The organism is Nonomuraea salmonea, from assembly GCF_042428605.1.
Taxonomy (GTDB): domain Bacteria; phylum Actinomycetota; class Actinomycetes; order Streptosporangiales; family Streptosporangiaceae; genus Nonomuraea; species Nonomuraea salmonea.
The window spans coordinates 1-57,671 of the sequence record NZ_JBHMCF010000014.1 but is presented as its reverse complement, the minus strand read 5'-3'; the positions used below and the strand labels follow the sequence as shown (position 1 = coordinate 57,671).

Below are 57,671 nucleotides of genomic sequence, written 5' to 3'. Positions count from 1 at the left end.
TTCGCGGTGGCCCTGCTCCGCTCCCGCCCGGCCTCCTCGCTGCTGGCCCCCGCCGCTGCGCTGCTCGGGGTCGGCACTTTGATCTCGCTCGCCGGGGTGGCGGGCAATCTCGCCTGGCTCGCCGCGGCCGGCACTGTCGTCGCCGGCATCGGTTTCGGCGCGTCGGTGCTGGCCACGTTCGGCACTTTCGCCAGGATCGCCAGGCCACACGAGCGCGGCGCGGTCTTCGCCCTGGCAAACATCATCAACTATTTGGGCAATAGCGTGCCCGCCGTGCTCGGCGGCATCGCCGTCACCGCCCTGGGATTGAGGTCGGCCACCGTGATCTACGCGCTGGCGATCGCGCTGATCACCTTCTCCGCCTTCGTTCTGCGACTCAACCAGCTACGGCTCCAGTGCCGTATAGCCACGGCCCCCTGCGACTGAGGCCCCGGCGAAGGCATCCCGACAATTCTCGGAAGTGAGGACGAATCATGACAACTACCCGCAGGATCAGGCGCAACCGGGAGGTCCGGCGACCCGGCGGCACGACGATCCGCTACACGGCCAGCGGCCCGGAGCAAGGACCGGCTCTGGCTCTCATCCACGGCTGGGCGTGCGACCGCCGCGACTTCGACGCGGTGACCGGCCATCTGCCCGACGGCCACCGCGTGCTGGCGATTGACCTCGCCGAGCACGGCGAGTCGCGGTCGGCGAGGGAGGTCTGGACGATCGAGGAGTTCGCCCGTGACGTCGCCGCGGTGCTGGAGGCCGAGTCGGTGGACAAGGTGGTCGTGGCCGGGCATTCCCTCGGCGGGGCGGTCGCCGTCGAGGTGGGTCGGCTGCTGCCCGACAGGGTCTCGCACGTGGTCGCCCTCGACGCCTTGCACTATCTGTCCCTGTTCCCGGCGATAAGCGAGGAACAGGCCGAGGCGATACTGCGCGTGTTCAGGGAGGATTTCGCCGCGGGGGTACGGGGCCTGGTGGAGGGAGGCTCGCCGGCCGGGACCGACCCGGCTCTCAAAGACGCCTACTTCGAGAAGATGGCAGCCGTGCGTCAGCCCGCCGGACTGCGTTCCATCGAAGGCCTGGTGCGCTGGGACATGGACGCGGCGCTGCGTGAGACGAGGCAGCCGATCACCGTGTTCGCGATCCGCGACCTCATCACGCAGGAGGCGATCGACCGCTACGGCGACCGGCTCGACATCGTGCTCGTCGATCTGGGCAGCCACCATTTCCCCGTGGAGTCGCCGGAGGACACGGCGAAGCTCCTGGCCGGCCTCGCTCCTTGAGCAGGCCCGCCGGCAGGCCGGCGGGCCTCGTCCCGGTAGCGCCGTACCGATAGCGGCGTGATCCACGAACAGGCCGTTCCCCATCCGCCCTGGAACCGTATGGCGGGTCCGGCCCTTCGAGCGCAGCGGGCCGTCGGCGGCCGGCAGGCGCCGGCAGACGTCACCTACTCGCTTGCGTAAGAAGGCGACACGGTCCACCCGCCAACTGCCCCACCCGAAGCGACGTGGTCCGTGGAGCGTTGTCCTCGATCACAGGACCGGCGCGTCGTCCTGCACGGAGCGCGCGTCGCTCCGTGCGACGTCGTTGATGGGCTGTTCGCGGCCCCCCCTTGTGGGTTCGGACGTGATATATACACCTATAAGGGATGAACGAAATTCACGTTCGGCGCAGGTCGCCCTCGGACGCGCTCCCGCCGGCGCTCATCGGCCGCGACGACGCCATGGCCGCGATGGTCGCCGCGGTGTCACAGGATGCCCTCGTGCTCGTCGAGGGCGAGGCCGGCATCGGCAAGTCCCGCCTGCTGGACGAGTGCCTGGCCGATCCCGCCTTACGCGGCCGTACCGTGCTGATGGCCGCCTGCCCGCCCCTGCGGGAGCCGTTCCCGCTCGGCGCGGTGGTGGACGGGCTGCGGGTCTTCGACGACCGCTTGGGCGAGCTGGCGCTGAGCCCCCTCGCCGGTGCGCTGCGCACCCTGTTCCCCGAGTGGGCGGCGTGGCTGCCGCCGGCGCTGGAGGCGCTGCCCGATCCGCAGGAGACCCGCCACCGGCTCTTCCGCGCGCTCGGCGAGCTGATCGACGCGCTCGGCGTGGACGTGCTGGTGGTCGAGGACGCGCACTGGGCGGACACGGCCACCCTCGACTGGCTGCTGACCCTCACCACCTCGCGTGGCGCCGCGCGCTCGATCGTGGTCACCTACCGGCCGCTCGAGGTCGGCGAGGGCTCGCCGCTGCTGCGCCTGACCTCACGCCCGCCCAGGAACATGTCCTGGGAACGCATCGCGCTGGAGCCGCTGGACGTGCCCCAGACCGGCGCCCTGGTGAAGTCGATGTTCGCGACCGCCGACGTGTCCGATCGCTTCGCGGCCTTCCTGCACGAGCACACCGGCGGCATCCCGCTCGCGCTGGAGGAGACCGTACGCCTGCTGCGCGCCCGGCGCGACATCTTCCGGTCCGAGACCGGCTGGCGCCGCCGTATCACCGAGGAACTGCGCGTGCCGCCCACGGTGCGCGACTCCGTCCTGGAACGCGTGACCCGGCTCGACCCGGCCACCCGCGCCGTGCTGGAGGCCGCCGCCGTACTGGAGGCGCCCGCCGGCGAGGCGCTCATCGCGGCGGTAGCGGACCTCGACGAGGCCGCCGTCCAGGACGGCCTGGCCGTCGCGCTGGCCTCCGGCCTGCTGCGCGAGTCCGGCCGTGGCGCGTTCTGCTTCAACCACGTTCTGGCCTCGCGCGCGGTCGCCGAGGCGACCCCGATCCCGTCGCGCCGCCGGCTGCACCACCGCGCGGCCCTGGCCCTGCGCGAGGGCGAGCACCCTCCCGTCGTACGGCTGTGCCGCCACTTCCGCGAGTCCGGCGACGTCGAGGAGTGGTGCCGCTACGCCGAGGCGGCCTCCGAGCTGGCCATGGAGGCGGGCGACGGCCACACGACGGTCGCGATGATGCTGGACCTGCTGACCGCCGCGGACCACCCGGTGGAGCGCCTGGTCCGCCTGGCCAGGCGGCTCGGCGCGGCCGTCTCCGTCACCGCCGAGCCGCTGCTGGGGCTGGGGGAGCGGGTGCGCGCCGCGCTGGAGGAGACGCTCGCGCATCCCGGGCTGCCGGCCGAGGCCAGGGGAGAGCTGGGGCTGAGGCTGGGGCGGCTCCGCTTCCACCTCGGCGAGTTCGAGGCCGCGATGGCCGGCCTGGAGGCCGCCATGCCGGATCTGGCGGACCGGCCCGACCTCGCCGTCCAGGCCATGCTCCTGCTGGCCAACCCGATGATCCGCGCCTGGCCGCGAGCCCGCCACCTGGAGTGGGCCGGCCGGGCGGAGCGGCTCTTCCCGCTGGTCAGCCGGCCGGTCGAGCGGGCCGCGTTCCTGTCCCACCAGGCCGCGGCGCTGCTCTGCCTCGGCGAGGAGGACGGCTGGCGCGTGGCGCGCGCCCTTCCCGCCGACGGGGACAGCCGCCTGGAGCGCCAGGAGATCGCCCGGGGGCGGCTGATGGCCGGTCAGTTCTGTACGTTATGGGGCCGGCACGACGACGCACACGCCTACCTGGACTCCTCCGCGGCGCTGGTGGAACGGGCGGGCTACCGCCGGATCGAGGACGTGCTGAGGCTGGCGCGGGCGCACCTGGCCTGGCACGCCGGGCACTGGGACGGCCTGGACGACGTGGCGGCCGAGCTGGCCGGCTCGGAGACGGCCGACGAGGCGACCCGCCTGGAGGCCCGCATGATCCTCGGCTGCCTCGACCTGGCGCGCGGTGTGCCGCAGCGGGCCGAGCAGCGGCTGCGCGAGGTCCTCGCCGCCAGCCTGGCGCGCGGGCACGCGGACCCGTTCATCTTCCCCGACGTGGCGCTGGCCAGGATCCTGCTCGCGCGCGGCGAGCCGGAGGCCGCCGTGGAGATCACCGAACCGATGCTGGAGATGATCGCCCGCAAGGACGTGTGGCTGTGGGCCACGGAGCTGCTGCCGGTCCACCTGGACGCGCTGCTTGCCGTCGGGCGGACGCAGGAGCGGTCCGGTCTGGCGGCGGACTTCGCCGCCGGGATGGCGGGACGTGACGCTCCGGCCGCCGCCGCGGCGGTCGTGACCTGCCAGGCCATGGTCGCCGCCGACCCGGGGGAGGCGGCGGGCCTGTTCGGGCGGGCCGCGGCGATGTGGGCGGCGCTGCCCCGCCCCTACGATGCGCTGCTCGCCGCCGAGCGCCGGGGCCGTCGCCTGCTCGACGCGGGCGAGCGCGAGCGGGCGCTGACGGTGCTGGAGGAGAGCCAGCGGGAGCTGGCCGCGCTGGGCGCGCGCTGGGACGCCGACCGGGTCGCTCACCTGCTGCGCGAGCAAGGGGTCGAGGTGGCCAGGCCGTGGCGCGGCGGGCGCAAGGGGTACGGCGACCGCCTGTCGCCGCGTGAGGTGGAGATCGTCCGTCTGGTGGCGCTGGGATGGACCAACAAGCGCATCGCGGAGAGCCTGAACCTGTCGCCGCGTACGGTGGAGCGCCACCTCAGCGCGGCCATGCGCAAGCTGTCGGTCGCCACGCGCACCGCCCTGGTGACCACGGCCGCCGCCGACGGACTGCTGGACGAGACACCGACATAGATCGCTTTTCCCCATTAATTGGGTGATTTCCCGACTCGCGACGTCGGCAGGTCCGCCTGATCATGATCTTCATGTCTAATGATCAACTGGACGTCGAGCCGGACCCAGTGCCGGCCGCAGTACCGGTCGCAGTGCCGGACCCAGTACCGGTCGCAGTGCCGGACCCAGTGCCCGACGCCCAACCCGACGTCGAGCCGGAGGCCGTTGCTGATGAAGGCCTCCTGAGCGAGCCGGCGCCCGACGGCGCACACGAGCCGCTGTGAACCAGCACGTCGTGCGCCTGCCGTACAGGCGCGGTCAGAAAGCGGGACAGAGATGACAATCCACCACCGGTTAGGCTCCGCACGCCTCCTGGTCACGGCCGGCCTGGCGCTGGCGCTGACGGCGGGAGCCGCACCCGCCGCGGCCGCCCCGCCACTGGACCCCACCCCCCACACCACCGGACCCGCCACCGGACCCGCCACCGCAGCGCCTGAGGCGAGCACCTCGACGGTGACCCTGCTGACCGGTGACCGCTTCCAGGTCGACATCGACGAGCGCGGCCGCCAGCAGGTCAGCAGGCTCCCCGGCGGCGGCCCGGCCGGAGGCACGTTCTCCCAGTTCACCCTCGGCGGCGACACCTACGTCGTGCCGTCAGAAGCGGTGCCCTACCTCGGCAAGACCATCGACCTGCGCCTGTTCAACGTCGGCTACCTCGTGCGGGCCAAGCTGGACGACGAGCGCAGCGCCACCCTCCCGGTCACCGTACGGGCCGGTCGTGCCCAGGCCGAAGCCCTGCCCGGCACCAGCGTCACCGCCGCCGCCGGCAGCGCGGCCACCGCGACGGTGACCAAGAAGGAAGCCCCCGCGCTCGGCAGGCTGCTGGCCGAGACCTGGCGCGCCGCGAAGGGCGACGCCGTCGGCACCCTGCCCGGCATCGAGCGGATCGAGCTGGCCGTCCCCGACGGCGCCCCCGAGCCGCCGCCCTCGCCGCTGGCCACCGACAAACCCGCCGACCAGCCCACCGCCAAGAAGGACGGCGGGGAGCTGAGCTACTACATGCTGACCGTCGACTCCATCGCCAGGGACGGCACACCCGGCACGATGATCGGAGCCGTCCAGAACGTCAGCGACGGAGCCCTGGCCACCTTCGCCTTCGCCTACCCGGGTGAGGGCAAGAAGTCGTTCATGGTGCCGGAAGGCACCTACAGCATCATGGCCAGCGTGCTCACCGCCCCGGCCACCGACCTCACGTCGGAGACGGCCCTGGTGATCGAGCCCGAGGTGCGGGTCGGCGCCGACACCAGCGTGGTGCTGGACGCCAGGAAGGCGGTCCGCTACCGGCCGGAGCTGGCCTCGCCGCCGCGGGCGCCGCTGATCCGCTCCGAATCCCTGTCGTTCGTCCGCACCAGCGCCGCGGGGGACGAGACGGGCATCGGCCCCTCAGGACTGCTCGCGGGCTTCATCTGGAAGACCTACTCCGACCCGGTCACCGGCAACCCCGACCTCTACGTCACCCCGACCAGGCGCGTCAAGAAGGGCGACTTCAAGTTCACGGGCTTCACGCTGCTGGCCGAGAACGCCGACTCGGGGCCCGAGATGGGCGCGACGTACAAGCTGGTGTTCGCCTACGGCGACGCCGTCCCGCGCAGACTGACGCCGGTCGTCAGGAAGTCGGAGCTGGCCACGGTGCGCTCCACGCTCTACAACACCGCCTCCGACGCCGCCTCGCCAGGACCGGTGACCAGGGGGTCCTTCGTGTTCCTGCCGTGGGGGTGGTCCGACGTGAACCACGGCTACCTGCCGGCCGCCGGTGACCGCGTCGACTACGTCTACAGCACCAGGCCAGGCGAGACGTACTGGCAGCACGTCATGGCCGCCGACACCAACGAGGTCATCCTCGGCGAGCGCCGCAAGCTGCGCCCCGGCCAGGAGATCAGGGAAGTGTGGAACCTCGGCCCCCGGACGCCGTCGGCGGCCGCCACCTACGTGCAGGAGACCCTGCTCGGCATCGGCGGCCCGAGCAGCAAGGTGGACGAACCCCTGCTGCAGGTGTGCCTGGCGTGCCGGCAGGGCTCGCTGGGCTCGGTCTACCTGAACGGGTTCGCCGACTCGGCGCCGCTGCACTCGACGTCGGAGGCGTACGCCGCCTCGCGGACCACGTTCTACCGCGACGGCAAGCTCGCCTTCGACCTGGGCGCCGGCGGCTCCCGGCCCTACCGGCCCATGCCGCTGTCGCTGCCGCTGGCGCCGCGCCCGGCCGACTACCGCCTGGTGTGGGACTTCGCCGCCCAGGGCAATGCCCAGTCGCCGAGCCGTACCGAGTGGACCTTCCGCAGCGGCCCGCGGGACGCCGCCGCCAGGCTGCCCCGTACCGTGCAGTGCGCCGACACCACGCGCCCATGCTCCTTCCTGCCGCTGCTGTTCGTGCACTGGGACCTGTCGCTCGACCTCGACTCCCGGGCCAGGGCCGGGCGGCGGTTCGACGTCGCGTTCCGGGTCTCGCACCAGGAGCACCAGGCCAGGCCCACCGGCGTGCGGGCCACGGTCGAGGTGTCGTACGACGACGGCCAGACCTGGTCGGCTCCGAAGACCGCCACCGCCAGGCACGACGGCACGTTCACCGCGCCGATCACGCATCCGGAGTACTCCGAGCCGGTCCGCTGGGTGTCACTGCGGGTCAAGGCGCGGGCCGGTGACGGCAGCACCGTCACCCAGACCAACATCCGTGCCTACCGGCTCGCCGGCTGACCGGGAGACCTGACATGCGCACCCATCGATGGACGACGCTCGGGGGCGTGGCGGCGATGCTGCTCACCACGATCGCCCCGCTGACCCTCCTCACCACGTCCGCGGCGGCCACCTCCGCGGCGGCCACCTCCGCCGGGGCCACCGCCGCGCCGCCCGCCACGAGCGCGGCCTGCCCCCGCGACGCCAAGGACACCGGGCCGGCGACGTGCCTCCTGCGCGCCGGCACGGGAGGCGGCGACCAGCCGCTGCCGCGCGTCACCGCCGGCCGCGGCCCCCTGACCGCCGGCGACCTGCAGGAGGCCTACCGGCTGCCCGCGGACTGGCTGGGCGGCGGCCAGAGCGTGGCCGTCGTCACCCCGTACGACAACCCCGCGGCCGGGGACGAGCTGGCCGAGTACCGCAAGGCGAACGGCATGCCCCCGTGCGACGCCGACTTCCCGTGCTTCAAGAAGATCAACCAGCGCGGCGGCGACACACCGCCCGCCCCGAGCCCCGCCTGGGCGGTGCACAGCAGCGTCGGGCTGCAGCTCGCCGCGGCGGCCTGCCCGAACTGCAAGCTCCTGCTGGTGCAGGCCGACGACCCCTCCCTGGACAGCATGGCGGCGGCCGTCGACCAGGCCGCCGCGCAGGGCGCCACCGCGGTCGTGCCCATGTGGGGCGTGGCCGAGTACGACGGCCAGAACGCCCTGGCCGCCCACTTCGACCACGCGCCCACCACCGTCGTCGCCCCCTCCGGCCAGGGCTTCAACAACGGCGGCCGCCAGATCCTGCCCGCCGCCTACCCATCGGTGATCGCCGTCGGCGGCACCCAGCTCTACCGGGACTCCGCCACCACGCGCGGCTGGAACGAGTCCGTCTGGCGCGACACCGCCTCCGGCTGCTCGATGTACGGGACGCGCCCGGCCTGGCAGCCCGCCGGAGCGTGCGGCAGCCGGCGCACCGTGGCCGACGTCGCGGCGGTGGGCTCCGCCGACACCCCGGTCCAGGTCTACAGCACCAGCCTGGGCGGCTGGGGCACCGCCGCCGGCACCCCCGTCGCGGCGGCGTTCATCGCCGGCGTGTACGGCCTGGCCGGCACCGACTCATCCACCCCGGCGGGCCGGCGGCTCTACGCCTCCGCCCAGTACCTGAACGACATCACCGCCGGAAGCAACGGCGCCTGCGGCGGCGGCAAGATCTGCACCGCGGCGCGCGGCTACGACGGGCCCAGCGGCATGGGCACCCCCAACGGCACCGGCGCCTTCTAGGAGGACCCTGATGCGAACACCACGATCCCCCCGCAGGCGGCTGCGCACTGCCACCGTCAGGGCCACCGTCGCGGCCGGCCTGACCGCCCTGCTGAGCACCGCCGCCACCTCCGCCACCCAGGCTCCCGCCGCAGCCCGGACGGACTGCGTACCGACCTGGACGATGCTCGACGCGCCCGCCGGTGAGGGCGTCGTCGACGTCGACGTGATCTCGCGTGACGACGTGCGCTTCTCCGAACAACTCGAGGAGGGCGCCAGGTCGCTGCGCTGGAACGGCCGCGAGCTGGTCGAGAACGGCCCCCAGATCCCGGTGCCCGCGCGTACCGGGAACCTCTTCCAGGTGGGCGCCGGCTCGTTCACCGCCGGCGGCGGCTGGTCGCTGGTCAGCCTGCACGGTTCCTTCCAGCCGGACGGGACGGGCGTGCTGGCCCGCCTCGACCGCGACCGCTGGACGCTCACCCCGGCGGGCGCGTCGCAGAGCCCGGAGGCCGGACCGGCCTGGCTGTCGGACGTCGCCACGGTGAAATCCTCCCAGGCGTGGGCGGTGGGCCGCGTCGACGGACCGGCCGGCGGCGCGCTCATCCAGCGCTGGGACGGCACGGAATGGACGAGCGTCGACCACCCCGCCGCCCGCCGCGCCGCCGCCGCCCTGACGTCGGTGAAGGCGGTGCCGGGCGGCGGCGTCTGGGCCGCCGGCTTCCAGAAGAACGAGCAGACGGGCGCGTACCAGCCGATGGTCCTGCGCCACGACGGGACGGCCTGGGCCGACGTCGCGCTGCCCGACCCCGGCGCGGAAGGAATGCTGTACGCGCTCGACGCCTCCGGCCCCGACGACGTCTGGGTCGCCGGCATCTCCGGCAGCCAGAGCAGCCCGAGGCCGCTCCTGCTCCACTGGGACGGCCAGAGCTGGACCACCGTCCCCGCACCCCAGCCCGGCCCCTACGGCGGCGACATCTTCAAGCTGTACGCCCCCGCCCCCGGCCAGCTGTGGGCCCTCACCAACGACAGCAGCATGGGCGTCTTCCACGTGCAGCACTGGGACGGCGCCTCCTGGCAGGAGGCCAAGCCCCAGGGCGAGCAGCCGGAGGCGTTCGGCTTCATCTTCCACGACGTGGACGGCAGCGGCCCCGACGACGTGTGGGTGACCGGCACCTCCACCCGCACCGAACCCTCCGACATCGGCTACCCGCAGCTGCTGCCGCGCCGCCTGATCGCCCACCTGAGCTGCGGGAGAAAGTGACATGAGAGTTCCCCGAAAGTCACCCGCCCTGGCGTGCGCCCTGACCCTGCTGGCCACCGCCCTGTCGGGCGCCGTCCCCGCACATGCCGCCGCCGACGACCCGGTGATCGCGCCGGAGGTGCTGGCCAGATTCGACGCGCGCCCCACCACGGACTTCTGGGTGCGCATGTCGGGCAAGGCCGACCTCGCCCCCGCCAAGAAGATCGCCGGCCGCACCGCCCGCGGCCGGGACGTGGTCGAACGGCTGCACGCCAGAGCCGACCGCGACCAGGAGCCGCTGCGCAAACTGCTCAAGGCGGAAGGAGTGAAGTCCACGGCGTACTGGGTCACCAACGCCGTCTACGTCAAGAACGCCTCCAAGGCGCTGGCCAAGAAGATCGCGAAGTTACCCGGGGTCGAGGAGATCCGCGCGCCCGTCACGTACACCATCCCCGAGCCGACCCGCAGCACGCCCACCGGGGCGGCCGCGGCGACGAGCCTCGCCTGGGGTGTGACCAACATCAACGCCGACGACGTGTGGGCGCGGACCGGCCGCCGCGGCGAGGACATCGTCATCGCCAACATCGACTCCGGCGTCCAGTACGACCACCCCGCCCTGGTCAAGAGCTACCGGGGCAGCAACGCCGACGGCACCTTCACCCACGACTACAACTGGTACGACCCGCTGCGCGAGTGCCCGAGCGACGCGCCGTGCGACAACAACTCCCACGGCACCCACACCATGGGCACCATGGCCGGCGACGACGGCCAGGGCAACCAGATCGGCGTCGCCCCCGGCGTGCGCTGGATCGCCGCCAAGGGCTGCACCACCAGCCAATGCTCGGAGGAGGCCCTCGTCGCCTCCTCGCAGTGGATGCTCGCGCCCACCGACTCCACCGGCGCCGACCCCGACGCCTCCAAGCGCCCGCACATCGTCAACAACTCGTGGGGCGCGAGCCTGACCACCCAGCCGTTCATGGAGGACATCCAGCTCGCCTGGGCGGCCTCCGGCATCATGGGCATCTGGTCCAACGGCAACGACGGCCCCGGCTGCCAGACCTCAGGATCGCCCGGCGGGCGCATCATCAACTACTCGGTCGGCGCGTACGACGTCGACAACAAGATCGCGGGCTTCTCCAGCCGCGGTCCCGGCCAGGACGGCGAAGTCAAGCCGAACATCTCCGCACCGGGCGTGAACGTCCGCTCCTCGGTGCCCGGCGGCTCCTACGCCTTCTACAACGGCACCTCGATGGCGGCGCCGCACGTCGCGGGAGCGGTCGCGCTGCTGTGGTCGGCCCGCCCCGAGTACGTACGCGACACCGCGGCCACCCGCCTGCTGCTCGACCTGTCGGCCATCGACACCGACGACACCAGCTGCGGCGGCACCGCGGCCGACAACGCCGTCTACGGCGAAGGCCGCCTCGACGCCCTGGCCCTGGTCGAGGCCGGCACGCGCGGCACCGCCACGCTGGCCGGCACCGTCACGGACGCCACCACCGGCCGGCCGGTCGAGGGCGCCACCGTCACCCTCACCGGCCCGCTCACCCGCACCTCCACCCTCGGCGCCGACGGCGCCTACCGCTACACCCTCGTCGCGGGGGAGTACCAGCTCAAGGCCGAGGCGTTCGGCTACCAGACCACCACCAAAACGGCCACCCTGACCAAGGACGGCGCCCTCACCCTGGACGTCGCCCTGCCGCAGACCGCGCGGATCGACCTGACCGGCACCGTCGCCGACGCCTCCGGCCTCGGCCGCGGGCTCGCCGCGCAGATCACCGCCGACGACGGCAAGGGCCACACATGGAACGCCGAATCCGACCCCGACACCGGCGCCTACACCCTGTCCCTGCTCCCCTCGATGACCTACACCCTCACCACCCGCTCCACCGAGCCCGGCTACGACCCGTCCGTCCAGCAGATCACCATGGGTGAGACGGGCCGGCGGCTCGACCTCGGCCTGACCGTCTCCCTGTCCTGCGTCGCCCGCGGCTACGAGGTGATCCGCGACGGCAGCACCGAGCCGTTCGACGGCACCACGGCGCCCAAGGGCTGGACGGTCACCAACGTCGACCCCCGCATCCCCAACTACGCCCACCAGCCCGGCTGGGTCTTCACCGACGCCGGCGGACGGGGCAACCACACCGGCGGCGCGGGCGGCTTCGCCATCGTCGACTCCCTGCACTCCGGCAAGGGCCACCTCCAGGACACCTACCTGACCAGCCCCTCCTACGACCTGACCGGCCGGACCTCGGCGACCCTGGAGTTCGCCCACGACCTGAAGCCGGCGGTCAACTCCACGACCGGCGTCGACCTCAGCGTGGACGGGGGCCGTACCTGGAAGACCGTGTGGTCGGCCAAGGGCTTCCCCGGCGCTCCTGGACCCGCCGTCCACGTCATCCCGCTGCCGGACGCGGCCGGCCAGGCCGACGTACGGCTCCGCCTCCACTACCGGGGCCAGCTGTCCGGCTGGTGGGCCGTCGACGACGTGTTCGTCGGCGACCGCACCTGCCGCCCCGCGACAACCTGACCCTGCCACGTGGGTCGCCGCTGCCCCCGAGGTCCGGGGGCAGCGTAGCGGTTGGACGCGATAGTCCGCACGTGAAAAGTGCCTCTTGCTCTGGTGCGGACAGGGCCTTTGGCAAGCCTTATCCTCCCAGCTCATAGGCACTTTTCTCATGTAAACGATCAGCCCGGCTCAAATTTCCCGTGAAAGCCCGAGGCCAGTTTTACAGTCCCATCTCTTGGAGGTCAGGGCCATTCACGATGCGAGTGGGTGCCGTCGTCACTCTGGACGGTCCATCGGCCATTGGCGAAGTTGCTGGCGATGGTGATGCCGACGGGGAGCTTCGCTTCGTGTCCGGGGCGGGGTGCGGGCGCGTCCGCTACGCCTGAGGTGCCACGCCGAAGCGTAGGAAGCCGGCGATGCGGGGGGAGAACGTGAGCGGGGTCTGCTCGCCGAGCGACGAGCGCAGGCCCGCCGCCACGTCGGCGTCCGGCTCACCGAACACCTCGAAGTGCTCCACCCGGCAGTGCTTCATCACGTCCTGGATGAACGGGTCCGCGAGTTTCCAGTGCACGCGGACCGCGTCGGAGTCCCGATACATCTGGAAGCTGTGCGCGAGCATCCGCGTCTCGTCCACGAAGGTCTGCACCATCAGCTGCGGGCCATGCTGCTGGACGAACTCCACGGCTCGGGCGATGGCAGCGCGGAAATCCTCCAGGTGGCCGTCGGTGATGCGCATGGTGTTGCGGAAGAGGAGGATTGTTTCGTCCTGGTGGCTCATGACGCGGTTCAGCCTTCCCTTTCCAGCAGCTCGAACAGGCTCGAGAATCCCTGTTCGCCGTTACCGCCGGCGATCCGGCGATCCATCAGTTCTTTGACCTGGCGCATCCGCATGGCTTCCACGCCAACGGACTCCCGGTGATCGATCATGTCGTTCATCAGCGCGGCCTGGACGCGGAGCGGACCGAGGTCCGGCGGGTATTCCCCGCTCGCGACCGCCTTGGCGATCCCGGTCAGCAACGGCGCATAGGCGGCCAGCGAGCCGACGAAGCGCTCAGCGAACTCCGTCACATCGCCCCCTTCCGCCCGAACCAGCTTGAGCACGTGCAGAAAGCCGATGAGCATCTCGTAACCCATGGCGACCTGGGCCATGAACTCCACGGCGGCCAAGCCGGCGTCCTCGCCGTGGTAGCCGACGCCGCCCAACACCCGCAGGGCCGACTCGTGGGCGTCGAAGGCGCTGCGGGAACCGCTGAGCAGGACGGTGAAGTTCGATGTGCCGACATACGGTGGGTCTCCCATGAGCTTGCCGTCGATGTACTCGGCGCCGTGCTCACTCGCCCAGCGCTCGTTGGTGCGCGCCTGGGCGGGTGAGCCGCTGGTGAGGTTCACCAGCACCTTGCCCTCGACCACGTCATCGACCGAGGCCAGCACTTCGTCGACCGCTGCACTGTCGAGGAGGCAGACCACGACGAGCGGGCTGGCCGCCACCGCCTCCGTGGCCGTGGCGGACGCCGTGGCGCCGACGTCGACCAGCGGCGCGCACTTGCTCGCCGTCCGGTTCCAGACTGTTGTGCGATATCCGCGTTCGACGAACGTTCTGGCGATCGCCGATCCCATGGAACCTAAACCGAGCACGGTGACCTGGCTCGCCGCGGTGGTGGGGTTGTCGGTCGTCGCTGGTGTCGTCGTCATGGTGCTCTCTTTCGTGTTGGATTCGGGTCAAAGGAATGGCCGCCGGCTCGACTCGGGAAGACCGCCCAACAGCGCGGTCATGTTGCGCTCGCCGGGTCGATGCTCGACAGCTTGTCGGGATTGACGATGCCGATCGCCGTTCCGCGAGGCGTCCAGGAAATGCTTGAGGAGCTCAGTGTGGTCGCCGGCGGCCGGGTTGATCCGGTCGCGGCCTTCGGTCAGGCGTCCCACTGCCCGGTGGTGCCATTGCCGGCGGACCGGCGAGCTGGGCGAACAGGCTTGGCGTGAGTTTTCGTTCCTCCACACTCCGAGAGCCGGATCGTCGAGGTCAGCCGGCGAGCGCGGCGGCGATGGCGGGGCCGAATGCGGCGCCGAGCAGGTAGCAGAGGTTGAACTGGCCCATCGCCGTCGATCTGGCGCCGTCGGGCACCGCGGCGGCGGCGCGTGCCGCGAACGCCCCTTGCCCGGAGGCGGCGGCGAGGGAGGTAAGCGCCTGGGCGATGAGGAGGGCGGCCGGCGAGACGCTGAGGCACGCCAGCCCCACGCCTGCCGCCGCCAGCCCGGGGAAGAGCCAGGCAACGGCCTTCACCGGCGCTTTCGCGGTGGCGGCGATCGTCCCGTAGGAGGCCAGCCCGCCGAACATCAGCGGCCCCAGGATGGCGGCTCCCACCTGGCCGCTGGTCCAGTCCGCCTGTCCGGCGAGCAGGGCGGGCAGCAGATAGATCATGCCGAAGTTGGTCGCGGCCAGCAGGAACGCCAGGCCGGACACCAGGAGGAACACCGGAGCGCGGACGATCGAGGCAGGCAGGAATCCATCGCGCCTGGACCGTAGGTGCAGCGCCAGCAGCCCACCGGCGGCCACGGCGGCCGTCCCCGCGACCGTCCATGAGTGAGGCACGAACACCAGCGCGGTGACCAACGCCGTCAGCAGCACCGCACCCACCGGGTCGAAGGGCGCGTCCGGCGCCGGCCCGGCGGGTCGGTGACGCAGCACGCAGGGAACGGCGAGCAGGCTCAGCACGGGCAGGGCCAGGCCCGCCTGCCAGGACAGCAGCCCCCCGACCAGGTCGGCGATCAGCGGCGCGGTGGCACCGACCGTCGCCAGCGCGGCCGTGACGAGCCCCATGGAGCGTGCCGAGCGGGTGAGGCTCATGGCGATCGTGGTGAACCCGGCAGTGCCGAGCCCTTGAGCCGCGCTGCCGAGCACGAGCGACGGCAGTGAGGGCAGGCTCACCACGAGCACCGCGCCGAGGGCGACCAGCGCGGCGCAGGTGAGCAGCGCCCGGCGTACGCCCTGGTGGCTCTGCAAGCCCGCCATCAAGGGGGTGCCGATCGCGATGGCCCAGCCGAAGGCGGTGACGATCCAGGTCACGGCGCCCAGGTCCAGTCCGAGGTCGCGGGCGGCGTCCGGCAGGATGAGGCTGGGCCCGGCGATCCCGAAGGAGAGCGGTCCCGCCAGCAGCGCCAGCCAGGCCGCCGGAACCCCGCGGCCCGGAGCTGCGAGCTGATCGGGCGCTCCGCCGTGGGTGAAGGAGGCGGGGGTTGAGCTGCTCATCAGTCCTCCCCGCTCGCGGACAGCACCGGGTAGTCGGTGTAGCCGCGGTGGTCGCCGCCGTAGAAGGTGCTGGGGTCGGCTTCGGTGTACGGCCCGCCCGCCGCGATCCTGGCGGGCAGGTCGGGGTTGGCCAGCCACAGCCGGCCGAAGGCGATCGCGTCGGCCAGGCCGGAGCGCAGCGCCTCGATCCCGTCCTCGGGGTTCGCCGGCTTCTCGCCGCTCCACGGGTGCGGGTTGAGGACGAGCGGGCCCTCCCACTCGGCGCGGATGAGCTCGGTCACGTCGCGGGTGTCGTTCTCCGAGACGTGCACGTACGCCAGGTCGTACGGTGCCAGCGCGCGGGCCAGCTCCGTGTAGAGGATCTCCGTGTCGCCCTCCTTCATGCCGTTGTAGGAGATGCCGGGAGAGATCCGGATGCCGGTGCGGCCAGGCCCGATCACGTCGGTGACGGCCTGCACGACCTCCACGGCGAACCTGAGCCGTCCTGCCACCGAACCGCCGTAGGCGTCGGTGCGCCGGTTGGTGTTGTCCGACAGGAACTGGTGGATCAGGTAGCCGCTGGCGCCGTGCAGTTCGACCGCGTCGAAGCCGGCCTCCATCGCCAGCCGGGCCGCGGTGGCGAAATCCTCAATGGCCTGGTCGATGTCGGCCAGCGTCATCTCCCGGGGCGTCGGATGATCCAGCAGCCCTTCGGGGGTGTAGAGCCGCTCTCCGGAGCAGATCGCCGACGGAGCGAGGGGAAGCTCGCCTCCGGGGTACAGGCAGGGATGGCCGATCCGCCCGGAGTGCATGATCTGGACCGCGATACGGCCGCCTCGCCGGTGCACCGCGTCCGTGACCAGCCGCCAGGCCGTCACCTGCTCCGGCGTGTGCAGTCCGGGGGTGTCGATGTAGCCCTGGCCGATCACGCAGGGCTGGGTGCCCTCGGTGATGATCAGGCCGGCGGCGGCGCGCTGGGCGTAGTACTCGGCGGTCAGTTCACCGACGAGCCCGCCCCGTGCCCTGTTCCGCGTCATGGGCGCCATGACCAGGCGGTTGGAAAGATCCAGCTCACCGATGGTCACGGGCGTGAAAAGCTCGTTCACGATCATCCTCCTCGTCACGAGATCGTCTTCGTTGCTACGAGGGTATGAACGGGCCTTTACCGGCCGAATCGGTAAGGTTTCGGTACCGGACTACTGGGATCGCGTACGTATCCCGGTAGGCACGGCCCTACGTATCCCGCACGAAAGGCTTGGTCGGTTGCTGTACGGCAGGGCGGGCGAGCAGGCCGCGATCGAGGACCTCGTGAACGCCGCACGTACCGGCCGCAGCGGCGGCCTCGTCCTGCGCGGCGAGCCCGGCATCGGCAAATCGGCGTTGCTCGACTGGGCCGCTGAGTACTGCACCGGCATCGGAGTGCGCGTCCTGCGGGTCACCGGCATCGAGGCGGAGGCGGATCTCGCCTTCGCCGGGCTCGTCCAACTGCTCTGGCCGGTCCAGGAACACCTCGATGCCCTGCCCCCGGCACAGGCGGCCGCCTTGCGGGCGGTGCTCGGCTCGGGCGGCTCGGACGGCTTGGGCGGCTTGGGCGGCTCTGGCGCGCGGGACAGGTTCCTGTCCGGGCTGGCCGTGATGACCCTGCTGGCCCAGCTGGCCGACGACGGGCCGCTGCTCTGCCTGGTCGACGACGCGCACTGGCTCGACCCCGCCACCGCCGAAGCACTGCTGTTCGCCGCCCGCCGTCTGACGGAGGAGAAGGTGGCGCTGCTGTTCGCCGCGCGGGAGGAGGGGTTCGCCGCCGCCGGTCTGCCCGAGATCCGCCCGTCGAGGCTGTCGCAGGAGGACGCCGAACGGGTGCTGGCCCACCGGGGCCTGACCCCCGCGGCCCGGGAACAGGTGATCGCCGAGTCCGAGGGGAACCCGCTGGCGCTGATCGAGTTCTCCTCCGAACGCAGGCGCTACCACGCGGCGGCCGGCCCGATCCCGATCGCCGACCGGGTGCTCGCGTCCTTCCGCTCACGCATCGCGCTACTGCCCGACAAGACCCGTCTCATGATGCTGATGATCGCCGCCGAGGGCCGTGGTGACCTGCCGATGCTGCTGAGCGCCGCGGACACGCTCGGAGTCGGGCCGGAGGACCTGGAGGAGGCCGAGAAGGCCGGACTGGTCGAGGTGAGTGCCGCTGCCATCGCCTTCCGCCATCCCCTGGTCCGCACCGCCGCCTACCAGGCCGCACCGCTGGCGCGGCGGATCGCCGTGCACCGGGCACTGGCGGACACGGCCACCGACGACGACTGCAGGCTCCGGCATCGGGCCGCGGCGACGACGTCACCCGACGAGGACCTGGCGGTGGCCTTGACGCGCGCCGGCGAACGGGCTCACGGCCGGGCCGCCTTCGCCGCCGCCGCCGGGCTGTGGGAACAGGCCGCGACCTACACCCCGCGCCCGCGCGACCGGGCCGCCCGGCTGGGCCAGGCGGCGGCGCTGGCGCTGTCGTCCGGCCACGCCGACCACGCCGCCACCCTCGTCGGCCAGGCCGAGGACTTGCTGGACGATCCCACGTCCCTCGTCACGCTGACCGAGGTACGAGCGGCGGTGGAGTTCGAGCGGGGAAAGGGCCGGTCGGCCGCCCGGCTCCTGTTGGAAGGGTGCCCCCCTGCCGACCCGGTGCGCGCCGTGCCCATGCTGCGCACGGCGGCTGGGTACGCCTGGATCTGCGGCGAGGCGGAGGTGATCCGGGGCGCGGCCGCACGGCTGACCGTCATGGGCGCACAGGACCCGATGATCCAGGGACTGGCGCACCTGGTCGACGACGACTACGCGCGCGGCCTGCCGCTGCTGGCACAGTTCGTCGCGGACCCTTTGCCCGACGTCACCGGCCAGGCGCCGGGCAGCCTGCTGGAGGGCGCCACCATCCGGTGGGCCGCCTTCTGCGCGATGGTCATGGCCGACGACGACGCGGCCGCCGCCCTGGCCGGCGCCGAGGTGGCGCGGTTGCGCCGGCAGAGCCTGGTGGGGGCGCTGCCGCAGGTGCTTCAGGATCTGACCGGAGTGCACGTGCAGGCCGGCAGGCACCGTGACGCCGAGGCGTGCATCGCGGAGGCCGTCGAGCTGGCGCGCCACACCGGGATGCACCAGCGTGTGCCGCGGCTGCACTCGGTGCTGGCCAGAGTGGCGGCGATCGAAGGAGACGAGCAACGCTGCGTCCGGCTCGCCGGCGACCAGCCGGACGCCGGAGGCATGACAGGCCTCACCGCACTCTGCCTGCTCGACCTGGGGTACGGACGCTACGACCGGGTGCTGGAGCGGCTCGAGGCCGCGGCTCGAGGACCGCTGCGCCACCTGACGACGCTGGTCACAGCCGGAGCCGAGCAGGTCGAGGCGGCCGTGCGGCTGGGCCGGCCCGAACGGGCCCAGGAGCCCCTGCGCCGCCTGGAAGCCTGGGCACGCGCCGGGAACCAGCCATGGGCCGAGGCGGTCAGCGCCCGCTGCCACGCGCTGCTGAGTGACGACGAGGACGACTATCTGCGCGCCCTGGCCGCGCACCGGCGCACGAACCGGCCTTTCGAACAGGCGCGCACCGAGCTGGTGTACGGGGAGTGGCTGCGCCGGGCCCGACGTCGCACCGACGCCCGCACCCCGCTGCGGGCGGCGCTGCAGACCTTCGAGCGGTTGCGGGCCGCGCCGTGGCGGGCGCGGGCGGAGGCGGAGCTGAAGGCGACAGGAGAGTCCGTGCCGGCAGCCCAGCCGACGGCCGCCGACCCGCTGGACCGGCTCACGCCCCAGGAACTCCAGGTAGTGCGTCTGGCCAGGGACGGGAGCACCAGCAGGGAGATCGCTGCACACCTGTTCCTCAGCCCGCGCACGATCGAGCACCACCTTTACCGGGCCTACCGCAAGCTCGGCATCCGGTCACGCCGGGAGCTGGCCCACCTCGACCTCACCTGAACCACGCCGACATTCGCGCAGCCGCGCTCGCGGATGCGCAGGCGGCGGAAGGCGTGCAGCTGGGTGAAGGTCTGCTCCACGACCCGTCGTTCTCTTGTAGCCGTACTGGCGGTGGTCGCCGTGTGACCTCGGGTGGGCAGGTGGAGGCGGTAGCTGCCGTTATACGCCGTCGGTGACATCGAGGACATGCTGCTCATCGAGGGCGTGGACTGGGAAGCCGTCCGCGCCGTCAAGCCCGGCGAGACCAGCCCGCTGCGCGAGCACACCCGCCTGCCGATCAGCCGGGCCCAGGCCGTGCGCGCCTTCTGCGCCCAGCTCAGCGCCGACTACTCGGTCGAGGTGTGGCCGCACTGGTGGAACGCCGGCGACACCTGGGAGATCGACTGGGAGTACCGCGAAGACGGCCACCCCACCAAGACCGAGGTCGCGGCCGCGCTGGCCGCCCACAGGAACCGGCCCACGAACCGGGCCGTGGTCAACTGCAGGGCGAACCCGAGCCGGTGCTGATCGCCACGGCGGCGCCCGATCAGCTTCCGGTCCGCGTCGTCGAGGAAGAACATCTTCTCCAGCTCGGCCCGCGTCGGTGCCCCTGCGTAGCGGCCGTAGGCGGCCGCCTCGTCATCGCTTACTCAACTAGCATGGGCCCCGAAAGTAGGACTCATCCATCAGTGCGGGCCAGGCTCAAGATCGAACTGTTACGGGGAAACGGCTTCGACGACCCTCTGAGCAGCACGATTCCGCAGGTCAACCGCATCGGAACAGCCATCAACGCCAAGCGGGCCTCTGCGTGCGGCTAAACGAGACTTTTCGTTCGCATGCTGCTCAATCCCCGTGGCTTACGTGTCCTTGGCCTTGGCGTCGGTGAGGGTCTTGTGGACGACGCCGATGGAGACCTCGACGCCGGTGGCGATGGTGCGGATGGATTCGCCGCGTTCGCGGCGGGCGAGGATGGCGGCACGCTTGTCGTCGTCGACCACGGGTCGGCGACCGCCGACGCGGCCGCGTTTGCGGGCGGCTTCGAGGCCGTTCTTGGTCTTGCGGGTGATGTCACGGCGGCGGTCTTCGGCCAGGGCAAGCGCGAGGTCGAGGATGAGGGAGCGTTCGGTGTGCTCGCCGGCCGCGATGCCCTCCAGGACCTTGACGCCGACGCCGCGCTGGAACAGGTCGTTGAGGACGATCAGTCCTTCCAGGAGGTTGCGGCCGAGGCGGTCGACCTCCTGGACGGTGAGCAGGTCGCCGTCGCGGATGTAGGCCAGCGCGTTCAGCAGCGCGGGCCGGTCGTCGGTGACGAGCTTGCCGCTGCTCTTCTCCTCGAAAACCTTCCAGCAGAGGGGTCGAGGGCGTCGTGCTGCCGTTGGATGTTCTGCTTGTCGGTGCTGACCCGGACCAGGCCGATGAGCGCCATCGAGGAGCGCCCTCCGTTCATCAAACGCGTTATGTCAGGTAGCTGAACGCTACTGGAAAATGAACGGCAAGATGAACGCTTCGACGAGGCGCGGGGGCTCGTCCGGACGTGCTCCGGCCGGTGTTCATCAGACGGTCGTTAGATGAACGCCGGGGAATCTCCTTTGATCATGGGAAAACGCTGCCAAGCAGGCCCCGGGCTTGCTCTGCTTGCCCCGGCTTCACCGCCTGGCCCCGCCCAGCGCCTTCGCCTTGGCTGGCTCGAATGGCTCCAGCCGCCACCCCGAGGTGCTCTGGGCGGAACTGTGCGTTCAGTCCAGCAGCTCCAGTGAGTGTCCCTGCAGGCGGCGGGCGGCCGGGGCGGGGTCGGCGGCGGGTAGTTCCATGCGACGCCAAGCGATGAAGCGGTGCTGTCACCGCGCTCTTCGCTCAGGAAGTCGCGAGCAACAAGGCCGTGGTCGTTCCGGTGATCACGGCCAGCACCACGGGCGCCACGGCGTGGGAGCGGTGACGCCGGTGCGTGAAGTCGCGGGCGCGGAGGTGGAATCCCACTGCGCCGATCAGTAGCAGTGTCAGACCGGCCGCGGCCGCGACGGCGAGCGGCTTGAACCAGAGGCCAACTGCGAGCCCGAGTGCGCCGGCGATCTCCAGGGTGCCGATCGATCGGGTCATCGTCGAGCCGACGCCGAGCCTGAGCAGGTTGGCCGTCACGGGATCCCGTAGCAGGACCTTCTGGGCGCCGGCGAGCAGGAAGACGAGAGCGACCAGAGCGCTCAGGATGTTGGCGGCTAGCAACATGAGACAAGCCCTTCCTCAAGAAAATGAACATTCATTCTCTATGGTGTGGAAAGCGAAGTTGTCAAGGGCGAATGTTCGTTCTACGTTGTGGTCTCATGCCACGCATGCCCAAGGAGCACCTCGAAGCCCGCCGCCGTCAGATCCTGGACGCCGCCCGGCGCTGTTTCCTCCGCAACGGCTTCCACGCCACGTCCATGCAGGACGTGCTGACCGAGGCCGAGTTGTCAGCCGGGGCCGTCTACCGCTACTTCAAGAGCAAAGACGACATCATCGCGGCGACTGCCGCTGAAGCTCTCGCCGAGGTGGCATCGGCGTTCGACGTGGACGACGCCACCGCGCCGCCGGATCTGGACAACATCGTCGATCTCGTGCTGGGGGTAGAGCGCCCTCCGCTGTCGGGGTCGCAGGAATCGGCCCAGTTGCTGGTGCAGGTCTGGTCCGAGGCGCTGCGGTCGCCGTCACTGAGCGCAAAACTGAAGGAGGTCATGACGGAGGCCCGTGGCGTAGTCGGCGGCCTCGTCGCGCGGCATCAGCAGCGCGGACTGCTGACCGCCGATGTCCCGGCTGAGCATGTGGCCGATGTCCTGATGGCCCTGGTCGACGGCTTCCTGGTGCAGCGGGCGGTGTATGGCCACGCGGATTCCGTGGCCTTCAGGAACGGCATGCGCGCCCTGATGGCGACACCCACGCAAGTCACACGATAGCGAATGAACATTCGTTCTTGACCGTAGAGGTCGGGTTGTGCTCTTCTAAAAGAACGGTCATTCGTTCTAGGGAGTGTGATTGTGACTGTGGAAGCGGACGTTCTCATCGTTGGTGCGGGGCCGACCGGCCTGGTGCTGGCCATCGACTTGGCACGGCGGGGCGTGATCCCACGGATCATCGACGCCGGGCGCGCAGACCACCGGGAGAGTCGGGCGGTGTCGATCGTGGCCAGATCGCTGGAGATGCTGGACGATCTGGGGCTGGCCCAAGCCGCCATCGAACGAGGCGTCCCGCTGCATACGCTGAACTTCTACCAGGGCACGATGACCTTGGCCGAGATGGACGTGACGGCCGTGGATTCCCCGTTCCCGCTGGACCTGTGCATCCCGCAGTGGCAGACGGTCGCGCTGTTGCGCGAGCGCGCCGAGGAGCTCGGAGTCGTCATCGAATGGGACACCCGCCTGGTTGGCCAGCAGGCTGGCGAGCACGGCGTCAGCGTGGAACTCAGGCATGGGGACGGCCCCGGCGAGCGGTGCGAAACCGGGTGGCTGATCGGCGCCGACGGTGCCCACAGCGCCGTGCGTGAGACGGCGGGCATCACCCGGGAGAGAGCCGACCTGAAGCGGGGGTTCATCCTGGGCGACGTCGCGGTGGACTGGCCGCTCACGCGGGACCGCTTCCATGTCTACTTCGACACCTCTGGCCTGGTGGCCGTCTTCCCCATGATCGGGGGCTACTGGCGCATCCTGGCCAGCACGCCGGACGATCGACCGCCGCAGAGCCCAGGGCTGGACGACTTCGCCGCTTACGTCGCCGAACGCACGCCTTTGGACTCTGGCGTACGCGATCTGCAGTGGAGTTCGTCGTTCGTGGCCCGCGAGAGCCTGGCCGACCGGCTTCGCCAGGGTCGGGTCCTCCTGGCTGGCGACGCCGCGCACAGCCACAGCCCGGTGGGCGGTCAGGGCATGAACACGGGCATGCAGGACGCCTACAACCTGGGCTGGAAACTCGCGCTCGTCGTCACTGGTCGCGCCGAGGAGTCCCTCCTGGACAGCTACGAGGCCGAACGCTGGCCCGTGGTCAAGGCCGTGGTCGACGCGACCTCGACCACCACGAAGGTCGCCACCGGCACCACCCTGGTCGCCCGCAGGGCCAGGCGGCACGCGCTGCGCCTGTTCGGCCGGCTCAATCCCGTGCAGCAGCGGCTGTCGAACGCCTTTGGCGAGCACCTCGTCCACTACCGCGACAGTGACCTCGTCTTTGAACGCTGGCACGAGTCACAGGCCAGGGCGTGGAGTGACGTCGCCTGTACCGGGCCGGAAGCCGGCGAGCTGGTTCGGGACGTCTACGTCGAGAACCGTGAGGGGCCGGTGGCGCTCCGTCACCTCCTCCGGACGCCGGGCCACCACCTCGTCCTGTTCGCGGCGGACACGACGGACTCCGCCACCCTGGCCGCCTGGCAGTCCTCCGCACGCGAGGCGATTGCCGGGCACGGCGAGGTCCATGTCATCACCCGCGGCCACCTGCCGCACGACCCTCTGGACGGAGTCTTCGCGGACCTGCGCAGCGAGGCGCACAACCGCTACGGCGTGCGCCGCCCCAGCCTGTACCTGATCCGCCCGGACAAGTACGTCGGGTACCGCGGCGACAGCGTCGACTTCGCACCCGTGAGCGACTACTTCCGTGCCCTGGGAGTCCGCCCGTAACACCGCATGTGAAGAAGAGGAGCTGGACAACCCCGTGACACAAGAACCGACCGCCCCCGAGAGCCTGACCGGAATCGGCGCGACCGCCCTGGGCGTGGCTCTCCTGCGCGCCCAGGAGAGCAGCCGGCCGGACCGGCTGTTCGACGACCCCTACGCACGGCCCTTCCTCCAGGCAGTCCCCTCGGCGTCCACCCCGTGGGCCGCCGGGCCTTCTCCGGCGACCGCACGTTTCCTGCAGGTCATGGCCGAACAGGTCGCCGTCCGCACTCAGTTCCTCGACCGTGCGCTACTGGATGCCGCCGAACGAGGATGCGAGCAGGTGGTCCTGCTGGGGTCCGGCATGGACGCCCGCGCGTTCAGGCTCGCCTGGCCGCCCGGCACCAAGGTCTTCGAGCTGGACTTCGCCGATGTGCTCGCCTTCAAGGCAGCCGTACTCGACGGCCGCGGCGCGACCGCCGCGTGCCACCGCGTCGAGGTTGCCACCGACCTGCGCCAGGACTGGCCGCGCGCGCTGACGGAGTCCGGCTTCAGCTCGGGCCGGCCGGCCGCCTGGCTGGCCGAGGGCATCCTGTACGCGCTCCCGCCCGACGCCGCCGACCTGCTCCTCGACCGGATCACCACCCTGTCCGCCCCGGCGAGCATGCTCGCCCTGGATCATATGGAGGACTCCGAGCTGCTCCGCAGCGCCCGCGCGGACATCTCCGCCGAGCTCGTCGACCTGTGGCGAGGCGGCCCCACCGAGAACCTGCATGCCTGGCTTATCCGCCGCGGCTGGCAGCCCGCCGTGACAGACATCGCCGAGGCCGCGGCCGCCTGCGAACGGCCGATTCCGCCCGCGTTCGATCCCGCCCGCGCCGACGCCGGCCGGGGCTGGCTGGCCACGGCACACCGCCCGAAACCTCGCGAAGAGGCCCTCGACGTGCCGGCCATCGAGATCGAGTCCGCTCCTTGCCTCAACACCAACTGCCGCGTTCGGGCCCATCGAGCATCTCAAGCAGGATTCTGATCTTCGGGCTGGCCCGACGCCGAGTTTTCGCCGAGGGGGAGCCGCTTGGCGACGTCCAGCCGTACTTCGCCGTAGGGCTGGACGTGCTGCCAGAACAGCGGGGTCAGTCTGCGGTGGTCGGCGGGCCTGAGCAGCGTGGCCCACTCCGGGCCGGCCAGGACGTCCTGCAGCATCAGGGTGTTGATGTACACGAGTGCGGCCTGCAGGATCCGCAGGCACAAGACGCTCATCTCCAGCTCCTCGCGCCGGTTGGTGGCGATGGCGCCGCCCTTGCCGTAGAAAATGACGCTGTTGGCCCCGTGGGAGGACTCCACCACGTTGAGCCCTTCCTGGATCTCCCGCTGGAGTTCCCGCAGCCGGAGATAGCGGGCACGAAAATGGTCTTTTGCGCCCGGCCGACCTCCAGCATGGCCTGGTAGGTCGGATGGGAGGCGGACTCGGTGAACCGGCGCAGGATCGCCTCGGTGGAGGCGGTGCCCTGCTTGATCGCGGTCGCGTATTTGATCATCTGGTCGTAGTTGTGCTCGATCACCTCCCACTTGATCGGCCGGGTCATCGCCGGTGTCAGGCGCGGGTACAGGTCGCTTTCGCCGCTCTCGACCCGGTAGAGCTTGACCTTGTTGATTCGCTTGATGCGCGGGAGCAGGTCAAAGCCCAAGAGCCTGGTCACGCCGAACCCGATCTCGGTCTGGCCGCGGGAATCGACATAGTTGCCCTCGACCTTCATGGTGGTGCCGTGCCGCACGGCACCCTCGATCATCGCGTGCACCTCCGAGGCCGAGGCGCGCAGCGTCTGGGAGTGCACGACCATCGACCCGCGCTCGGTGTTGGTGCCGTACCCGAAGATCGCGAGCATCAGCCTCTCGGCCAAGACCTCGGGGTTGAGGCTGGAACTGCCTACCACGGAGGTGACGGCGTTCAGGCAGCCGGTGCGCAGCACCGCCTCCTTGAGCATGTCGATCAGCGGGACCGAACCCCAGCGCCGGCCCACCTCATTCTTGATCTTTCGCAGGTTCCGCGGCTCCTCCGCCGGGCCGAGCTTCGTCAGCTTGATCGCACCGGACTTGCGCTCGGAGATCGCCACCCAGTCCAGCTTGGGTAACGCGGTGTTATCTCGTACACCATCCGCACCACCCGCCGTCGGCCGCGCTTGTCGTTCTTGAACACCAGGTTCTCCCAGTCGTCGGCGGTGCTGCTCTCGTGGATGAATCCGTCCTGCACCGGCAACTCATCGCGGGCCGCGGTGCCTCCGACACCGATTTCGGATGTGGAGGCACCGGTGCCCGGGTCCGCCTGGAGGTGTTATTCGGGCTCGATGAACTGCATGTCGAGCTGGATCTTGATGGCGTCACCGAGGACGGGCAGGCCGAAGCCGAGACCGAAGTCGCTCCGGCGGATTTCGCCCTTCGCCTCGAAACCGGCGTGCCGCCGTCCGTCTACGGTGGAGAGTTCGACCCCACCGAACTCGACGTCGAAGGTGACGGACCGGCTCACCTCGCCGATGGTGAGGTCGCCCTCCATAGTCCAGTCGTCGCCGTCGCCGTCGATCCTGGTGGAGCGGAACGTCATGGCCGGGCGGTTGGTGACGTCGAGCATGTCCGGGCCAATGACGTGGGCGTCGCGGTCGGCGTTGCCGGTCTCGATCGAGTCGAGTGCGACGGTGGCGGTGACCGCGCAGCCGTCGAGGGCGTCGCCGACGGTGAGGTCCGCCTCGAAGCGCCCGAACTGGCCGCGTACCTTCGAGATGCCGAGATGGCGGATCGTGAAGCCGACCGCCGAGTGGAACGGGTCGAGGGTCCAGTGCCCAGCGGGGAGCGGCAGAGCGGGCATGGTGCTCGTGGTGGTCTTGGAAGCCATGCCCCCAAACCTGGCCCGGCGGCCGGCGCGCAGGAAGGCCGGGCTGAGGCTGGCCCTGACAGGGCGACGATGAGCGCGTCGGGTGCCGGTAGGTTGCGGGTGTGAGCGACAACGAGCTGGGCGCGTTCCTGCGGAGCCGCCGGGAGGCCATCAGTCCCGCCGACGTGGGGCTTCCCGCCGGGTTCCGGCGGCGCACTCCCGGGCTGCGCCGTGCCGAGCTGGCCACCCTCGCGGGGATCAGTGTCGAGTACCTCACACGACTGGAGCAGGGCAGAGACCGGCGTCCGTCCCCACAGGTGCTCGGCGCCTTGGCCGACGCCCTGCAGATGTCCACCGACGAGCGTTTCCACCTCAGGCTCCTGGCGAAGGCGACCGAAGGCGGCAGCTTGTTCGTCTGTCCTTCGGCGCAACCGCCGGTCGTGACCATCCGGCCGACGGTGCAGACGCTGCTCGACAAGCTGGAACCCGCCCCGGCGGTGCTGATCAACCGGATGACGCAGATACTCGCGTACACCACGGGCTTCGAACACCTGGCCCGAGCCACGGGCCTTCTGGACGTGGCCGAGCCCAGCTTCGTCCGGTTCGTGTTCACCGACCCGCGCGCCCGCGACGTCTACCCCGACTGGGACGCCGTCGCGACCCAGCAGGTCGCCACCCTCAAGTACGCGGCCGGTCTGGCCGACCCGCACGTGGCGGCTCTCGCCGACGAGCTGACCGTCACAGCCGGCGGGCCCTTCGCCGAGCGGCTCACGACGCCGGGCGTCCCCGACCGGGCGGGCATCCAGCGCTGGACGCATCCGCAGGCCGGGGAACTGAGCCTCGCGTACGAGGCCCTCGAACTCGCCGACGACCAGCGCCTGATCGCCTACCTTCCGGCGGACGAGACTTCATCGGCCACGCTCGATCGCCTGGCCGGCCGCCACCTCGGCACGCTCCGCGTCGTCAACGGCTGACCGCACGCAGACGTTCGCCTGCCCCGGGTTCCGCCGTTCGCGGGCCGAGCTGTCCTGCTGGTGGATCTGCCCCGGTGGTCGGGTCGGTGAGAGTGACGGGTGCGGTCGAAGCCCTGCCGCATCGGTGGGGTAGTCGGCGAGCAGGAATGCGAACCGCTCGGAACGCACCTGGACGGGGAGGCGCCGGACGCTTGTTGGTGTCAGGAAACCTTCATCTGGCGAACCTCTGCCAGGAGATGCCGACCACCGGCACTGTTTGTGACCAACTTCTAGTGAGAGGCGAAATCGTCGAGCCGGATCGCCGCGGCCGGACGAAGCTGAGGGTTCCGGCAGGTCAGAAGGTTACTGATCATGAGGCTCCTCGTCGAGAGCCTGCGGTGGACATGCGGGGACCTTTCGTGGCCGCAGCGGGCCGAGCAGGCGGATCGCCGCCGTGAAATTCCGGCGGCACCACTCGTGCGACACACCTACCCCTTGTACGTCTTGCATTCTTGTATGACAATATTCCGCGTCTAACAAGTGAGCTTGACGAGAGGTGCGCTGCCGCATGCGAACACCCGACTGGCCCCTGACGGCGACCCGCTGGACGCAACTGACGCTGGCCGAGGACGACCCGGCGCACCTCGACGTCGACTTCTGGACCTCGGTCATGCGGGACAGCAGGTCGAACGCGGTCTGCGTCAGCGCGGGCGGCTACATCGCCTACTACCCGACCCGCATCCCGTACCACCACCGCAGCACCTTCATGGGCGACACCGACCCGTTCGGCGCGCTCGTGGAGGCGGCCAGGGGGCTCGGCATGCACGTCATGGCCAGGGTGGACCCCCACGCCGTGCACGCCGACGCGGCCACGGCCCATCCCGAGTGGCTGGCGTGCGACCAGGAGGGGGCGCCGATCGAGCACTGGTCACATCCCGGCATCTGGCTGACCTGCGCCTTCACCGGCTACCACCGCGAGTTCGTCACCGAGGTGGCCAGGGAGATCGTGCGCGAGTACGACGTGGACGCGATCTTCGCCAACCGGTGGGAGGGCTACTACGGCATCTCCTACAGCGAGGCCGCGCGGCGCTCGTTCCGCGACGACACGGGGTTCGAGCTGCCGAAGCGCGAGCACGACACGACCGACCCGGCCTGGCCCGCGTACGTGGCCTGGCGGCGGCGCCGGCTCAGCGAGCTGGTCTCGATCTGGGACGCGGCGGTCAAGGACCTGCGGCCGCACGCCCGCTTCATCCCCAACCTGGGCGCCTTCGCCGCCCGCGACCTGGAGCCCGAGCTGGTCAAGCGGGTCTACCCGCTGTTCGTGGTGGACAAGCAGGGACGCTCGGGCATCGAGGCGCCGTGGGCGGCCGGCCGGGTGGCCAAGCGCAGCAGAGGCCTGTTCCCCGACCGGCCGGTCGGGCTCATCACCTCGGTCGGGCCCGAGTACCACCAGCACCGGTGGAAGGACTCGGTGGCCCCGCCGGAGGAGGTCCGGACGTGGATCGTGGACGGGTTCGCGCAAGGCGCGTTCCCCTGGTTCACCAAGTTCAACGCCACCGTCTCCGACCCGCGCTGGGTGCCGGCCGTGGTGGACGCGTTCGGGCTGCACGCGAAGCTGGAGCCGGTGCTGGCGCCGATGCCGGTCACGGCCGAGGTGGCGCTGGTCGACCCGAGCAGGGCGGGCCGGATCAGGAGCGGGGCGGCGCACTCCTTCCCCGACGAGGACGGCTTCTACCAGGCCCTGGTCGAGGCGCGGATCCCGTTCGACCTGCTGGCCGACCAGGTGCTGTCGGCCGAGCGGCTGCGGCCGTACAAGGTGCTGGTGCTGGCCAACGCCGAGCAGCTCAGCGACGAGCAGTGCGCGGCCGTCCGCGACTACGTGGCCGCCGGCGGCGGCCTGGTCGCCGCGCACCAGTCCTCCCTGTACGACGAGCACGGCGAGCCCCGGGCCAACTTCGGCCTGGCCGACGTCTTCGGCGCGGACCTGGTCAGCCCGCTCAGAGGCCCGATCAAGAACAACTACATCGCCCTGACCGGCGAGCACCCGGTCAGCGGCGGGTTCGGCCCGGCCGGGCGGATCATCGGCGGCACCCGGCTGCTCGGCGTGGAGGCCAGGCCGGGCACGCAGGTGCCGTTCCGGTTCGTGCCGGACTTTCCCGATCTGCCGATGGAGGAGCTGTACGCCAGGAAGGACCCCGACGCCCCGGCCGTGATCACCAGGGAGGGGCCGGGCCGGGTGGTCTACATCCCGTTCGACCTCGGGGCGATCTTCTGGGAGACGCTCCAGGCCGATCACGGCCGGCTGATCGCCAACGCGGTGCGCTGGGCGCTCGGCGGCGAGCCCGAGGCCACCGTACGCGGCCCGGGGCTGGTCGACCTGGCCGTGCGCCGCGACGAGCACAGTCTCGCGGTCACCGTGGTCAACCTGACCAACCCCATGGCCATGCGCGGCGCCATCAGGGAGACCATCCCGCTGCCGCCGCAGACAGTCTCCGTCGCGCTGCCGCCGGACGCGGCGGGGGCCACGGCCCGGCTGCTGGTGGACGGGAGCGAGGCCCCCGTCGCCGTCCGCGACGGCCGGGCCGAGGTGGAGCTGACCGGTGCCGGGCTCATCGAGGTCGTGCACCTGACCTGGGAGCCGAGGTGAGCCGGGTCTGGTGGCGCGAGCCGTTCCGGATGTTCCAGACCAACCTCCGCGAGGTGGACGCCGGGCTGGACGTCGAGCGGGTGCTGGACCAGTTGGAGGAGTTCGGCGCGAACGCCTGGCTGATCAGCGTCGGCGGCATCCTGTCGAACTATCCGACCGGCCTGGACTTCCAGACGCGCAACCCGCACCTGGCCGAGCGCCCGTCCGGCGACCTGATCGGCGACGCGGTGGCGGCGGCCCGGAGCAGGGGCGTGCGCGTGCTGGCCAGGATGGACTTCTCCAAGATCGACCACCGGCGGGCCGAGCGGCATCCCGAGTGGTGCTTCGTCTCGCCCGCCGGCGAGCGGCAGGTCTACAACGGCCTCACCAGCGTGTGCCCGAGCGGCGACTACTACCAGGTCAAGCTGTTCGAGGTGATCGGGGAGGTGCTCGACCGCTACGAGATCGACGGCTTCTTCCTCAACTGGATGTCGTTCAACGAAGTGGACTACAGCCGCAGATACTGGGGCGTCTGCCACTGCCTCGCCTGCGCCCGCCGCTACGACGGTGAGCTGCCGGAACGGGCCGACGCCCGGTGGCGCGCGTTCACGCGTGCGACGCTGGACGACCTGCACGCCAGGATCCGGGCCGAGATCGCCGGGCGCAGGCCCGAAGCGGCGCTCATCCTGGGCGAGCACGCCGACATCGTCTTCCACGAGGCGAACAACGCCGTCGGCCGGCCCCTGTGGCACCACAGGACCAGCGAGCACGTCAGCGCGGCCAAGTCGTACCGGCCCGAGGTGCCGGTGCTGGTCAACTCGGTGGGGTTCGTGGACATGCCGTACCGGATGGCGGGGGAGGAGCCTCACCATTTCGCCCAGTATCTGCTGCAGGCGATCTCGCGGGGGGCGATCCCGTCCACGTACATCATGGGGACGCCGGACGACAGCTCGTACGAGTGCCTGGAGATCGCCGGCGAGCTGACCCGGTTCCACCGCGACCACGCCGAGGTCTACCGGGACCTCGTCTCCGAGGCGCGCACGCTGCTGGTCCGCCCCGAAGGGGAGCGGGCCGAGTTCCAGGGGCTCTACCTGGCGCTGCTGGAGCGGCACGTGCCCTTCGACGTGCTGCCCGAGGAGAAGCTGGCGGCGAGCGACCTGTCCAGGTACGAGCTGGTCGTGCTGCCCGACGCCGGCGAGCTGAGCCGTCCCGGCGTGCTGGACGCCTACGCCGAGGCGGGCGGCACCGTGCTGGCGACCGGGTCGAGCGACGCCGGGCTCGCCTGCCTGCCCGTCGCCCGCCGGCTGGCCGCGTACACGACGGAGGAGTCCGTCCGCTCGCTGCACCTGCGCGGTGACCGCGGCATGGTGCCGGTGATCGGCGCCTTCCACGTGGTCGAGCCCGCGCCGGGAGCGGAGACGGGCCTGCCCGCGCTCTCCAGGGCCAGGTACGGCCCGCCGGAGAAGTGTCACGGCCATCTGGAGACCGGCCATCCCGGCTGGCTGAGCGCCCCCTACGGCCGGGGGAGAGGCGTGCTGATGCCGTGGACGGTCGGGCGCGGCTACCGGGAGACCGGGCTGAGCGCCCATCGCGACCTGTTCGCCGACCGCCTGCCCGCCGGCCTCGCCGTCGGGACGGGGCTGCCCGAGCAGGCGGAGATCGTGCCCGCCCGCGCCGGGGACCTCCGGGTGATCCATCTGCTGAACCGCTCGGGCGACGCCGACCAGCGCTTCCGCCGCCCGCTGCCGATCGCGGAATCGTGGCTCGACCTGCCCTGGCCGGGCGAGTGGGAGGCGCACGCGCTGCGCGCGGACCGCCCCCTGGAGGTGGACGGCGGCCGGGTGCGGCTGCCGGAGATCGGCCTCTTCGAAGTCGTGAAATTGTCAAACAAGTATTCATGACCTATTGACGGTCTCGTTAGACAAATGAACACTGGACCATCACCGGGGTAGCCGGTCCCCTGTGAGAACGACGGGAGAACAACGTGATGAGCGGACTGGATCGGCGGGGGTTTCTGAAGCTGGCGGCGGCCGGGGCACTGGGGGCCGGCCTGACGGCGTGCGGCGCCGGCGACTCGGGCGGCGGTGACGGCACCACGCTGCGGTACGCGTGGTGGGGCAACAACGTCCGGCAGCAGAACTACACGAAGGCACTCAAGGAGTTCATGGCCAAGAACCCGGGCATCCAGGTCGAACCGGAGTTCGCCGACTACACCGCCTTCCAGGAGCGCATGACCACCCAGATGGCCGCCCGCGACGTGGCCGACATCTTCTGGATCGCCTCGGCGCAGGTCATGACGTACCACAAGAGCAACATCTACCGGCGCCTCGACGAGGTGCCCAGCGTCGACCTGGCCGACTACTCCAAGGAGGAGCTGGAGTCGTTCAAGCTGGACGGGCAGCTCAACACCATGCCGATCGGCATCTTCGTCCCCGTCTTCCGCTACAACGAGACGTTCGCCGAGGAGGACGGCGTCAAGCTGCCGCCGGCCGACGCCGACTGGGACGCCTGGTCGGAGTTCCTCATCGACTACTCCAAGGACAACCCGAAGCAGCGCAAGGGCCTGCCGTACGAGGCCGACGCCGACATGGTGTTCGAGGCCTGGCTGCGCCAGCGCGGCGAACTGCTCTGGAGCGAGGACGGCAACCCCGGCTTCACCGCCGACAGCGTCCGGGCCTGGTTCGACTGGTGGGACAAGATGCAGAAGGCCGGCGCGGTGCTGACGCTGAGCGAGCAGGAGGGCATGGGCCCCGACTGGGCCCTGGTCGGCAAGAAGGTGCTGGCCAAGGTCGGCAACTCCAACCACATCATCGACGACGCCAAGATGTTCCCCGACTACTCCTTCAAGCTGCGCAGCGTTCCCGTGGCCAAGGACGCGCAGGCCGGGCACCCGTTCCTCTACTACCCCCGGATGGCCATCTACCAGGGCATCGACGACGACAAGCTGGAGGCCGCGGGCAAGCTCATCAGCTACAACACCAACGACCCCGCGATGATCAAGACCGTCGGCCTCACCATGGGCGCGCCGGTCAACCCCAAGGTCTTCGAGCAGACGCTGGCCGCCGCGCAGGGCGACGACAAGGAGTCGCTCGACGCCGTACAGGTCAGCCGCAAGGCCGAGCGCCGCCCCCGCTTCGAGGCGCCCCCCGGCACCAGCACCTGGCGCACCGCCATGGGCAGGGTCGCCGAGGAGATCTCACTCGGCCGCCTGAGCACCGCCGACGGCGCCCAACGACTGCTCGACGAGATCTCGGCCGGCATCGCCCGCGCCAAGTAGGAATCCCCATGTCGAAGCTCCATCGTCAGGGCGGCGCCGCACACGTCTTCCTGATCCCCTGGTGGCTGGGCCTCGTCCTGGTCACGGCCGTACCTCTGATCGCCTCCCTCTACCTGGCCTTCACCGACTACAACATCCTCAGCTCGCCGAAGTTCAACGGCCTGGAGAACTTCGAGCGCATGTTCCAGGACGACTACTTCTGGGCCGCCGTCCGCGTGACCGCGGTCTACGTCGTCGTCTCCATCCCGCTGCAACTCGGCTTCGCGCTGCTGCTCGCCCTGATCCTCGACCGCGGCCTGCGCGGCCTGGCCTTCTACCGCAGCGCCTTCTACCTGCCCTCGCTGCTCGGCACCGGCGTCGCCGTGGCCATCCTGTGGCGGCAGATCTTCGGCGACAACGGCCTGGTCGACCGGGCGCTGTCACTCTTCGGCCTCGAACTCGGGAGCTGGCTGCAGAACCCCAGCCTGTCGCTGTCCACCCTGATCGTGCTGAACGTCTGGACCTTCGGCTCACCCATGGTGATCTTCCTGGCCGGACTGCGCCAGATCCCCGAGGAGCTGTACGAGGCCGTCAAGGTGGACGGCGCCGGAATCGTGCGCCAGTTCACCGCGGTCACGATCCCCCTGCTCACCCCGATCATCTTCTTCAACCTGATCCTGCAGACGATCGGCGCGTTCCAGACCTTCACCCAGGCCCACGTCGTCAGCGGCGGCACCGGAGGCCCCGCCAACTCGACGCTGTTCTACACGCTCTACATCTACCAGCAGGGATTCACGAACTTCGACATGGGCTACGCCTCCGCGCTGGCCTGGGTGCTGATGGCGGCCATCGGCCTGGTGACCGCCGTGCACTTCGTCCTGTCGAGGTACTGGGTCTTCTACGGAGACGACTGATGACGACCGCGACGACCTCGCTCGACTCCTCGCGCGCCCGCACCACGGCGGCCCTGCGCCGGCGCGGGCGCCGGGACCTGCTCAAGCACCTCGGCCTGGGCGTCTTCGTGCTGCTGATGCTCTATCCGCTGATCTGGATGATCGTCAGCTCGCTCAAGCCCGACCACCTCATCCTGACCGAGCCGGGACTCATCCCCAGCGAGATCACCTTCGACAACTTCGTCGCGGGCTGGAACGCGCTCAACCGGCCGTTCACCGTCTTCTTCCTCAACTCGCTGCTGGTCACCGTCGGCTCGATCATCGGCAACCTGTTCTCCTGCTCCCTGACCGCGTACGCGCTGGCCCGGCTGGAGTTCAGGATGCGCGGGGTCTATCTGGGCATCACGCTGCTGTCGGTGATGCTGCCGATGCACGTGCTGGTGATCCCGCAGTACATCTTCTTCTCGCAGCTCGACCTGGTGAACACCTACTATCCGCTGCTCATCCCGAAGTTCCTGGCCACCGACGCGTTCTTCATCTATCTGATGGTCCAGTTCATCAGGACGATCCCGCGTGACCTGGACCGCGCCGCCTGGATCGACGGCTCGGGCCCGTTCCGCACCTTCTGGTACGTGATCCTCCCGCTGATGCGGCCCGCCCTGGTCACCACCACGATCTTCACCTTCATCTGGACCTGGAACGACTTCTTCGTCCCGCTGATCTATCTCACCTCGCCGAAGATGTTCACTGTGCCGGTGGCGCTGAACTCCATGGTCGACTCCGAGACGCAGGGCGGTGTGGGCATGTTGTTCGCGATGTCGCTGGTGTCGCTGCTGCCGGTGCTCATCTTCTTCGCCATCGCCCAGAAACACCTCATCCGCGGCATCGCCACCACGGGGCTCAAATGAGAATCATCATCACCGGCGACCACGACGAGCTCGCCCGCCGCCGCATCCGCAGGGCGGCCGGTGCCGCGCACGTCGAGTTCGCCGCCGACCCGGGCGACGGCATCGAGCTGGCCGACGCCGTCGTCGGAAAGGTGCCCGAGCCGCTGCTGGCCAAGGCGGGCCGGCTGCGCTGGGTGCACAGCCCGGCGGCGGGCGTGGACGGCATCCTGTCCGAGGGGCTGCTGGCGAGCGACGTCACGCTCACCTCCGCCACCGGCAACGGCGCGATCCCGCTGGCCGAGCACGCGATGCTGCTGCTCCTCATGCTCGACAGGGACGTGCCGCGCTGGCTGCGCGCCCAGTCCGAGCGCCGCTGGGAGCGCTACACGCACGGCGAGCTGGCCGGCAAGACCATCGGCCTGTACGGGCTCGGCCACGCGGGCCTCGACCTGGCCGCCAAGGCGAAGGCGTTCCACATGCGGGTGCTGGGCGTGCGCAGGAAGGACGCCCCCGCGCCCGGCGTGGACGAGCTGCTCGGCCAGGACGAGTTCCCGCGCCTGCTGGCCGAGTCGGACTACGTGGTGGTCACCGCGCCGCTCACCCCCGTCACCGCGGGACGGTTCGGCCGGGCGGAGTTCGCCGCGATGAAGCCCACGGCCTGCTTCGTCTGCGTCTCACGCGGCGGCATCGCCGACGACGACGCCCTGCTGGACGCGCTGCGCCGGGGCGAGATCGCCGGCGCGGGCCTGGACGCCCACGGCGTGGAGCCGCTGCCGCCGGCCAGCCCGTTCTGGTCGCTGCCGAACGTCATCGTCACCCCGCACAACGGCGCCACCACCCGCGAGACCGCGGGCCGCGGCCTGGACATCCTGCTGGACAACCTGGGCCGTTTCGTCAGGGGCGAGCCGCTGCGCAACGTCGTCGACAAGGCCGCCGGCTACTGAGGTTCAGAGTATACTTGTCTGACGATTTTGCCTTTTCTGGGAGGAGTTCCATGGACGGTAAGCCCAGCTTTCCTCTCGGACCATCATCACTGACGGAAGCGCTCTACGAGTCGGTCCGCAAACGCATCGTCAACGGCGACATCGCCCCGGGGGAGAAGCTCACCGAGATCCGGATCGCCAACGAGTACAGCGTCGCACGCCCCACCGCAAAAGCCTGCCTCGAACGGCTGACCGCGCTCGGGCTGCTGCGCCGTACCACGCACAAGACCGCCGTCGTCCCCAAGCTGGACGAGGCGGAGATCCGCGACCTCTACTTCAGCCGCGAGACCGTCGAACGGGCGGCGGTCGTGGCGCTGGCCCGCGCCGGCACGGTGCCGCCCGAGGCGGTGCGCGCCCAGGCGGCGATGAGGGCGGCGGCCGGCGACGCGGCCCAGCACGGCTCCGACCAGGGATCCCATGCCGGGGCGTTCGCCACTCAGGTCGAGGCCGACATCGCCTTCCACTCCGCGCTGGTGGCCGCCGTCGGCAGCCGCCGCCTGGCGCGGATGCACGAGGTCATCCTCGGCGAGGTGCACCTGACCATGGGCCAGTTCCAGGCCCACCGCACCACGAACCCGATGAACGTGGCGCACGAGCACGACGACATCCTCAAGGCCATCGGCGACGGCGACCCCGAGCGGGCGCAGCAGTGCCTGGCCCACCATCTCGACCAGGCCCAGGGGCGGCTGCTCGGCCAGCTGCGCCGCGAACGATCGGAAGAGGCCCACGCGTGACCAGGTGGAGCGTCAACTGTTCCCTCCTCTACACGGATCTGCCGCTGCTGGAGCGGCCCGCCGCGGCGGCGGCCGACGGGTTCACCGCCGTCGAGTTCTGGTGGCCGTGGCCGGTGGCGGTGCCGGACGACCGTGAGGTGGACGCGTTCGTCGCCGCGGTCGAGAACGCGGGCGTGCGGCTCACCGGGCTCAACTTCTTCGCCGGCGACATGCCGGGTGGTGACCGCGGCGTCGTGTCGTGGCCGGGCCGCTCGCGCGAGCTGCTCGACAACATCCCCGTAGTCGCCGCGATCGGCGAGCGGCTCGGCTGCCGCGCGTTCAACGCCCTCTACGGCAACCGGATCGACGGCGCCGGCGCCGCCGAGCAGGACGAGCTGGCCGCCGAGCTGCTGACCGCCTGCGCCAAGGGCGTCTCGGGCACGGTGCTGCTTGAGCCGGTCAGCGGCGCGCCGCGCTACCCGCTGCTGACGGCCGCCGACGCCGTGGCCGTGCTCGACCGGCTGCCCGACGTGCCCAACCTCGGGCTGCTCGCCGACTTCTACCACCTGGCCGTCAACGGCGACGACGTGGCCGCCGTCATCGACCGGCACGCCGCGCGCATCGCCCACGTGCAGATCGCCGACGCCCCTGGCCGAGGTGCGCCCGGCTCCGGCGAGCTGCCGCTGCGGCAGTGGATCGACGACGTGTACGCCGCCGGATATGACGGATATATCGGCCTGGAATACCGCGCGGAAGGGCCCGGCGCCTTCGCCTGGCTGCCGAGCGAGCAGCGCGCCGCAGACCCGGCCCCCGGCACGCGGCCATGAACGCGACCCCGCCCACGGCCCGCGACGCCGCCCCGAACGCGACCCCGCCCACGGCCCGCGACGCCGCCCCGAACGCGACCCCGCCCACGGCCCGCGACGCTGCCCTGAACGCGACCCGCGACGCCGTACCTGACACGGAAGGATCTTTCACGTGAGCGCCATCGCCTTCATCGGCCTCGGCATCATGGGCTCGCCCATGGCCGTCCACCTGGTCAAGGCCGGGCATGCCGTGGCCGGGTACAACCGGTCGCCGGACAAGGCGAAGCCGCTGGCGGAGGCCGGCGGGCGGGTGGCCGGGTCGGTCGCCGACGCCGTGACGGGCGCCGAGGTCGTCGCGCTCATGGTGCCCGACTCGCCTGACGTCCAGGACGTGCTGACCGGCGACGACGGCGTGTTCGCGCACGCCGCCCCCGGCACGCTGATCATCGACTTCTCCTCCATCCGCCCCGACGTCACCCGCGAGCTGGCCGGGGAGGCGCACCGCAGGGGCCTGCGCTACCTCGACGCCCCCGTCTCCGGCGGCGAGGCCGGCGCCAGGAACGCCGCCCTGTCGATCATGGTCGGCGGCGCGGCCGGCGACTTCGAGGCCGCGCGGCCGATCTTCGAAGCGGTCGGCAAGACCGTCGTCCACGTCGGGCCGAGCGGCTCCGGCCAGACGGTCAAGGCCGCCAACCAGCTCATCGTGGCGGCCAACATCGAGGCGCTGGCCGAGGCCGTGGTGTTCCTGCGGGCGTACGGGGTGGACCTGGAGGCCGCGATGGACGTGCTCGGCGGCGGCCTGGCCGGCTCCGCCGTACTGACGCAGAAGCGGGCCAACATGACCGGGCACTCCTTCGAGCCCGGCTTCCGCATCGCGCTGCACCACAAGGACATGGGCATCGTCACCTCTGCGGCCCGCGAGGCCGGCGTGGTGCTGCCGCTCGGGGTGCTCGTGGCCCAGCTCGTGGCCTCCGCGAACGCGAGCGGCGACGGCGGGCTCGACCACTCGGCGCTGCTGCGCGGCGTGGAGCGCCTCTCCGGCACCGCGTAGCTGGAGCTCCCGGTATGGGGAGCTCCGTGGACGTCACCGTAAGCGACAAGGAGGCGCACCTTCTGGCCACTTAGGGGATTGTGTCCGTAGTCGTGGGCCATGTTCTCTTCGCGATCATGGCCCACGTACGCGCAGCCGTCACCTTCCTGACCCTGGTTCCGGCGGCCGGCGCGACCGTCGCCGCCTCGGTGCCGGTGCTCTCGTCCGCGGCGGGCGGTGAACCGGCCGGCGCCGAGTGCCGCACGTGGACACCGCGGGAGCCCTCGGAGGTGATGATCGTCCGGTGCCGTGAGCGCACGTAGCGCTCAGGCCATCCCCACTGGCCAGGCAATCGACGGGAGTGGGCGCGGAGGTCAGCGCGTGCCCCAGGGGGTCGAACGGGCCGCCGGCCACAGCCTGCCTCGCGAGGATCAACGCGCTCTCGCCGTAGGCGGCGGCGACGGGCGGCGAGCAGCGACCGTGCAGTCCCTTACCCATCGCGCAGGACGTCTCTCCCCGGACCTCAGGATCCAAGACGGTCGCATCGTGGCAGAGCCGTAGGTGGCGCGACGACGTCTGGGTGGAAGACTTCTTCGATGGAGCAGAGGGGTCGGCCGCTGTTGATGATCAGGTACGAGCACCAGAGGCTGGGGCGGGCCGTGCTGAAGGGGTCGGGCGCTCCCCACGACCAGGGCCGTACACCTCGGTGGAGCAGTTCCCGGCGCTGTTCGACCTCTGACAGCAGGTAACCGATCGGGATGTCGGTGCCGAGGTCGATGTCGGCCATCAGGGGGTGTCCGGGATCGAGGACGACTTTGTTGGCCGAGATCACCGTTCCCGTTTCGACCAGGATCAGCTGGGATCGGCGGAGGAGCACGGTGTCGTCCGTAGCGGCGTGCAGGCGGGCGCGCACTGCGGGGGAGACGGTACCTGCCGCCGGCCGCCGGGCCTGCAGGACCACTCGGGCTTTGAGCTGCTTACCGAGCAGGGCGGCCAGGAAGCGAGTGGTGGAGCCGTCGAGACTGGTGAGGATGTCGGGGATCCTTCCAGCCTCGTGTCGGAAGAGGAGGTGCGTGGAGGTCATCGGGGTCCTTAATGACGTGCCTGACGCGGCCGGACGTGCGGCGGCAGCGGACGGTGACGGCGAATGTGTCGTTGGTGCGAGCTGGCCGACGCGGGGAGCGAGGTTGTGCGCCGGGCATGTATTCGCTACGGAGAGAAGGTAAACGCCGCGGTGTTGACCCGGTTGTGATTCGGTTGTTTCCGGGTCATGATCCGGTTCGGACTTGCGCAGTATTATCATCGCTGCTCAGCTTTGGTCTGATCGTTCTTGACCGTCGATAGCCGATTCGCCCCGCATGGAAAAGACGAGGAGGCTCGTGATGCGATTCGTCGTCCTGGGATCAGTTGGAGTACAGCAAGCCGGGGAGACGGTGGAGATCTCCCGCACCCGGCGCCCTCTGCTGGCCACATTGCTCCTGGCCGGGGGAACTGGAGTCACCGCACAGACGTTGATGCAAGCCGTCTGGGGAGACACTTATGGGCGGGAAAACTCGCTGAAAACAGCATTGTCACAGCTGCGCCGCCTGATACCGGGTCGCATTGCGAAGGGCGGCCCGCGGGGTTATCGCATGGAGTTACAGCATGATGACACTTTCGACCTCGCGGAGTTTCTCGCGCTCACCGAACAAGGGCGTGAGCAAACGGCGGTAGGCCATCATGCGGAGGCGGTGACGTCCTTACAGAAGGCTCTGGCACTTTGGGGCGACCCGCCGCTGGCTGACGTACCGGATGACCCGCCGCAGGTGGCCACATGGAGACGGGAACTGCTGTGGAAACGCAAGGTCGCCCAGGAGCAGGTGCTGGAGTTGAGGCTGCTATTGGGGGAGGATCACCAGCTCCTGGGGGACCTGCGCAAGGAAATCGCTGAGGATCCGCTGTCCGAGACGTTGAACGCCCTGCTGATGAAGGCGCTCTATCGGGCCGGCTACCGTATCGATGCGTTGCACCAGTACGACAGCCTGGCCGCGCTCCTGGCTCAGGACACCGGTGCGGAACCCGGGCTGAACCTCCGGCGGCTGCGGGACGAGATCGCCTCCGACGATCTGTTAGGAACGTCCGGCCCGCGGCCCTTGACGTCCGCTGTCACCGCGGACGACCGCCCCTGTACGCCGGTTGCTCTGGGACCTGGGGGACTGCCCCCGGCGCAGCTGCCGCCGGCAGTCACAGACTTCACGGGGCGGGAGGACGAGGTACGGCAACTGAAGCGATATTTGTCCTCCGCGCGTGACAGCGACGGTGTGCCGATCGCGTCCATCTGCGGACCACCTGGCGTCGGCAAGTCGGCGCTTGCGCACCTCGTCGCGCACCTCCTGCGCCCGGTGTTCCCGGACGGGCAGATCTACGTGCACATGGGCGTCACGTCGGAGCGCCCCCGCGAGATCGGCGACGTCCTGGCTGAGGTCCTGTCCGCGTTGGGAGTTCCTCCCACGGGTCTGCCGGCCGGTGTGAGCGGACGTACCGCGCTCTACCGCTCGTTGATGGCGGGCCGGCGGGTGCTGGTCGTCCTCGACGACGTCATCGGCATCCAGCAGATCCAGGCGCTGCTGCCGGGGACGTCCGGGTGCGCGGTGCTGGTGACGAGCCGCTCGCATCTGGTGGCGAGCACGGCGATGCGGGTGGTCAGGCTGAACCCGCTGTCGAAAGAGGAGTCCGTCAGCCTGCTCAGTGACATCGTCGGTGCTGACCGCGTTGAAGCCGAGCCGACGGCCGCGGCGGACATTTGCGCCGTCTGCGGTGGTTTCCCGCTCGCGGTGCGCATCGCCGGGTCGCTGCTGGCAGGGCAGCCCGCGTGGCCGTTACGCACGTTCGCGGAGCGGCTGCGTACGCGCTCCCTCAGCCTGCTGCGCGGGGATGACCTGGGGGTCGAAGCCAGCATCCGGGGCAGCGACGAGGCCCTTCCAGGGGATGCCCGCCGGGTCTTCCGGCTGGTGTCGATGCTCGGGCACGGATTCGCCGGATGGGAGGTGGCCATGCTGGACAACAAGAAGGTCGCCGACCTGGAGGGCGCTCTGGAGCTGCTCACCCGGCACAGCCTGCTGACCAGCGTGGGCGTGGACGCGTCGGGCCAGCTCAGGTACGGCCAGCACGAGCTGCTCCGCTCGTATGGTGCGGCGCGTCTGTCCGAACGGCCCGATGAGCAGGATTCGGCGATGCACCGGCTTCTCCTGGGCTGGCTGGAACTGGCGGATCTGGCCGCTGCCCAAATCGCCCGCGAACCGTACCATCCACCTGTCAGAAGGCTGGACATCACGATGTACGCCGCTACCACGGTCAGAGAGATGATCGCTGCGGACGTCGACGGCTGGCTGGCCACCGAGGTGGGCAACCTCCTCAACGTCATTCGCATCGCCTGCGAGCGGGGAAAATACCAGCAAGCTCTCGGAATCGCCCTGAGAGTGGCTCCGTATCTGTATCGGGAGAGCCGGCACCAGGAAGCGGAGGACATGTGGCGCCGCATTCTGCAGGCGATCACACCGGACTACCCTCGGTTGCAAGCAGAGGCACGCCATCGCCTCGCCTCCTTGATCATGAGTCGCCCGCGAGGTCCACAGCGGGCTCTGCCGCTGCTCGACGAGGTCTTGGCCGCGCGTGAGAAACATAAGGACTACCAGGGGTTGGCCCGCACCCTGGGCGTGCGTGCCGAGTGCCGCCGCAGGGAGGCGCTGGATCAGCAGTCCGCGACCCTGCTGAGAAAAGCCGAAGTGGATGCGCAGCGAGGGCTGAGTATCGCGTGCGGCGAAGCTCGCGACCAGTACACCGAGCTCGCCTGCCTGCGCGCACTCGCCCTGATCGCCAGCGCCCGAAATGAGCACGGGCGGGCGCTGGGGTTGGCCCAGGACATGGTGCGTGTTGCGCACAAGGTGGCCCCCAACGCCGTACATGCCACGTACCATGCGTGGGCCCTGCAGGCGCGGGGGGCCATGATGATCGCCGCCGGCCGACCCGAGCAGGCGCTCGGCGAGCTGGACCAGGCCCATGACCTCAGCCGGCAGGCGCGGCACCGAGCCGGCCAGGCACGGGCGAGCGAGCTGGCGGGGGACGCGCTGGCCGCGCTCGACCGCGACCAGGAAGCCGTGCAACGCTACGCGCAGGCTGCTGCCGCCTTCGATGAAGTGGGCTTGGCCGATGAGGCGGACCGGTGCCGCCGCAAGAACGGGGACGCGAGAGCGGAACCAGGCTGAGTCGATCGGTCGCCTTGTTACGCGGGCCGTGTGGTTGTGCCAGCGGTTCGGATCGTCCACGTCTCGGCGGCTCGCCGCGCGTTCTCGTCTACGCCTTCTGCGCGACGCCACCCAGGACCCGAGCCGTGAGGCGGGTGTAGTCGTCGGTGACGTGGCCGGGTTGCCACCGCTGCACGTCCACCAGCCCTGGCTCGAGAAGGCTCCAGCCGGGCTGGTCGAAGAACCGGGCGATCTCCTCGACGGTCCGGTAGGTGACGGGCGTGCTGAGGCTTTTGGCGTTCGCGGCCATCATGATCTTGTAGATGCCGGGATCGATGTCGGTGCTCGACACGTGTGCGAACACCATGTAGCTCTTGGGCGGCATCGCCTCCATGAGGCGAAAGACGACGCCGTACGCGTCATCGGCGTCGGGCACGAAATGCAGTACGGAGCACAGGACCAGCCCCCAGGGCTGGTCGACGTCGAAATGGCGAAGCGTGTCGGGATGCGTCAGGATGCCATGAGGATCGCGGACATCCGCTTTGATGAAACGCGTCTGCTCATCACCGACCAGGAGCGCCTCCGCCTGGGGGAGCACGCTGGGGTCGCTGTCGACGTAAATGGTGCGAGCGCCGGGATTGATGGATTGGGCGACCTCGTGCACGTTCTCCTGGGTAGGCAGTCCCGAGCCGACGTCCAGGAACTGGGAGACGCCTTGCTCGGCCACATGGCGTACGGCCCGGATCAGGAACTGACGATTCGCTTGCGCGATTTTCCCCAGGTCCGGGTCGTAACGCAGTCCTTCGGCTGCGGCGTCCCTGTCCACCTGAAGATTGTTGGTGCCGCCCAGGAAATAGTCGTACATGCGGGCCGCGGAGGTCGGTTGACGGTCGTCTGACTGCTGGTGCGGGCGCACAGTGCTCCTCGATCTCGACAGCGCGGGCATCGGACCGAAGCATGATCGTAGTGCCATTCGCGCGGCTTGACGAGATCGTCATTGCGGTGGTGAAGGTGGGCGCTTACCGCGCTTCGCGGATTGCCACCGAAACCCATCCGGACCACAACGCCGCCGCAACCTGAACAACACCACTGCGTCCTACGTTTCCGGGCGTGATCTCTCAACAAAGGCTCACCGGCGAACACGGAGGGCGGCACGCCCGGCCCAGATCTGGTCTGCTCATGCTGCGGCTGGTCGCCGGAGCTGTCACCGCTCTGGTGATGGCCGACACGGTCGGTACCACGCTGACCATGCCGACCCTGAGTCGTGACCCGGTCGTCCGGGCGGTGCCGCTCAGCGAGCTGAACCTGCTGACGACGGCGAACCTCGCGACGATCGCCGCGTTGCTGGTCTCCGGAGGACGGCTCGCGGATCTAATCGGTCGGCGCATCGTCCTGGCCGTCGGTGCGGCCGCCTTCGCGGTGGGAGCGCTGCTGGTGACGTTCAGCCCGTTCTGGCCGGTGTTGCTGGCGGGGCGGCTGGTCCAAGGGGCGGGGTCCGCCCTGATGCTGCCGGCGGCACTGGGGCTCCTGCTCGGCCAGTGCGACGAGCGGCGTCGCCCCGGGGCGGTGGCGTTGTGGGGCGCGGCCACGGGAGTGGGCGGGCTGGTCATGCACGCGGCGGGTGGGTTCTTTCTGGACGCCTACGGGTGGCGCCTGCTCTATCTGCCGCTCGGCCTGACGGCGATCGCGCTGCTCCTGCTGGTCAAGGTCCTGCCCACGGCACAGCTACACCGACACAGGGCACCGGACCTGGTCGGAACGCTGTCACTGATCACCGCCACTGCGGCGCTGGTGCTGGTCGTCACCTACGGTGCCCGATGGGGCTGGACCTCGCTCATCGCCCTCATCACCACGATGACGATGATATCGGCCGGTGGGCTGGCCCTGGCTCGCTCGCGTCGTCACCCTGCGGGGGCGATCGACGTGGAGCTGTGGCGCTCACCAGAGGTGAGGTGGGGGGCTTTCATTTCGCTGCTGTACGGGGTGATGGCCTTCGCGCTGCTGAACCTCGTACCGATGGCGCTGGGCGAGCAGGGGCTCTCCACCGGCCGGATCGGCCTGACGCTGGCTCCTCTCTCGGCAGCCGTCACCCTCGCCAGTCCGCTGGTCGCGCCCCTGGTCCGTCGCGTCGGCCTGCTGCCGACGGTGTACGTGGGCGCCTTCCTCAGCGGTACCGGCTTCCTGCTGCTGATCGTCGTACCGGTCACATCAGGACCGGGCCTGGCGACGCTGATCCTGCTGGGCGTCGGCTTCGGGCTGGTGAGCACCACGGCCACGATCACCGGCACGCTCGACACCGGCACGGAAGGATACGCCGCCGCGGTCGGAACGCTCACCACCGCGCGCATCCTCGGCGGAGCGATCGGATCAGCGGCCGCGGCCGCCTACCTGACTGACCTTCCAAAGCCAGCTGCCCTGGCCTATCACGACGTCATCGCCGGCGGCATCGCCGTGTCCGTGCTCCTGGGCACCTGCGCCCTGATCCGGGCCGTACGGCAACGCCGTCCGACCGTACCGGGACAGCATGCAGCACTGCAGGCAGAGGTCGAGCGGCTCCGCGCGGCGCTCCGACGTCAGCAAGTCCGCCTGCGCACCATCGCCCGCACAGCCGAGGACGAACTCACCGCCCTTTCCGACCCCCGACGCACCCGCCCACCCGCACCCGACCCCGTCGCCCCACCCGAAGGAACCGCATGACCGTCACCGAAACTCTCACCCCGCGGCAGCACCGCACGCCCTACCCGCCTCCCGCCACGCACAGCCCGGCTGCCTCCACCACCTGGGACAGCCGCCTGGACACCGTGCCCTTACTGCGTGCCACCGACGTCCGCGCCATGGAACGGCTACGCGCGATCCGCGACTGCGCCCAAGACGGGCTCGCGGACATCGACGCCGTACTCGCCAACCCTCCGACACCCGACCAGGACGGAACACGATGACCCCGCCAGCACCCCTCACTCCTACGCGGATCGCCGCCGACGTCGCGGAGCTGCTGGCCGCACTCGGCCTACGCACCGTGTTCAGCACTATCGACGACGCCTTCCCCGCACTCGCCGACACCCTGGCCCGGCACCAGGTGCGCCTCGTCGGGGGCCGGAACGAAGCGGCAGCAGCAGCCATGGCCGTCACCTACGCCCGCACCGGCCACCAGCCCGCACTGCTGCTCCTCGAACAGCCGCACGGCTGGGCAGCCGCCGTGCCCGGCCTCAACCTGATCGACTACGGCGACATCCCGCTGCTCGTCCTGTCCCCGGAAGTGCATTCCGGCGACCTGGCCGCCTCCCCAGCATCGACCCTGCACCTACCGGACAAGCAGCAGGTGAGCGTCATGATCACCCGAGCCGCCCGTACCGCGCAGGATCACCACCGCCCCGTGCTGCTCCGGACCGGCCCGAACGCGGCGGCGGCCGACGAATCTCCAAAGGCCCCGACACCCGACGCCACGGCACTGAAAGATCTCTCAGCCCTGCTCCTGAAGGCGCATCGTCCCATCTTCATCGCCGGTCGTGGCGCCGCCTCGGCTGCCGCACCACTCGAGCGGCTCGCCGAGCAGGCAGGCGCGTTGCTGGCCACGACGCTCGGCGGGCACGGAATGTTCAGCTCCAATCCCTGGAACATCGGCATCGCCGGAACGCTCGCATCCCCCGAAACGGCCGAACTGCTCGGCGCTGCTGACCTGGTCGTCGCATGGGGATGCACGCTCGACACGTGGACGACCCGCCGCGGGACCCTGCTCTCACCACAAGCCCGGCTGGCGCAGATCGACATCAACCCCGCCGCACTCGGCCTGCACCACCGCATCGACCTCGGTGTGGCGGGCGACACCCGCCACACCGCCGAAGCACTCCTGCCGGCCCTGCCGGAGCAGCGGACCGGCTACCGGAGCGCGACCATGCGACAACGCGTGCTCAGCCGGCAGAGCCGAACCTACGAGGCGGTTCCCGGCCGCATCGATCCGCGGTCGTTCTTCCTGCTGCTGGATGCGCTGCTGCCCGCCGAACGCACACTCGTCGTCGAGCAGGGCACCGCGATGGGCCCTGCGGTCAGTCACCTGCGCATACCGGACGCGGCCGGCTTCTGCCTCGTCCCGGCACCCGGGCTCGGTCTGGCCGGCGGCATCGGCGCGGCGTTGGCCAGACCGGACCGGCTCGCCGTCACCGTCCTCGACGCGGGCAGCGCGCTGATGGCGGTCGAAAGGGAAACGGCGGCCGGTCTCGGCGCGCCCCTCCTGATCGTCGTCTGCGACGAAAGCGCGGAGCACGCACCGGCCGGCGACCTGATCGCTGGCTGGACCAGCGCCGTCGTACGCTGCCCGGCCGACATGACCGCCGTCTCCGCCTGGCTGGGCGGACCCAGGAACCACCCACTGCTGCTGCACGCCAAAGTCACGCGCATGGACTGGTGGCTCGCCGAACTCGCCGCCACCTGTCGGCCGGAGGGAACCCGATGACCTGCCTCCACCCCGCACCCGCACTTTCGGAACCCCGCATGACGAACGAGGACTCGACCGCCACGATCCCCGCAGCACAGCCGCACCCCACCGGCCTGGCCGGTCAGGCCGCCCTGGTGACCGGAGCGGCGAGCGGCATCGGCGCGGCCGTCGCCGCCGCCCTCGCGCAGGCAGGAGCCGCCGTCACGGCCTTCGACCTGAACGGGGAACGCGTCCGGCACGTCGCCGCGCGGCTGACGGCGGCCGGCCACACCGCCACCGCCCGACAACTGGACGTCACCAATCCCTGGGCGGTCGAGGCCGCGCTGGCACTGGCCGAAGCCGAGCACGGGCCGCCGAGCCTCCTGGTGAACGTGGCAGGCGTCCTGCACCGGGGGAGTACGGTCGGCCTTCCGGACGAGCAGTGGCGGAACCTGTTCGCCGTGAACACCGACGGTGCCTTCCACGTCTGCCGTGCCGCCGCCCGGCGCATGGTCCCTCGCGACGGTGGCTCGATCGTCACCGTCACCTCCGACGCCGCCTGCGTGCCACGCGCCCAACTGGCCGGATACGCCGCCTCCGTAGCCGCCGCCACCATGTTCACCCGCTGCCTCGGCCTGGAACTGGCTCCCTTCGGCATCCGATGCAACGTGGTCGCGCCAGGCTCCACCGGTGAGCCCGCGGGCGAGTTCCGGTTCAGTCGGCACGCCACGCCTGAAGCCGTGGCGGACGCCGTGCTGTTCCTGCTGTCGCACCAGGCGCGGCACATCACCGCACAGGTCCTTCCGGTGGGCGCCACCACAGACCTCAATCTCTGATCCACCCAGCAGTCGCGACCAAGGACAAGGGATGGCACCTTCACTGATGCCGGCACGCGGGCAGACACCGATCGCACATTTCCGCCCCACGGACACGCTGTTCTCAACCCCCACCTACACGCTGCTGGCCAAGGGCGGACGCGCCCTCACCACCGTCAGCCTGCCCGACCTGCCGGAGGCGGTTCCCAAGGCCCTGACCGGGCACGGCAGAACCGGCCTGGTCATCGGCGCCATCAGCTTCGACGGCTCCGCCAGCCGACTGCGGTTCGCCGAGCGCGTGACCCGCCATGAGCCGTTGACCGTACGACCCTGTCTCCGCTGCGCCTCCGCCGTCTGGCGCGTCGCCGCCAAGCCCAGCGCCGAAGATCACATCGCAACCGTACGGCTGATCCGCGATCGCATCGCGGCCGGCGAAGCGAACCGCATCGTCCTGGCCCAGACATTGACCGCGACCGGCTCCCATGGCCTCGATGTGACGGATCTCCTGATCCACTTGAGCGGCCGGGCACCGTATACCTTCGCTCTGCCACTCGGCCATGGCCGAACCCTCGTAGGGACATCTGCCGAACTGCTCATTGCTCGGCACGGCCGTGCACTCACAACCCACCCCCTGGCCGGCGCAGCACCGCGCCACCCCACTTCATTCGCCGACCAGAAAGCCGCCCGCGACCTGCTGAACTCGAGGAAGAAGCGGTACGAACACCGGCTCGTGGTGGAATCGGCAGCAGCCACACTCGCCCCCTTCTGCCGCGATCTGCGCGTGCCGAAGCAGCCCCAACTCCAGGCGACCGCGACGATGTGGCACCTCGGCAGCAGAATCACCGCCACTCTCACCGACCCGCCTCCCACCTCCCTAGGGTTGGCCGCCGAGCTACACCCGCCACCCACCTCCTGCGGCACCCCCACCCAGGCCGCCCGCACTCTCATCACCGAGCTCGAACACGGTAATGGAGTCAGACGCGGCTGGTACGCCGGCCTGGTCGGCTGGCAGAACGCCGCCGGCGACGGCGAATGGGCACTCACGCTCTGCTGCGCCGTCACCGAAAGCCCGCGACGGCTGCGGCTCTGGGCCGGCGCGGGCATCACCGCGGCCTCGGAACCGGCGGACGTCCTGCTCGAAACCAGCACCCAGCTGGCGACCATGCTTCAAGCTCTGCACGCCATCCCACGGTTGCACTGAACCGATCCCCGAAAGGAGCCCCGCAGATGTCGTTCCTGCCCGCCGTCCCCTCCTACCCCCTGCCCCACCTGCCCGCCGACGCGTTCCCCGACTGGTCCCTGGACCCCCGCAGAACCGCGCTGCTCATCCACGACATGCAGAACTACTACCTGCGCCCCTTCGCCCCCGCCGCCTCACCCCTCGCCGACCTGCTCGCCAACGCGGCAGCACTACGCGAGACGTGCGTCGAAGCGAACATCCCCGTGCTGTACTCAGTGCAGCCTGGCGGCCAGGACCCCGACGAGCGCGGCCTGTTGACCGACCGATGGGGCAACGGCCCCGGCCCCGACCCGGCCGACACCGACCTCCCGCCCGTGCTCATTCCGAACCCATCCGACCGCGTCATCATCAAGTCCCGCTACAGCGCATTCCACAACACGAACCTCGACGAGGCCCTCACTCACCTGGACTGCGACCAGTTACTCATTTGCGGCGTCTACGCGCACATAGGAGTACTGGCCACCGTCCTGGACGCCTTCATGCGCGACATCCAGCCCTTCGTCATCGGCGACGCCATCGCCGACCTCTCGGCCCACCATCACGCGATGGCCCTCAACTATGTCGCTTCCTGCTGCGGTCGCGTGGTCTCCACCAGCCAGGTCAAGGGCGCTCTGGGAACGAGGACCGTCCCCACGTCGTGACCCCCACCTGCCCGGAGACCCGTCATGGAACCAGCCCTGAACGAGGACGCGCGAGCAACCGTCGACCGGTTACGCCACCGTTATGGCGCCGTCCTGTTCGACTACTGCCACACCACACTCGCCACGGCCGACGCCGAACTGGCCGCCTGCGCCGCGCTCACCAGCGCACACGCCCACGCTGACCGACTCACCGAACGCCGATACCTGCGAGCCTGGCTGTACGCCCTGGCCCGCGTCCACTGCACGACATCCTCCCGCCCAGCATCCTGGCCCGGGATCACCGCCGCACCCCTCCTGCGCGAAGCAGTGAGGGCACTACCGGCAACTCAGCTCGAAGTGCTGAATCTGTCGGTTCGGCACGGCCTGTCCGACCTAGAGATCGCCACGATCTTCGACGCCGGCGCCCTCGAGATCGAATACCTCGTCACCAACGCGATCGACCAGATCGACCGGTGGATCTCCACCAACGTTTACCCCGACCTGCCCGACGAGCCCGCGCCACACACCGCGCGCGCCCTCCTCACCGCCCTCCCCATCGCCGACGAGCCACCCACCATGACGGCCCGCTTGGCCTCGGCCCCACCCCTCGGCGCCGACACACGATGGCGCGCCGACGGCTTCCCTGAACAGAAAGACCCCTTCACCTTCGCCCCCGTACGACGCCACGAGGCGGGGGAGACGACCACCCGCCAGGACGACTTCCGAGCCTGGGAACGGCGCAGCCGCCGCACCGAGGAGTTCTGGACCCGCCGCCACGACGAATCCAACCCCGAAGCACACCTCTCGCTCCGCCCACTCGCCCCCGCCCTACGCGTAGGAGCCATGATCACAGCAGCCGTGACGAGCATCCTCGCCGCTGGTGCCCTCTGGTCGTGGCTCCAACCAGAATCCCGCCCGACCGACGTACACCCTGCGGCCGCCCCGGCCACCATCACTGTGCAACCCAGCCAATCTCAGCCCGCACCTCTCATCGAGGAACCTCCTCCCAACCGACCCACCACGCCGGCCCCAACAAAGAAACCCACGGCAACGAAGTCACCCTCACCAACCCCCACCAAGAAACCCAGCCGAGCCGTACCCGGAACCCACCCCGCCCCAGAAGCGCGCATCCTGGGCGGCCCACAAGACCCACCCACCCAAGACGACCCCACCCGCAGCCCGCGCAAGCTCCCCAAACCACCACCCCCCACAGCGAGCCTCGCACCATCGACCCTGGCCCTGGGCACCACCCGCAGCGGCACCTTCAGGCTCGCCTGCACCGGCACCTGCCAGGTCGTCTCGGCAACCGGCTCACCTGGCATCACCGTCTCCGGCACCCGCGTCACCGTCTCGGCACCCACCTCCCAGCCCGGCTGCGCTTCCTCCACCGAGAACGGCACCGTCACCATCTCCTGGACCGGCACCACCACCGGCGACGGACGCACCAGCGCAGGCACCACCACCGCCAGCGGCGCCCTCACCCTCCGCGTTACCTGGACGGTCGAAGCCGACCGGGGCTACTGGGTCGCCACCGGACCGGTCAGCCACGTGGGCGACAGGCAGGGCTTCTGGATCAACTGCCCCAGCTGACGAACACCGACGAGGACACCAACGTGAAACACGCACTCGGCAGCATCACCCGGCGAGAACGACGCTTCGCCGCCGCCGGCGTCATCATCGCCCTGACCCTCCTCTTGCCGGTCGTGGCCGTCGCCGAGCCTGGCCTGCTGCCCGGCACCGGAGACCCCGCACAACCCGGCCTTGAACTGGCCCTCGACGTCGAACGCGGCGACTCCTGCCGCGACACCCTGCCCGCCGACACCCCCACCTACGTGGTCTGCCGCTGGCTCAATCCACCCCAGGACGCCGCACAAGTCGCCACGTTCTGGGCAGCCGACGACGGAGCCAACCTCAAAGCCGCACAACCCCTCCCCGCACGGTACGTCCGCTGCAACCAGAAGACGGACCTGTCCACCTCCAGCTCCTGCAAGGGCGGGGAAACACTCTGCGAGCAGCTCCCCGACGACGACTGGTACCAGTGCACCGACCAGACCACCGGACAAACCACCTATGAGCGGTACGTCAACGGAACCAGGACCGTCCGCACCACCCCGCCCACCACCGCCACGCCCAAGGCCACAATGACCTCAGCGCCGGCGAGTGCCGAACCCACAGCGACGCCCACAGCCTCCACCCCGCTCCCGACCATCAGCACCGAACCCATCGACCCCACAGCCACAGCCACAACCCCGACACCCCTGCCGACCGTTAGCGCCGAAACCACCTCCTCCGCCGGCACTGGACCGCTCGCCAAGGCCGTCAGCGCCGCCCGCTCCACTACGCAACGGCTACGCATCTGGGTGGAAAGCGACCTGGCCGACGACTACGCCGCAGGCGACCCCCAGTTCACCACCGCCCTGAACGCCCTCATCGCAGCCGCGAAGCACCCCGGCGTCACCGGCGTCAAATTCGCCGACAACCTCGCCTACACCAACTTCACCCGCGCGCAAGACGTCACCCGTTTCCTCAAGCGAGCCAGCGCCGCCCTGCGTGCGGCCCTGCCCGGCAAGCGCCTGAGCATCGGCGTGGTCGTCCCCGAACTAGGCTGCGGATCCGCGAAAGCCTGCATCCAGGAGATGCGCACCAAAGCCCCACTCGCCACCAAGGAAAACGTCACCCGCTACCTCAAGACCGCAGCCGTCGACCGAGTCGAAGTCTCCACCGGCCTGTTCGGCCGCACCTACGCCCGGCACAAAGTCCCTGACCCGAAGACCGGCAAACCCACCCCGATCACCCCCGCCCTGGCCGCCCGCGCACAGTGGATGAGCATCAGAGCCCTCGAATGGGACACTCTCACCCAGATCGGCGCCCGCGAATATGGTCTGGCCCACGCCGGCGCCACCTCACCCTGGGACAAAGCCACCGCTACCGCCCAGATCGACGCCCGCATCGGCACCGCCATCGCCTTCGGAATCCCCACCATCACGCTCTGGGGACACAAGACTGCCGACGGCGACCAGACCTACCGCCTGCTCGACGCCGACCTGACCCCCAACGCCGTCTGGACCGCCCTCACCACCCAGCGCTTGCGCGGACGCCTCGCAGTCATCCTCGACCCCTCCTCCACCGAACGCGGCGTCACCACCGACCTCACCGAACTCGCCAAGGTAGCGAGCGACGTCTTCATCCTCACCTGACCACACAAGCACCGATGCGCCACGACGACCCACCCGAGCTGCCCGACAACCACCTCTTTCCGGGCTACGAAGGGCCACGCGGCTTCGCCGACGCCCTCGACGGCGGCTACCCCATCGAAACCGACCTCGAAACCCCACCCCACAAGCCAGAGAAGGACCTGGGACCTCCCGCCACACCCATCAGAGGCGGTCCACTGCACAACCCCCTACCCCCGCCCCAACCCCGCCGCTTCTCCGAAGACGACTGGTACGCCCCAGAACCTGCCCGCGCCCGCTGGAAGATCGCCGTCCCCATCGCCGTACTGATCGCCAGCGTCGGATTCGGCATCTGGCTCGCCATTCCCACGGACAATCCTCCACCACGAGCCATCCCGGCCACTCCAACCGTGACCATCACCCCTGACCTGCCCATCAGATCGCTCAGCACGACACCAACGGCACGCCGTACCCCCACCCCACACCGCTCGACCCAGACCAGCACGCCCCCGTCCGTGACCCGCTCGCCCAAGCGACCCGCAACACGCCCTTCCAAGCGCCCGCAACCCACCGTCACCATCACCACTGCCGTGACCATCACGCTCCGCCCCCGCACCCCTCCGTCGGCACAAGGCCTCGAAGAACCACCGCGCACCACAACCACCGAACAAGCCTGCCTGACCTGGGACGACTGCCACGACGACCCTCCGAAAGGCTGACCAGTGCCACCTATCCGAGCCGTTGCCAGGGCCCGATGATGATCCAGCCCGCACCGACCCTCATCTCCTGGCCCGTAACCACCGTCGCGGCGGTCCTCATCGCCGCCGTTTTTCTCGCCATCGCCTTGGATCGGCTGCGCAACCCTCGCCGCCGCCACGGCCTCGCCCTGTGGTGGCGGCTGCGGTGGCGCCTGTACCCAGGCCGCGGCTTCGCGCGCAGGCTCGAACTCCACTTCCACTACGGGCTCCCCGCCGCCCGCAAAGTGGCCCGCCGAGCCCGCCCCTCCCTACGCGGCTGGTGGGCCAGACACGTCGTACGCCGCAACGAGATCGCCCTGTTCCTCGGCTGGGCCCAAGGCTGGATCATCCGCTTCCGTACCTACGCCACCCTCGAAGACCACATCCTCTGCCTCGCCCCACACAAAGAAGGAAAGACCGCCCATCTATCCGGCTGGGTCATCGACGCCCCCGGCGCCGCGGTCGTCACCAGCATCCGCGACGACGTCGCCGAACTCACCGCCGGCCTCCGCAGAGGCGAAGTGCACCTCTTCAACCCCGAACGCTTCGGCTCCTACGCCTCAACCGTGCGTTGGTCACCCGTACGCGGCTGCCACGACCAGTCCACCGCCATCCGCCGCGCCGCCACCATGGTCGCCGCCACCGAAACCGGCGGCCTCACCGACCAGGCCTTCTGGACCAACCAAGCCGCCATGACCCTCGCCGCACTCCTGTACGCAGCAGGACTGGAAGACCTGTCCCTGGAACACGTCGACGCCTGGACCCTCAACGAAGACCCCACCCCCCTGAAAATTCTCACCCGCCACCGTCCCGGCCACGCCACCGACCGCGCCGCAGCCCTCGTCCGCCGCTACCACAACCTCCACGTACGCACCCGCGACTCCATCTACCTCACCCTTCGCCAGGTCCTGCGCTGCATGGACGACCCCGACATGGCCCACATGCTCTGCCCACCACCGGGAGAAGGCCTAGACGTCCCGGACTTCCTCCGACACCGCGGCACCCTCTACCTCGTCTCCGGAGACAGCGCCAACCCCGCGACTCCCATCCTCTTCGCCGCCTTGGTGGCAGAAATCCACCACCAGGCCCGCATCCTCGCAGCTGGCCGCCCCAACCGCCGCATGGACCCACCCCTGACCTTCATCCTCGACGAAGCCCCAGAAATCTGCCCCATCCCACAACTGCCCGGTTGGGTCGCCACCGCCGCCGGCTCCGGCTTCACCTTCATCATCGCCGGCCAATCCTGGTCCCAGTTCAAGCACCGATGGACCGAACACGGCGCCAAAACCCTCTGGAACAACTGCAAAGCCAAAATGCTCTTCGGTGCCACCTCCGACCCCGAAGACCTCAACGTCATGTCGAACCTGTGCGGCGAAATCGCGCTTCCATACCGAGAAAAGTCCGTCGACGGCTCCGGCAGGCCCTACTACACCCGCCGCTGGGAAACCGTCCCCGTGCTACCCCCCGAACAAGCCCGCAGACTACCGACCTGGCGCGCCCTGGTAGTCCGCCGCAACGCCACACCCACCATCGTCCGCGTCGAACGAGTCTGGAAACGAGCCGACTACAAACGCTGGAGAGCCAAAAACGGCAAAATCTCCTTCCCGCCCCTCACGTCCACCAAAACGGAACCCCAACCCCCGACTCCACCACTGCCAGCCTCCACGACACAGCCTCGCGCACTCCGCCCCTGGCATACCAAACGCCCCTCGCACTGACGCTGCCCATGACCCACCCCGGTATCCCCACCGCCGGCGACCCCTCCGACCCCGAACATTCACCCCACTTGCCGGCTGACCCACCCACTCCCACAGGCCCGACCCGCAACCTCCAACCACCACCCCGCCCCTGGTGTTGGCCCAAGATGCCCCACCGCCGCAAAGCCGACAAGCTCGGCGAACTAGGGGACTGGCTGACCCAAGTCCTCTTCGGCTGGCCCGCCGCCCAACGCGCCATCGCCCCCTGCTGGCCCCGCCACTGGGACGTCACCGAAGAGCTCAGCATGCTCTACTGCGCCTGGAAAACCGCCTACCTATGGGAAGGCGCATCCGCAAACGACGCGTGCGAATACCTCGACCGCTGGCTACCCAACGCCCTTGAACGAATCGAAATCAGGCTCCGCCCATGCGGACAAGGCCACCAACCCGACGGACCACGACGCGATGACTCCACGGTGGTGGCGCTCGTACAGGAGGAACTGCGCTGGCTTTGATGCGAAACTACAAATCATTGCGGACGCGCCTCCTACCGTCAGGCGGTTACACCGGCCCCCACCGTTGGGCGCCGACGCGCCGGCGCACGTTCATGCCAGGTGCTGTCACTTCTCACGGACTGGATCCCGGCTCGCGGCCACAAGCGCGGTCAGAACTCACAACCCTATGGGACGTAACCGCGACCCCTCCGGGCGGTCACTTCTCGCGAACGAAATCAGGTGGGAGGCGTACTTCCCGGTGGTCCGCGCAGGAAGTCGCCCACCTCGGCTTCAACAGCGGTCTGGATGATCAGGCGAGCATCGAGTGGGCGACGTCCTCGATCACATCGACCAGATCGCGATCGGAGGCGAGCAGGGCGTCGATCGCGGCGCGGGATAGCCCGAACGGGCGGTAGCGTGCGTGCCACCCTCGTCGACCATGGTCAGGATGAACGGGTCCTCGCCTCAGTGACCGCCTGAGGCTAGAGTGCCATCCGTGGCAGGTAGGCTCACCGTCCGGACACCACATCTGACCTGCACATCTGCACTACCGGCGGACTGCTGCAAAATACGTATTCCAAGCCTGCCAGATCAACACTCTGACCTGCAGCTTTACCGTGGGGATCGCTCATCACCCTGGAGGGATCGCAACGGTTCAACGCTGCGGCGTTGGTGAAGCTGGACGCGGGGGGATCGCTCATCACCCTGGAGGGATCGCAACACGACGGCTCCGCCGTGGGTGACGAACCGGGCGACGAGATCGCTCATCACCCTGGAGGGATCGCAACGGTTCAACGCTGCGGCGTTGGTGAAGCTGGACGCGGGGGGATCGCTCATCACCCTGGAGGGATCGCAACTCGGGGTCGAGCGCGACGACGTTGATCAGGTACGGCGGGATCGCTCATCACCCTGGAGGGATCGCAACATGGGGCGCTGGCCACCATGGTCGGCAACGGCAAGATCGCTCATCACCCTGGAGGGATCGCAACGGTCTCCCTTGTCGGAGGGTCTGGAGGTCTGGGTTCGGGATCGCTCATCACCCTGGAGGGATCGCAACTGGCCGACGGGTGGTCTTGCTGCCACCGGTATTTGATCGCTCATCACCCTGGAGGGATCGCAACAAATGCTCCGACACCCAGTCCGGGGTCAGCTCGCCGATCGCTCATCACCCTGGAGGGATCGCAACGGTTGATCATCTCCGACATGTCGTACGACG

General features: G+C 70.0%; 46 protein-coding genes, 1 pseudogene and 1 CRISPR repeat array (1 of these 48 running past the window's edge). Of the genes and pseudogenes, 35 read left to right on the top strand and 12 right to left on the bottom strand.

The window, feature by feature from the left end; all coding sequences use genetic code 11:
• The 7 genes from ACFFR3_RS19290 to ACFFR3_RS19260 all read left to right on the top strand — a co-directional run.
• Nucleotides 1-426, top strand: partial view of an MFS transporter gene (locus tag ACFFR3_RS19290; RefSeq protein ID WP_345408601.1) — the 3' end only. Its footprint begins 747 nt before the window's first position; the window shows 426 of its 1,173 coding nt (coding positions 748-1,173); its start codon lies off the left edge, out of view; it ends in the stop codon at nt 424-426.
• Nucleotides 427-473: 47 nt separating this feature from the next.
• Entirely contained in the window at nt 474-1,271 is a 798-nt protein-coding gene (locus ACFFR3_RS19285) for an alpha/beta fold hydrolase (protein WP_379483565.1), read from the top strand.
• A 365-nt stretch (nt 1,272-1,636) separates the two neighbouring features.
• Nucleotides 1,637-4,564, top strand: coding sequence for an ATP-binding protein (locus ACFFR3_RS19280; protein ID WP_379483564.1), 2,928 nt, complete (start codon nt 1,637-1,639; stop codon nt 4,562-4,564).
• Between the two features lie 315 nt (nt 4,565-4,879).
• Complete coding sequence (locus tag ACFFR3_RS19275) at nt 4,880-7,294, top strand: hypothetical protein (protein WP_379483563.1); 2,415 nt, start codon at nt 4,880-4,882, stop codon at nt 7,292-7,294.
• 14 nt (nt 7,295-7,308) lie between these two features.
• Nucleotides 7,309-8,541: a S8/S53 family peptidase gene (locus ACFFR3_RS19270; RefSeq protein WP_379483562.1), complete on the top strand. Its 1,233-nt coding sequence runs from the start codon at nt 7,309-7,311 to the stop codon at nt 8,539-8,541.
• A gap of 10 nt (nt 8,542-8,551) precedes the next feature.
• The gene (locus ACFFR3_RS19265; protein WP_379483561.1) at nt 8,552-9,781 is read left to right on the top strand and encodes a beta propeller repeat protein; all 1,230 of its coding nucleotides are present in this window, start codon (nt 8,552-8,554) and stop codon (nt 9,779-9,781) included.
• A 1-nt stretch (nt 9,782) separates the two neighbouring features.
• The gene (locus ACFFR3_RS19260) at nt 9,783-12,287 is read left to right on the top strand and encodes a S8 family serine peptidase (protein WP_379483560.1); all 2,505 of its coding nucleotides are present in this window, start codon (nt 9,783-9,785) and stop codon (nt 12,285-12,287) included.
• A 355-nt stretch (nt 12,288-12,642) separates the two neighbouring features.
• Here ACFFR3_RS19260 and ACFFR3_RS19255 read toward each other — a convergent pair whose 3' ends face one another.
• The 5 genes from ACFFR3_RS19255 to ACFFR3_RS19235 all read right to left on the bottom strand — a co-directional run bounded on the left by ACFFR3_RS19255 (nt 12,643) and on the right by ACFFR3_RS19235 (nt 16,604).
• The gene (locus tag ACFFR3_RS19255) at nt 12,643-13,044 is read right to left on the bottom strand and encodes a hypothetical protein (RefSeq protein ID WP_364385370.1); all 402 of its coding nucleotides are present in this window, start codon (nt 13,042-13,044) and stop codon (nt 12,643-12,645) included.
• A gap of 8 nt (nt 13,045-13,052) precedes the next feature.
• Nucleotides 13,053-13,958: an NAD(P)-dependent oxidoreductase gene (locus ACFFR3_RS19250; protein ID WP_345408576.1), complete on the bottom strand. Its 906-nt coding sequence runs from the start codon at nt 13,956-13,958 to the stop codon at nt 13,053-13,055.
• Nucleotides 13,959-13,985: 27 nt separating this feature from the next.
• The gene (locus ACFFR3_RS19245) at nt 13,986-14,189 is read right to left on the bottom strand and encodes a hypothetical protein (protein WP_345408574.1); all 204 of its coding nucleotides are present in this window, start codon (nt 14,187-14,189) and stop codon (nt 13,986-13,988) included.
• Nucleotides 14,190-14,286: 97 nt separating this feature from the next.
• The gene (locus ACFFR3_RS19240; protein ID WP_379483559.1) at nt 14,287-15,513 is read right to left on the bottom strand and encodes an MFS transporter; all 1,227 of its coding nucleotides are present in this window, start codon (nt 15,511-15,513) and stop codon (nt 14,287-14,289) included.
• Nucleotides 15,513-16,604, bottom strand: a complete 1,092-nt coding sequence (locus ACFFR3_RS19235) for an alkene reductase (RefSeq protein ID WP_364385379.1) — start codon at nt 16,602-16,604, stop codon at nt 15,513-15,515. The genes ACFFR3_RS19240 and ACFFR3_RS19235 overlap by 1 nt, the downstream gene beginning before the upstream one ends.
• Before the next feature lie 151 nt (nt 16,605-16,755).
• Here ACFFR3_RS19235 and ACFFR3_RS19230 point away from each other — a divergent pair, with 151 nt between their 5' ends.
• The gene (locus ACFFR3_RS19230) at nt 16,756-19,443 is read left to right on the top strand and encodes an ATP-binding protein (protein WP_379483558.1); all 2,688 of its coding nucleotides are present in this window, start codon (nt 16,756-16,758) and stop codon (nt 19,441-19,443) included.
• A gap of 326 nt (nt 19,444-19,769) precedes the next feature.
• Here ACFFR3_RS19230 and ACFFR3_RS19225 read toward each other — a convergent pair whose 3' ends face one another.
• The 3 genes from ACFFR3_RS19225 to ACFFR3_RS19215 all read right to left on the bottom strand — a co-directional run bounded on the left by ACFFR3_RS19225 (nt 19,770) and on the right by ACFFR3_RS19215 (nt 21,645).
• Nucleotides 19,770-20,012 (bottom strand): DUF4158 domain-containing protein, encoded by a 243-nt coding sequence (locus tag ACFFR3_RS19225; RefSeq protein WP_379483592.1) that lies wholly within the window; start codon nt 20,010-20,012, stop codon nt 19,770-19,772.
• Nucleotides 20,013-20,279: 267 nt separating this feature from the next.
• Nucleotides 20,280-20,711, bottom strand: coding sequence for a recombinase family protein (locus tag ACFFR3_RS19220; protein WP_379483591.1), 432 nt, complete (start codon nt 20,709-20,711; stop codon nt 20,280-20,282).
• A gap of 565 nt (nt 20,712-21,276) precedes the next feature.
• On the bottom strand, nt 21,277-21,645 hold the full coding sequence (locus ACFFR3_RS19215; protein WP_345408566.1) for a DoxX family protein: 369 nt from the start codon (nt 21,643-21,645) through the stop codon (nt 21,277-21,279).
• A 104-nt stretch (nt 21,646-21,749) separates the two neighbouring features.
• Here ACFFR3_RS19215 and ACFFR3_RS19210 point away from each other — a divergent pair, with 104 nt between their 5' ends.
• From ACFFR3_RS19210 to ACFFR3_RS19200, 3 genes are all read left to right on the top strand, one after another.
• Complete coding sequence (locus ACFFR3_RS19210; RefSeq protein ID WP_345408564.1) at nt 21,750-22,349, top strand: TetR/AcrR family transcriptional regulator; 600 nt, start codon at nt 21,750-21,752, stop codon at nt 22,347-22,349.
• An 81-nt stretch (nt 22,350-22,430) separates the two neighbouring features.
• Complete coding sequence (locus ACFFR3_RS19205) at nt 22,431-24,056, top strand: FAD-dependent monooxygenase (protein WP_379483557.1); 1,626 nt, start codon at nt 22,431-22,433, stop codon at nt 24,054-24,056.
• Between the two features lie 34 nt (nt 24,057-24,090).
• A complete protein-coding gene (locus ACFFR3_RS19200; RefSeq protein ID WP_379483556.1) occupies nt 24,091-25,062 on the top strand; it encodes an SAM-dependent methyltransferase in 972 nt (323 codons plus the stop codon).
• Here the strand turns inward: ACFFR3_RS19200 and ACFFR3_RS19195 are convergent.
• Together ACFFR3_RS19195 and ACFFR3_RS19190 are read right to left on the bottom strand one after the other, a co-directional pair.
• A pseudogene (locus ACFFR3_RS19195) lies at nt 25,047-25,822 on the bottom strand (Tn3 family transposase). The gene ACFFR3_RS19200 and the pseudogene ACFFR3_RS19195 sit on opposite strands and share 16 nt — an antisense overlap.
• 542 nt (nt 25,823-26,364) lie before the next feature.
• Nucleotides 26,365-26,919, bottom strand: coding sequence for a YceI family protein (locus tag ACFFR3_RS19190; RefSeq protein ID WP_345408560.1), 555 nt, complete (start codon nt 26,917-26,919; stop codon nt 26,365-26,367).
• Between the two features lie 101 nt (nt 26,920-27,020).
• On the opposite strand from ACFFR3_RS19190, the gene ACFFR3_RS19185 reads away from it, so the two are divergent.
• The 11 genes from ACFFR3_RS19185 (at nt 27,021) to ACFFR3_RS19135 (ending at nt 39,368) form a co-directional block, all read left to right on the top strand.
• Nucleotides 27,021-27,872: a helix-turn-helix domain-containing protein gene (locus ACFFR3_RS19185; RefSeq protein ID WP_345408558.1), complete on the top strand. Its 852-nt coding sequence runs from the start codon at nt 27,021-27,023 to the stop codon at nt 27,870-27,872.
• Between the two features lie 547 nt (nt 27,873-28,419).
• Nucleotides 28,420-30,498, top strand: a complete 2,079-nt coding sequence (locus tag ACFFR3_RS19180; protein ID WP_379483555.1) for a family 10 glycosylhydrolase — start codon at nt 28,420-28,422, stop codon at nt 30,496-30,498.
• Nucleotides 30,495-32,378, top strand: coding sequence for a hypothetical protein (locus tag ACFFR3_RS19175; RefSeq protein ID WP_379483554.1), 1,884 nt, complete (start codon nt 30,495-30,497; stop codon nt 32,376-32,378). Before ACFFR3_RS19180 ends, ACFFR3_RS19175 begins: the two co-directional genes overlap by 4 nt.
• A gap of 86 nt (nt 32,379-32,464) precedes the next feature.
• Nucleotides 32,465-33,754 (top strand): ABC transporter substrate-binding protein, encoded by a 1,290-nt coding sequence (locus tag ACFFR3_RS19170; protein WP_364385676.1) that lies wholly within the window; start codon nt 32,465-32,467, stop codon nt 33,752-33,754.
• 8 nt (nt 33,755-33,762) lie between these two features.
• Entirely contained in the window at nt 33,763-34,647 is an 885-nt protein-coding gene (locus tag ACFFR3_RS19165; RefSeq protein WP_379483553.1) for a carbohydrate ABC transporter permease, read from the top strand.
• Entirely contained in the window at nt 34,647-35,534 is an 888-nt protein-coding gene (locus ACFFR3_RS19160) for a carbohydrate ABC transporter permease (protein ID WP_345408550.1), read from the top strand. Before ACFFR3_RS19165 ends, ACFFR3_RS19160 begins: the two co-directional genes overlap by 1 nt.
• Nucleotides 35,531-36,457, top strand: a complete 927-nt coding sequence (locus tag ACFFR3_RS19155; RefSeq protein WP_364385670.1) for a D-2-hydroxyacid dehydrogenase — start codon at nt 35,531-35,533, stop codon at nt 36,455-36,457. The genes ACFFR3_RS19160 and ACFFR3_RS19155 overlap by 4 nt, the downstream gene beginning before the upstream one ends.
• A 50-nt stretch (nt 36,458-36,507) precedes the next feature.
• Complete coding sequence (locus ACFFR3_RS19150) at nt 36,508-37,230, top strand: GntR family transcriptional regulator (protein WP_364385668.1); 723 nt, start codon at nt 36,508-36,510, stop codon at nt 37,228-37,230.
• Nucleotides 37,227-38,036 carry a hydroxypyruvate isomerase family protein gene (locus ACFFR3_RS19145; RefSeq protein ID WP_345408542.1) on the top strand — a complete coding sequence of 270 codons (810 nt, stop codon included), beginning with the start codon at nt 37,227-37,229 and terminating at the stop codon, nt 38,034-38,036. Before ACFFR3_RS19150 ends, ACFFR3_RS19145 begins: the two co-directional genes overlap by 4 nt.
• A 151-nt stretch (nt 38,037-38,187) precedes the next feature.
• Nucleotides 38,188-39,066, top strand: a complete 879-nt coding sequence (locus tag ACFFR3_RS19140; protein WP_379483552.1) for a 2-hydroxy-3-oxopropionate reductase — start codon at nt 38,188-38,190, stop codon at nt 39,064-39,066.
• Between the two features lie 92 nt (nt 39,067-39,158).
• Nucleotides 39,159-39,368, top strand: coding sequence for a hypothetical protein (locus tag ACFFR3_RS19135; RefSeq protein ID WP_345408540.1), 210 nt, complete (start codon nt 39,159-39,161; stop codon nt 39,366-39,368).
• Nucleotides 39,369-39,568: 200 nt separating this feature from the next.
• Here the strand turns inward: ACFFR3_RS19135 and ACFFR3_RS19130 are convergent, their stop codons facing one another.
• Nucleotides 39,569-40,129, bottom strand: coding sequence for a chorismate pyruvate-lyase family protein (locus tag ACFFR3_RS19130; protein ID WP_345408538.1), 561 nt, complete (start codon nt 40,127-40,129; stop codon nt 39,569-39,571).
• A gap of 298 nt (nt 40,130-40,427) precedes the next feature.
• On the opposite strand from ACFFR3_RS19130, the gene ACFFR3_RS19125 reads away from it, so the two are divergent.
• Nucleotides 40,428-43,289 (top strand): AfsR/SARP family transcriptional regulator, encoded by a 2,862-nt coding sequence (locus tag ACFFR3_RS19125; protein WP_379483551.1) that lies wholly within the window; start codon nt 40,428-40,430, stop codon nt 43,287-43,289.
• A gap of 88 nt (nt 43,290-43,377) precedes the next feature.
• Here the strand turns inward: ACFFR3_RS19125 and ACFFR3_RS19120 are convergent, their stop codons facing one another.
• On the bottom strand, nt 43,378-44,184 hold the full coding sequence (locus tag ACFFR3_RS19120; RefSeq protein WP_379483550.1) for an SAM-dependent methyltransferase: 807 nt from the start codon (nt 44,182-44,184) through the stop codon (nt 43,378-43,380).
• Nucleotides 44,185-44,225: 41 nt separating this feature from the next.
• Here ACFFR3_RS19120 and ACFFR3_RS19115 point away from each other — a divergent pair, with 41 nt between their 5' ends.
• The 12 genes from ACFFR3_RS19115 (at nt 44,226) to ACFFR3_RS19060 (ending at nt 56,476) form a co-directional block, all read left to right on the top strand.
• Nucleotides 44,226-44,348, top strand: a complete 123-nt coding sequence (locus ACFFR3_RS19115) for a hypothetical protein (RefSeq protein ID WP_345408528.1) — start codon at nt 44,226-44,228, stop codon at nt 44,346-44,348.
• Nucleotides 44,349-44,447: 99 nt separating this feature from the next.
• The gene (locus ACFFR3_RS19110) at nt 44,448-45,965 is read left to right on the top strand and encodes an MFS transporter (protein ID WP_379483549.1); all 1,518 of its coding nucleotides are present in this window, start codon (nt 44,448-44,450) and stop codon (nt 45,963-45,965) included.
• Entirely contained in the window at nt 45,962-46,207 is a 246-nt protein-coding gene (locus tag ACFFR3_RS19105; RefSeq protein WP_345408522.1) for a hypothetical protein, read from the top strand. Before ACFFR3_RS19110 ends, ACFFR3_RS19105 begins: the two co-directional genes overlap by 4 nt.
• On the top strand, nt 46,204-47,718 hold the full coding sequence (locus tag ACFFR3_RS19100; protein WP_364385647.1) for a thiamine pyrophosphate-binding protein: 1,515 nt from the start codon (nt 46,204-46,206) through the stop codon (nt 47,716-47,718). Before ACFFR3_RS19105 ends, ACFFR3_RS19100 begins: the two co-directional genes overlap by 4 nt.
• Nucleotides 47,719-47,756: 38 nt before the next feature.
• Nucleotides 47,757-48,515 carry an SDR family NAD(P)-dependent oxidoreductase gene (locus ACFFR3_RS19095; RefSeq protein ID WP_345408518.1) on the top strand — a complete coding sequence of 253 codons (759 nt, stop codon included), beginning with the start codon at nt 47,757-47,759 and terminating at the stop codon, nt 48,513-48,515.
• 31 nt (nt 48,516-48,546) lie between these two features.
• Entirely contained in the window at nt 48,547-49,695 is a 1,149-nt protein-coding gene (locus tag ACFFR3_RS19090; protein WP_364385644.1) for a chorismate-binding protein, read from the top strand.
• Nucleotides 49,696-49,721: 26 nt separating this feature from the next.
• Nucleotides 49,722-50,375, top strand: coding sequence for an isochorismatase family protein (locus ACFFR3_RS19085; protein WP_364385641.1), 654 nt, complete (start codon nt 49,722-49,724; stop codon nt 50,373-50,375).
• 24 nt (nt 50,376-50,399) lie between these two features.
• A complete protein-coding gene (locus ACFFR3_RS19080; protein ID WP_379483548.1) occupies nt 50,400-51,944 on the top strand; it encodes an RNA polymerase sigma factor in 1,545 nt (514 codons plus the stop codon).
• A gap of 23 nt (nt 51,945-51,967) precedes the next feature.
• Complete coding sequence (locus ACFFR3_RS19075; protein ID WP_379483547.1) at nt 51,968-53,551, top strand: hypothetical protein; 1,584 nt, start codon at nt 51,968-51,970, stop codon at nt 53,549-53,551.
• A 14-nt stretch (nt 53,552-53,565) separates the two neighbouring features.
• Nucleotides 53,566-54,246 carry a hypothetical protein gene (locus ACFFR3_RS19070; RefSeq protein WP_379483546.1) on the top strand — a complete coding sequence of 227 codons (681 nt, stop codon included), beginning with the start codon at nt 53,566-53,568 and terminating at the stop codon, nt 54,244-54,246.
• A gap of 35 nt (nt 54,247-54,281) precedes the next feature.
• Nucleotides 54,282-55,982 carry a type IV secretory system conjugative DNA transfer family protein gene (locus tag ACFFR3_RS19065; RefSeq protein WP_379483545.1) on the top strand — a complete coding sequence of 567 codons (1,701 nt, stop codon included), beginning with the start codon at nt 54,282-54,284 and terminating at the stop codon, nt 55,980-55,982.
• 146 nt (nt 55,983-56,128) lie between these two features.
• On the top strand, nt 56,129-56,476 hold the full coding sequence (locus ACFFR3_RS19060; RefSeq protein ID WP_364385629.1) for a hypothetical protein: 348 nt from the start codon (nt 56,129-56,131) through the stop codon (nt 56,474-56,476).
• A gap of 601 nt (nt 56,477-57,077) precedes the next feature.
• Nucleotides 57,078-57,641: a CRISPR direct-repeat array (repeat unit 30 nt; unit sequence GATCGCTCATCACCCTGGAGGGATCGCAAC).
• Between the last annotated feature and the right edge of the window lie 30 nt (nt 57,642-57,671).

What these genes read in the sequence shown, in the direction of transcription:
- ACFFR3_RS19285 (WP_379483565.1), top strand. Translation starts at nt 474, where the DNA reads ATGACAACTACCCGCAGGATCAGGCGCAACCGGGAGGTCCGGCGACCC.
- ACFFR3_RS19280 (WP_379483564.1), top strand. Translation starts at nt 1,637, where the DNA reads ATGAACGAAATTCACGTTCGGCGCAGGTCGCCCTCGGACGCGCTCCCG.
- ACFFR3_RS19275 (WP_379483563.1), top strand. Translation starts at nt 4,880, where the DNA reads ATGACAATCCACCACCGGTTAGGCTCCGCACGCCTCCTGGTCACGGCC.
- ACFFR3_RS19270 (WP_379483562.1), top strand. Translation starts at nt 7,309, where the DNA reads ATGCGCACCCATCGATGGACGACGCTCGGGGGCGTGGCGGCGATGCTG.
- ACFFR3_RS19265 (WP_379483561.1), top strand. Translation starts at nt 8,552, where the DNA reads ATGCGAACACCACGATCCCCCCGCAGGCGGCTGCGCACTGCCACCGTC.
- ACFFR3_RS19260 (WP_379483560.1), top strand. Translation starts at nt 9,783, where the DNA reads ATGAGAGTTCCCCGAAAGTCACCCGCCCTGGCGTGCGCCCTGACCCTG.
- ACFFR3_RS19255 (WP_364385370.1), bottom strand. Translation starts at nt 13,044, where the DNA reads ATGAGCCACCAGGACGAAACAATCCTCCTCTTCCGCAACACCATGCGC.
- ACFFR3_RS19250 (WP_345408576.1), bottom strand. Translation starts at nt 13,958, where the DNA reads ATGACGACGACACCAGCGACGACCGACAACCCCACCACCGCGGCGAGC.
- ACFFR3_RS19240 (WP_379483559.1), bottom strand. Translation starts at nt 15,513, where the DNA reads ATGAGCAGCTCAACCCCCGCCTCCTTCACCCACGGCGGAGCGCCCGAT.
- ACFFR3_RS19235 (WP_364385379.1), bottom strand. Translation starts at nt 16,604, where the DNA reads ATGATCGTGAACGAGCTTTTCACGCCCGTGACCATCGGTGAGCTGGAT.
- ACFFR3_RS19215 (WP_345408566.1), bottom strand. Translation starts at nt 21,645, where the DNA reads ATGTTGCTAGCCGCCAACATCCTGAGCGCTCTGGTCGCTCTCGTCTTC.
- ACFFR3_RS19210 (WP_345408564.1), top strand. Translation starts at nt 21,750, where the DNA reads ATGCCCAAGGAGCACCTCGAAGCCCGCCGCCGTCAGATCCTGGACGCC.
- ACFFR3_RS19190 (WP_345408560.1), bottom strand. Translation starts at nt 26,919, where the DNA reads ATGGCTTCCAAGACCACCACGAGCACCATGCCCGCTCTGCCGCTCCCC.
- ACFFR3_RS19180 (WP_379483555.1), top strand. Translation starts at nt 28,420, where the DNA reads ATGCGAACACCCGACTGGCCCCTGACGGCGACCCGCTGGACGCAACTG.
- ACFFR3_RS19170 (WP_364385676.1), top strand. Translation starts at nt 32,465, where the DNA reads ATGAGCGGACTGGATCGGCGGGGGTTTCTGAAGCTGGCGGCGGCCGGG.
- ACFFR3_RS19165 (WP_379483553.1), top strand. Translation starts at nt 33,763, where the DNA reads ATGTCGAAGCTCCATCGTCAGGGCGGCGCCGCACACGTCTTCCTGATC.
- ACFFR3_RS19160 (WP_345408550.1), top strand. Translation starts at nt 34,647, where the DNA reads ATGACGACCGCGACGACCTCGCTCGACTCCTCGCGCGCCCGCACCACG.
- ACFFR3_RS19155 (WP_364385670.1), top strand. Translation starts at nt 35,531, where the DNA reads ATGAGAATCATCATCACCGGCGACCACGACGAGCTCGCCCGCCGCCGC.
- ACFFR3_RS19150 (WP_364385668.1), top strand. Translation starts at nt 36,508, where the DNA reads ATGGACGGTAAGCCCAGCTTTCCTCTCGGACCATCATCACTGACGGAA.
- ACFFR3_RS19130 (WP_345408538.1), bottom strand. Translation starts at nt 40,129, where the DNA reads ATGACCTCCACGCACCTCCTCTTCCGACACGAGGCTGGAAGGATCCCC.
- ACFFR3_RS19125 (WP_379483551.1), top strand. Translation starts at nt 40,428, where the DNA reads ATGCGATTCGTCGTCCTGGGATCAGTTGGAGTACAGCAAGCCGGGGAG.
- ACFFR3_RS19115 (WP_345408528.1), top strand. Translation starts at nt 44,226, where the DNA reads ATGATCGTAGTGCCATTCGCGCGGCTTGACGAGATCGTCATTGCGGTG.
- ACFFR3_RS19110 (WP_379483549.1), top strand. Translation starts at nt 44,448, where the DNA reads ATGCTGCGGCTGGTCGCCGGAGCTGTCACCGCTCTGGTGATGGCCGAC.
- ACFFR3_RS19105 (WP_345408522.1), top strand. Translation starts at nt 45,962, where the DNA reads ATGACCGTCACCGAAACTCTCACCCCGCGGCAGCACCGCACGCCCTAC.
- ACFFR3_RS19100 (WP_364385647.1), top strand. Translation starts at nt 46,204, where the DNA reads ATGACCCCGCCAGCACCCCTCACTCCTACGCGGATCGCCGCCGACGTC.
- ACFFR3_RS19095 (WP_345408518.1), top strand. Translation starts at nt 47,757, where the DNA reads ATGACGAACGAGGACTCGACCGCCACGATCCCCGCAGCACAGCCGCAC.
- ACFFR3_RS19090 (WP_364385644.1), top strand. Translation starts at nt 48,547, where the DNA reads ATGGCACCTTCACTGATGCCGGCACGCGGGCAGACACCGATCGCACAT.
- ACFFR3_RS19085 (WP_364385641.1), top strand. Translation starts at nt 49,722, where the DNA reads ATGTCGTTCCTGCCCGCCGTCCCCTCCTACCCCCTGCCCCACCTGCCC.
- ACFFR3_RS19080 (WP_379483548.1), top strand. Translation starts at nt 50,400, where the DNA reads ATGGAACCAGCCCTGAACGAGGACGCGCGAGCAACCGTCGACCGGTTA.
- ACFFR3_RS19070 (WP_379483546.1), top strand. Translation starts at nt 53,566, where the DNA reads ATGCGCCACGACGACCCACCCGAGCTGCCCGACAACCACCTCTTTCCG.
- ACFFR3_RS19065 (WP_379483545.1), top strand. Translation starts at nt 54,282, where the DNA reads ATGATGATCCAGCCCGCACCGACCCTCATCTCCTGGCCCGTAACCACC.
- ACFFR3_RS19060 (WP_364385629.1), top strand. Translation starts at nt 56,129, where the DNA reads ATGCCCCACCGCCGCAAAGCCGACAAGCTCGGCGAACTAGGGGACTGG.